The following is a 57,671-nucleotide window of genomic DNA, read 5'->3' as shown; positions in this document are numbered from 1 at the left end:
CGGTCGTCATCGCCGACGAGGAACTGGACGTCCCCGTGGAGGCCCAGGGCATGTCCCTGTTCGGCGCCAACCACGTGGACGGCGTGCGGGGTTGGGAGCGCCTCGTCGCCCACGAGCTCGCCCACCAGTGGTTCGGCAACAGCGTGACCATCGCCGACTGGCGGCACATCTGGCTGAACGAGGGCCTCGCGAAGTACGCCGAATGGCTCTGGTCCGAGCACTCCGGCGGCCGCACGGCCCACCAGCTGGCGGCCGCGGCGCACCGGCTGCTGGCCGCGCAGCCGCAGGACCTGCTGCTGGCCGACCCCGGCCGGAAACTGATGTTCGACGACCGGCTGTACCAGCGCGGGGGGCTCGCCGTCCACGCGGTCCGCTGCGCCCTGGGCGACGCGGCGTTCTTCCCCATGCTGCGCGACTGGGCGGCCGTGCACCGCCACGGGGTGGTCACCACCGCCGCGTTCACCGGCCACGTGGCGCGGCACGCGCCCCGCCCGGTGGACGGACTGCTCGCCGCCTGGCTGTTCGAGCCGGCGCTCCCGCCGTTCCCCGCGCCGCCGGAAACCGTGCCCCCGCGGAAGGGGGAGCGCTGATTCCAGCCGATGGCCGAATTTGTTCCGTGGGGCTCCGGGATTCCTTCATGGCCTGGGCAATCCGTGTGGAGAACGCGCTGTCCGGTCGGCAGGGAAGGGGGGATTTCGAGTCCTGGTAGGGGTCGGATCTAGGGGTACTCGAGGGATTGTTGCTCTGCTAGACATGAGATCAACGGAACGCGTGTGCGGAAGCAGGGGAACGCCGGATCTGAAGATCGATCCTGCGTGCTGCGTCCGGACCGGAAAACGGAGTTTTCATCCCCTTGATCGACATGCAGAATGCCGACGGCTGGATCCGCCGCTATCACGCCGCGGACGACAGTCCGATCCGATTGGTCTGCCTGCCGCACGCCGGCGGATCGGCCTCCTTCTACTTCCCCGTGTCCCAGGCCCTCTCCCCGGCGGTGGACGTCCTGTCCGTGCAGTACCCCGGACGCCAGGACCGCCGACACGAGCCCGGGTTCACCGACATCGGCGCCTACGCCGACGCCCTGACCAGCGCACTCCTGCCCTGGGTGGACAGGCCGCTCGCCCTGTTCGGCCACAGCATGGGCGCCGTCCTCGCCTTCGAGGTCACGCGCAGGCTGGAGCGCGACCACGGCATCGACCCGGTGCGCATCTTCGCCTCGGGGCGGCGTTCACCGTCGAGTTTCCGCCACGAAACCGTGCACCTGCGCGATGACGACGGCATCGTGGCCGAAATGCGGGAACTCAGCGGAACCGACGCCGCGATTCTCGGCAACGAGGAGATCCTCCGCATGGTGCTGCCCGCCATTCGGAGCGACTACACCGCCATCGAGAACTACCGCGCCGCCGCCGAGGACACGGTGAAGGCACCCGTCACCGTACTCACCGGCGAGTCCGACCCCCGGACCAGCAGTGAGGAAGCGGACGCCTGGGAAGGCCACACCCGCGGCGCGTTCGACATCCACCGTTTTCCCGGTGGCCACTTCTTCCTCGCCCAGCAACAGGCGCAGATCCTGAAGATCATTTCAGCGGAACTCGCGGCGGCCACCCGGAAGGGGTGAGCCGCGCTCCGGGCCGGGCCGCATGACCAACGGCCGGCCCGAAGGCGAACGGACGAGGCGGGTTCCACGGCCGGGCCGGACAGTCCTCCGCACCGGAGGACATCCGAGCCCCGACCTCACCCGCCCCGCCGGACCGGCGGGCCACGAGGAGGCGCGACGCAGTGCAGTGCAGGACAAGTTCACAGAACCCGGGGGAAAGGGACGCACAGGTGGCAAGGCTGGTCGAGCGCGAGAAGCAGTGGGACACGCTGACCGACCTGCTCGGCAGCGCGCGGCGGGGCCGCGGACGCGTCGCGGTGATCAGCGGGCCCACCGCCGCCGGGAAGACGGCCCTGCTGGAACACTTCACCGAACAGGCCATCGCCGAAGGGACGCTCGTCCTCGAAGCCGCCGGCTCCCGGCCGGAGCGTCACCTGCCCTTCGGCATCCTGCGCCGCATCCTCGACAGCGCCGCACCCCTGGATCCCGCCGTCCACGCCGAGGCCACCGCCCTGCTCGACGCGGTGGCCGCGCCCGCCGCCGGTGCATCCGCCGCCGACACCACCGGCGGCACCGAGGCCGGCATGCGGGTCCTGCCGCACGTGTGCGCCCTGCTCCTGCGGATCGCCCGGGACCGCACCCTCGTCATCGCCGTGGACGACGTCCACCACGGCGACGAACTCTCCCGCGCCTTCCTGCTCTGCCTGGCCCGCCGGGTCCGGCAGGCCGGCGTACTGATCGTCCTCACCGAGGCCGTGCGGCTGCTGCCCGCCCAGCTCGCGTTCCACGCCGAACTGCGGCGCCAGCCCAACTGCACCAGCGTCCGGCTGCCCCTGCTCACGGCGGACGGCACCGCCCGCATCCTCGCCGACCACTTCGCGACCGCCGCCGCCCAGCGGCTCTCCGCCGACTGCCAGGAGGCCACCGGCGGCAACCCGGTCCTGGTCAACGCCCTGCTGGAGGACGGCCTGGCCGCCCTCGGCGACAGCGAGCCCTTCCAGCCGCTCGCCCCCGCCGAGCACTTCGAACGCGCCCTACTGGACTGCCTCCACCGCGGCGACCCCGAGATCCCCGCCGTCGCCCGCGGTATCGCCGTCCTCGGCGACGCCCCCCCGCCCGCCCTGCTCAGCCGTATCACCGGCGTCCACATCAAGGCCGCCGAACTGGCCGTACAGGACCTGAACCGGTGCGGGATCCTCGGCGACGGCGCCTTCCGCACGCCCGCGACCCGCGCCGCCGTCCTGGCGGCCACCCAGCCCGGGGAGCTCGCCGCCCTCCACGGACGCGCCGCGCGCCTGCTGCACCAGGACGGCGCGCCCGCCCTCGACGTCGCCCGCCACCTCCTCGCCACCCGCAGACCGGCGGACGAGTGGGCCATCCCCGTCCTCCAGGAGGCCGCCGAGTACGCCCTCGTCGAGGACGACCCCCAACTGGCCCTGCGCTGCGGGGAACTCGCCGTCGACTCCTGCCCCGAGGGCCCCCGGCGCACCGCCCTGAAGTCCCGCCTGGTGAGCATCGTCTGGCGCAGCAGCCCGGTCGCCGCCGAAGGCCACCTGCGGCAGCTGTCCCGCGAGTTCTGCGCGGGCCGGCTCACCGACCGCGACCTCCTCCACGCCGTCAGCTGCCTGGCCTGGATGGGCGAGGCCCGCCAGGCGGGCGAGGAGGTGCGCCGCCTCCAGGCCGCCGCCGAGGAGGCCCGGGACGCCGGCCTGCCCTTCTCGTACGACCCCGACACGCTCGCCGCCGCCCAGAGCTGGCTCTCCGTGGTCAGCCCCCCGGTCCGGGAGGCGTTCCCCGGCGCCGGCCTGCCGGGCACCCACCGGCCCGGAGCGCCGCGCACCCCGGCCGGGACCGCGGCCGCCCGCACCCCCGCCCCGTACGACATGCCCGACGACGCCCACCTCCCGGCCGTCGAGGCCATGCGGACCGCCCTGCGCGGCGGGCAGGGCGAAGCGGCCGTCGCCGAGGCCACCCGGGTGCTCCAGCGCTACCACCTCAGCGACCGCACCCTCATCCCCCTCGTCCTCGCCGTGCTGGCCCTCGTCTACGCCGGCCGCCTCGACCTCGCACTCACCTGGACCGACCGGCTCCTCGGCGAGTGCTCCGCCCGCAACGCACCGACCTGGCAGGCAGCCCTCGGCGCGGTCCGTGCCGAGGCCGTCCTCAGGCAGGGCGACCTGTCGGGTGCGGCCGCCCAGGCCCGCCAGGCCATGTCGCTGATATCCGTGCAGTGCTGGGGCGTGGGCATCGCCCTGCCGCTCGCCGTCCTCATCGAGGCCGAGACCCAGATGGGCAACCTCGAAGAGGCCATGAACCTCCTCGAACAGCCCGTGCCCGAAACGATGCTGGAAACCCAGATCGGGCTGCACTACCTGCGCGCCCGGGGCCGCTGCCACCTCGCGACCGGCCGCTACCACGCCGCCCTGCGCGACTTCCTCACCTGCGGCGAGCTCATGCAGGGCTGGGGCATGGACGCCGTGGAACTCGTGCCGTGGCGGCTGGACGCCGCCGAGGCCTGGCTGGCCCTCGGCAACGTGCCGCGCGCCCGGGAGTACGTCGAGCAGCAGAAGCAGCGGGAGGCGGGCGCCGCCGGCAGCCGCACCCGCGGAGCCCTGCTGTTCGCCCTCGCCCGCACCAGCGGCGACCTCACGTACCGGCTGAAGCGCCTCACCGAGGCCGTGGAGACCCTGGAGCAGGGCGAGGACCGCATCCAGCTGGCCAGGGCACTGGGCGAGCTGGGCAGCGGCTACCGCGCGGCCGGGGACTTCAACCGGGCCCGGATGCTCGTCCGCAAGGCCTGGCACGTCGCGAAGTCCTGCGGGGCGCAGCCGCTGTGCCAGGAGTTCACGCCCGGCCAGGGCGACGGCGAACCCGTCACCGCGGGGCGGGAGGCCGCGGACCCGCCCCGGGAGGCCGAGGTGCTCTCCGAGGCGGAGGCCCGGGTGGCGCTCCTCGCGGCCCGCGGCCACACCAACCGGGAGATCGCCGGCAAGCTGTACGTCACCGTCTCCACGGTCGAGCAGCACCTGACCCGGATCTACCGGAAGTTGCAGGTCAAACGGCGGCGGGACCTGCCCGCCCGGCTGTGGGACCTCAGCCTGCCCGGCATCGCCTGAGCCGCGGCCGGACACCCCCACCGCCCCGGCCCGCGCCCCTGAGCACGACCCGCCCCCACCCGGACCTTGAGGGGCCGGTAGGGGATGCGGGCCGACACCGCCGGACCATACGGTCGGGGAGGACAGGCGCGCCCGTCGGGCGTCGAGGCCCCGCAGGTGTCCGAACACCCAGGCCCCGGAAAAGGGGGGCGAGGGAGCCGTTTGCACCGGGCCGCCGGGAAGCGCCGCGAAGACCGAGGAGCATCGCATGTGCGGCATCGCCGGCTGGATCGCCTACGAACGCGATCTGGCCCAGGAGACCACCACCCTGGACGACATGGTCCGGACGCTGACGGGACGGGGTCCCGACGCCGGAGGCAGCTGGATCGACGGCCCCGCCGCCCTCGGCCACCGCCGGCTCGCCATCATCGACCTGGAGGGCGGCGTCCAGCCGATGGAGGCCGCCACCCCCGACGGCCGCGTCGCGCTGACCTACAGCGGCGAGGTCTACAACTTCCGCGAGCTCCGCGAGGAACTGCGCGGCCGCGGCCACCGCTTCCGGACCTCCAGCGACACCGAGGTCGTCCTCCACGCCTACCTGGAGTGGGGCGAGGCGATGGCCTCCCGCCTCAACGGCATGTACGCCTTCGCCGTCTGGGACGGCCGCGCTCGGAAGCTGGTCATGGTCCGTGACCGGATGGGCGTCAAGCCGCTCTTCTACCACCGCACCGCCGACGGGGTGCTGTTCGCCTCCGAACCCAAGGCGATCTTCGCCAACCCGTTGGCCAAGCCCGTGGTCAGCGCCCGCGGCCTGCGCGAGTTCATCGCCTTCAACCGGCCGCCCGGCGAGACCATCTGGGACGACGTCGTCGAGGTGGTGCCCGGCACCGTCGTCACCGTCGACCGCGCCGGCATCCGCAGCCACACCTACTGGCGGCTGGAGAGCCGCGAGCACACCGACGACCTCGACACCACGGTCGAGCGGGTGCGGGAGCTCCTGGAGGACACCGTCGCCCGGCAGCTCGTCGCCGACGTGCCCACCTGCGTCCTGCTGTCCGGCGGCCTCGACTCCAGCGCCATCACCGGCCTGGCCGCCGCCCACCGGGCCACCGAGGGCCGGCCGCTGCACACCTTCGCCGTCGACTTCACCGGCGAGTCCACCCACTTCGTACCGACCGGCGTGCACGGCAGCCGCGACGCCGACTTCGCCTCCGCGATGGCCCGCCACGCCGGCTCCGAGCACACCGACATCGTGCTCGACCCGACCTCCCTCGCCGACCCCGACGTACGCCGCCAGGTCGTCATCGCCCGGGACAGCCCGGCCGGCCTCGGCGACATGGACGTCTCCCTCTACCTGCTCTTCCGGGCCATCCGCGAACGGTCCACCGTCGCCCTGTCCGGCGAGGCCGCCGACGAGGTCTTCGGCGGCTACGGATGGCTGCACAACCAGGCGGTCCAGGAGGGCGACACCTTCCCCTGGATCACCGCCGGCATGATCGGCGCCACCCCCAACACCCAGCCCGCCGAGATGTACAACCTCGACACGCTGATCGCCCTCAACCCGCTGGAGGCCCTCGCCGACCACTACGCGACGGCCGTCGCCGAGGTCGGCCGCGTGGACTCCGAGACCCCCCGCGAGCACCGCATGCGCGTGCTGTCGTACCTGCACCTCACCCGCTTCCTGCGGATGATGCTGGACCGCAAGGACCGCATGAGCATGGCCGTCGGCCTGGAGGTCCGCGTGCCGTTCTGCGACCACCGCCTCGTGGAGTACGTCTACAACACGCCGTGGTCGATGAAGACGTACGACGGCCGGGAGAAGAGCCTGCTGCGCGGCGCGACCAGGAGCCTGCTGCCGCAGTCCGTCATCGAACGGGTCAAGAGCCCCTACCCGGTCGTCCAGGACTGGCGCTACGCCGAGGCGCTCCAGCAGCACGCCAAGCAGCTCGTCGGTGAGGACGGCCCGGTCTTCCAGATCGTCAGCCGGGACTGGCTCGCCGAGTCCGTGAAGGCGGCCCCCGAGACCCTGAGCGGTGCCGCCCGCAACGGCCTCGAGCGGGCCCTGGACACCGCGATCTGGCTCGACGCCTACCGGCCCGAGATCCGCGTGTAGCGCCCGGGCCTGGCGCCCGGGCGGCCACGCGGCTCCGGACGACGGCGAGGGCCGGCGGGGAGAACCCCGCCGGCCCCTGCCGCATCAGCTCCGGCCCTGTACCGCTCAGCGGCGGGCCAGTTCCTCCAGCCGCGGTACCAGCGACGCCGGCGTCGGCATCGACTCGATCTCGGCCCGGACCTCCTGCGCCACCAGGGCCGTCTTCTCGTCCGTGATCAGCCGCGTGAGCAGCTCCGCGTCCAGGTCCTCCGCCGAACGGCTCAGGCCCAGGCCCCGGTCCTGCACGCACTGGGCGTTGATCCCGCGGTCCGCGCCGTCCGGCAGCACCAGCTGCGGCACGCCCGCGTTGAGCGCGGCCAGTGTCGTCCCGGCACCGCCGTGGTGAACGGCCGCATCGCAGTTCTCCAGCAGCTTCGCCAGCGGCACCCAGCCCACGACCCGCACGTTCTCGGGCAGTTCGCCGAGCTCGGCCGTCTCGACCTCGCCCAGCGCGAGTACGAACTCGGCGTCCACCTGCGGGGCGGCGGCCACGAGCCGCTGGACCGGGCCCAGACCGTTCACGTGGACCGTCGCCGTTCCCAGGGTGACACCGATCCGTGGTCGGCCCGACCGCTGTTCCAGTACCCAATCGGGCAGCACGGCACCGCTGTTGTACGGCACCGGCCGCATCACCCAGCCGTCGACCTCCGGCTCCACCATGCTCTGCGGAGCGATGTCGATCGTCGGTACGCGGTCCGGGACGCTCGCCACACCGTGCCGGGCCATCGTCTCCGACATCATCGCCACGGTCAGTTGGCGCAGCGGAGTCGCCCGTACACAACCGAAGTTGTGCTGGACCGCCGGGATGCCCAGACGCTCCGCAGCGATCAGGCCGGCCACGAAGATCTGCTCGTACACGATCAGGTCGGGGCGGAACGCGTCGGCGGTCTTCATGATGCCGTCGGCGAGGGCGTCGTTGAGCCGGGCGAACAGTCTCAGCCCGTCCGTCGGATCGATCTCGCCCGGCTGCCGAAGCCGTGCTATCAGCTCCCCGCACTCCGTCTGGAGGAACTCCTCCAGGTGGAAACCGGGGTAGACGTCGGCCACGTGCAGACCGGCGTTCGCCGCCTCCAGCGCGTCGCCCGAGCTGGCGACCAGGACGTCATGACCGGCCGAGCGCAGAGCCCAGGCCAGCGGAACCGTCGGGAACAGGTGCCCGACGGCCGGGTAAGTCACTAACAGAACACGCATGGGAAGGCTTCCTCTCAGGTGGTGTGGACAGAGCGAAGCCCGCTATCCCACCCGAGAACAGGATTCGGTAGAACACCGGGCCCCGGACCCTTGACAAGAACCTTCTGAATTCTTGCAATTGCCCTTACTGCGGGGGCATCATGAGTCAGTCTCGCCCTTAGAGTCAAGGTTTCTTGCCGCGGCCTTCACCTAGGGGCCCCTAGGGGGATTGTTAGGGGTTTCTGCCGCCTCTCTCCCGTGTCAGGGTCTCACCAGTATTGGAGTTCTCTGTACGGAGTGGTGGAGCGCGCGATGTCTAACGAGTCCCAGGATTTCGCACCCGAGATCGGCGGCTCCTCCGAAGCCGACGGAACTCCGCCCGAACCCCAGGGCCACCAGAGCGCCCAGGACGGAACCGGCAGCGGAGACAACCCGGCGGCGGCCCAGGCCCAGTGGCGCGAGCGCCTGGCCGGCCTGACCGAGGGCGAACAGCGCGCGGCCCTCCTGGACTGGGTGTCCTCCCTGGTCAAGGCCACCCTGCGGGACGCCGCCCCCACCGTCCTCGACGCCGACCGTTCGTTCCTCGACCTCGGCTTCGACTCGCTCGCCGCGGTCGACCTGCACGCCCGACTCGTCGCCGGAACCGGTCTGCGCCTCCCGGTCACCCTCGCCTTCGACCACCCCAGCCCCGCCCACCTCGCCGACCGCGTCCACGCCCTCCTCCTGGGCCGGACCGCCCCCGCCGAGGCGCCCGTCACCCGCGCCGTCAACAGCGACGAACCGATCGCCATCGTCGGAATCGGCTGCCGATTCCCCGGCGACGTGCATTCCCCCGAAGAACTCTGGCACCTCGTCGCCACCGGCACCGACGCCATTTCGGAATTCCCCACCGGGCGCGGCTGGAACCTCGACGCGCTGTACGACCCCGACCCCGACCGGGCCGGCACCACGTACACCCGCGAGGGCGGATTCCTCCACGACGCCGACCAATTCGACGCCGCATTCTTCGGGATCTCCCCGCGCGAGGCCCTCGCGATGGACCCGCAGCAGCGCATCCTGCTGGAAACCTCCTGGGAGGCGTTCGACCGCGCCGGCCTCGACCCCGCCGGACTCCGCGGCGGCCAGATCGGCGTGTTCGTGGGCGCCGAGACCCAGGAGTACGGCCCCCGCCTCGAGGACGCTGCCGACGGGTTCGAGGGCTACCTCGTCACCGGCAACGCCGCGAGCGTCGCCTCCGGCCGCATCGCCTACACCTTCGGCTTCGAAGGCCCCACCGTCACCGTCGACACGGCCTGCTCCTCCTCGCTCGCCGCCCTCCACCTCGCCGTCCAGGCCCTGCGCAACGGCGAATGCTCCCTGGCACTCGCCGGTGGCGCCGCCGTCATGGCGAGCCCCGGCTCGTTCCTCTCCTTCAGCCGCCAGCGCGGTCTCGCCGCCGACGGCCGCTGCAAGCCGTTCGCGGCCGCCGCCGACGGCACCGCGTGGGGCGAGGGCGCCGGCATGCTCCTCGTCGAGCGCCTCTCCGACGCCCGCGCCAACGGCCACCGCATCCTGGCCGTCGTCCGCGGCACCGCCATCAACCAGGACGGCGCCAGCAACGGCCTCACCGCCCCCAGCGGCCCCGCGCAGCAGCGCGTCATCCGCCAGGCCCTGGCCAACGCCGGCCTGTCGGCCGCCGACGTGGACGCCGTGGAGGCGCACGGCACCGGCACCCGGCTCGGTGACCCCATCGAGGCGCAGGCGCTGCTCGCCACCTACGGCCAGGACCGGCCCGGGGGCCAGCCGCTGTGGCTGGGCTCCCTGAAGTCCAACATCGGCCACACCCAGGCCGCCGCCGGTGTCGCCGGCGTCATCAAGATGGTCATGGCCATGCGGCACGGCGTCCTGCCGCAGACCCTCCACGTCGACGCGCCGACCCCGCACGTCGACTGGGAGGCCGGCGCCGTCTCCCTGCTCACCGAGGCCGTCGACTGGCCGGCGTCCGACGGCCCGCGCCGGGCGGGCGTCTCCTCCTTCGGCATGAGCGGCACCAACGCCCACGCCATCATCGAGGAGCCGCCGGCCGAGGACCGCGCCGAGGACGGGACCCCGGACCAGCCGACCGCGCAGGCCCCCGCCGGCGCACCGCTGCCCTGGACCCTGTCCGCGAAGACCCCCGAAGCCCTGCGCGCCACCGCCCGACGCCTCGCCGACTGGCTCGACGCCCGCCCGGACGCCACCGCGCACGACATCGGCCACTCCCTCGCCACCCGCAGCCGCTTCGACCACCGCGCCGTCGTCCTCGGCGACGACCGCACCGCCCTCCACCATGCCCTGCACGCCCTCGCCGACGGCACTGACACCCCCGCCGTCGTCCACGGTGCGCCCGCCGCAGGACGCACCGCCGTCCTGTTCACCGGCCAGGGCAGCCAGCGCCTGGCCATGGGCCGCGAACTGTACGAAACCCACCCGGTGTTCGCCGACGCCCTCGACGACGCCTGCTGGTACCTCGACGAGCAGCTCGAACACCCCCTCCTCGACGTCCTGTTCGCCGACGCGGACACCCCCGCGGCCGCCCTCCTGCACCAGACGGCCTACACCCAGCCCGCACTGTTCGCGGTCGAGGTGGCCCTGTACCGGCTCGTCGAGTCCTGGGGACTGCGGCCCGCCTCCGTCGCCGGCCACTCCGTGGGCGAGATCACCGCCGCCCACGTGGCGGGTGTCCTCTCCCTCGAGGACGCGTGCGCGCTCGTCGCCGCCCGCGGCCGCCTGATGCAGGCACTCCCCACCGGCGGCGCTATGATCGCCGTGCAGGCGTCGGAGGACGAGGTCCTCCCGCTGCTCACCGACGCCGACCGGGTGTCCATCGCCGCGGTCAACGGCCCGCAGTCGGTCGTCGTCGCCGGTGACGAGGACGCGGCCCTGGCGGTCGCCGCGCACTTCGAGGTGCAGGGCCGCAAGACCAAGCGGCTCACCGTCAGCCACGCGTTCCACTCGCCGCACATGGACGGCATGCTGGACGACTTCCGCCGCCTGGCCCAGGTCCTCACCTACCGCACCCCCACCCTCCCCGTCGTCTCCCTCCTCACCGGCACCGCCGCCACCGCCGCCGAGCTCGCCTCCCCCGAACACTGGGTGCGCCACGTCCGTGAGGGCGTCCGCTTCCTCGACGGCATCCGCACCCTCCACGCCCGCGGCGCCGACTCCTTCCTGGAACTCGGCCCCGACCCCGTCCTCACGGCCATGGCCCAGGACTGCCTCGCCGCCGACCACCAGGACACCTCCACCCCGCCCCCCGCCTTCGCCGCCGCCCTGCGCGCCGGCCGCCCCGAGACCGCCACCCTCCTCGACGCCGTCGCCCGCATGTTCGTCCGCGGCACGGACGTGGACTGGGCCGCCTGCTACGCCGGCACGGGCGCCGAGCGCGTGGAGCTGCCGACGTACGCCTTCCAGCGGCAGCGCTTCTGGATGGACGCGCGCACCCCGGCCTCCGCCGACCCGTCCACGGCCGCCGACCACCGGACCGACCCGGCCGACAGCGACTTCTGGGACGCGGTCGAGCACCAGGACGTGGCCGCCCTCGCCGCTGCCCTCGAACTCGACGCCGACGGCGAACAGCCGCTGAGCGAGGTCGTGCCCGCCCTGTCGGCGTGGCGCCGCCGCGTCCGGACGCAGTCCGAGGTGGACGGCTGGCGCTACCGGGCTTCGTGGAAGCCGCTGGCGGACGCCGCGGCCGGCGGTGCCCGACTGTCCGGCACGTGGCTCGTCGTGACCCCCGCCGAGGACGTGGACGATGCGGCCGTGGCGGGTGCGCTGGCCGGGCGTGGCGCCGAGGTGCGCCGGGTCGTGGTCGAGGCGGGCACGGACCGGGCCGCGCTGGCCGGGCTGCTGGCCGGCGCGGAGTCCGTGGCGGGTGTGGTGTCGCTGCTGGCGCTGGACGAGGCGGCCGGTGTGGTGGCGACGGCCGTGTTGGTGCAGGCGTTGGGTGATGCCGGGGTGGGTGCGCCGTTGTGGTGTCTGACCCGTGGTGCGGTGAGCGTGGGTCGCTCCGACCGGCTGGTGTCGGCCGTACAGGCACAGGTGTGGGGTCTGGGCCGGGTGGCCGCGCTGGAGCTGCCGGAGCGCTGGGGTGGTCTGGTCGACCTGCCCGAGGTCTCGGACGAGCGGGCCATGGCCCGCCTGGTGGGCGTACTGGGCGGCAGCACCGGCGAGGACCAGGTCGCCGTACGGTCCTCCGGTGTCTTCGGGCGCCGACTGGTCCGTGCCTCCGGCGGCCAGGCTGACCGGGCCTGGGCCCCGTCCGGGACGGTGCTCGTCACCGGTGGTACGGGCGCGCTCGGCCAGCGGGTGGCGCGCTGGCTGGCCGGTGCGGGTGCCGAGCGGCTGGTGCTGACCAGTCGCCGGGGCCCGGATGCTCCGGGCGCTGCCGAGCTGGCGGCGGAGCTCTCGGAACTCGGGGTGGAGGTGTCGGTGGTGGCGTGCGACGCCGCCGACCGGGATGCACTCCGTACGCTGCTGGCGGCCGAGGCCGAGACGCTGACGGCGGTGGTCCACACCGCCGGTGTGCTGGACGACGGTGTCCTGGACGCGCTGACGCCCGAGCGGTTCGAGAGCGTGCTGCGGGCGAAGGCGGCCTCCGCGCTGCACCTGCACGAGCTGACCGGCGAGCTCGGCATCGAGCTGTCCGCGTTCGTGCTGTTCTCCTCCATGAGCGGCACGATCGGTGCGGCCGGGCAGGGCAACTACGCGGCCGCCAACGCCTACCTGGACGCCCTCGCCGAGCAGCGTCGGGCCGCCGGCCTGGCCGCGACCTCGATCGCGTGGGGCCCGTGGGCCGAGGGCGGCATGGCCGCCGACGAGGCGATGGACGCCCGCATGCGCCGCGAAGGCGTGCCCCCCATGGCCCCCGACGCGGCCGTCGCGGCGCTGGCGCAGGCCGTCGGCGCCGGCGAGGACGCCCTGACCGTCGCGGACATCACCTGGGACCGTTACGCGTCCGTCGTGGCAGCCGTCCGCCCCAACCCGTCGGTCGCCGACTTCGTCACCCGCACGCCGGCGGGCGACGCCGCGGCCACCGGCCACGGCACCGTCGTGACGGGCGCCGACGTCGCCGGCGCCGCCTTCGCGAAGCTCGCCGGGCTGCCCCGGGCCGAGCAGGAGCGGGAGCTGCTCGGTCTCGTCCGTACGCACGTCGCCGCCGTCCTCGGGCACGACGGAGCCGACGCCGTCGGCGCGGAGCGCGCCTTCAAGGACCTCGGCTTCGACTCCCTGGCCGCCGTCGACCTGCGCAACCGACTCGGCGCGGCCACCGCGCTGAAGCTGCCCACCACCCTCGTCTACGACCACCCGACCTCGGCCGCCCTCGCCGAGTACCTGCGCGGGGAACTGGTCGGCAGCGAGCAGACCGCGGACACCACCCTGCCGGCCGCCGCCGTCGCCCCCGCCGACGAGGACCCGATCGCCATCGTCGCGATGAGCTGCCGCTTCCCCGGCGGCGTCCGGACCCCCGAGGACCTCTGGCGCCTGCTCGCGCAGGGCGCGGACGCGGTCGCCCCGTTCCCCGCCGACCGCGGCTGGGACCTTGACCGCCTCTACAGCCCCGACCCGGACCGGCCCGGAACCTCGTACGCCCGCGAGGGCGGCTTCCTCTACGACGCCGCCGACTTCGACGCCGACTTCTTCGGGATCTCGCCGCGCGAGGCCCTCGCCATGGACCCGCAGCAGCGCCTGCTGCTGGAGACCTCCTGGGAGGCCTTCGAGCGCGCCGGCATCGACCCGGCCGTGCTGAAGGGCAGCCGGGCCGGCGTGTTCGTCGGCACCAACGGCCAGGACTACCTCTCCCTGGTCGCCGGTGACGCCGACGGCCTGGAAGGCCACGTCGGCACGGGCAACGCGGCGAGCGTCGTCTCCGGCCGCCTCTCCTACGTGTTCGGCCTCGAAGGCCCCGCGATCACGGTCGACACGGCCTGCTCGTCGTCCCTGGTCGCCCTGCACCTGGCCGTCCAGGCGCTGCGCCAGGGCGAGTGCACCATGGCCCTCGCGGGCGGTGTCACCGTCATGTCCACCCCGGACGCGTTCGTCGACTTCAGCCGTCAGCGGGGGTTGGCGGAGGACGGTCGGATCAAGGCGTTCGCGGCTGCCGCGGACGGTACGGGCTGGGGCGAGGGTGTCGGCATGCTGCTCGTGGAGCGGCTGTCGGACGCCCGGCGCAACGGACACCCGGTGTTGGCGGTGGTGCGTGGTTCGGCGATCAACCAGGACGGTGCGAGCAACGGTCTGACGGCTCCGAACGGCCCGTCGCAGCAGCGGGTGATCCGTCAGGCGCTGGCGAGTGCCGGTCTGTCGGCGGCTGATGTGGATGCGGTGGAGGCGCACGGTACGGGTACCCGGCTGGGTGACCCGATCGAGGCGCAGGCGCTGCTGGCGACGTACGGGCAGGAGCGGGGCGAGGGCCGTCCGCTGCTGCTCGGTTCGGTGAAGTCGAACATCGGGCACACGCAGGCCGCGGCCGGTGTGGCCGGTGTCATCAAGATGGTCCTGGCCATGCAGCACGGGCTGCTGCCGCAGACCCTGCACGTGGACGCCCCGACCCCGCACGTGGACTGGTCGACCGGCGACGTCGAACTCCTCACCGAGTCCGTGGACTGGCCGCAGGGCGACCGTCCGCGCCGCGCCGGCATCTCCTCGTTCGGCCTGAGCGGCACCAACGCCCACACGATCATCGAGGAAGCCCCGGCCGAGCCCGGCGACGACACCGCGCCCGAGCCGCAGGCCGCCGACGCCGCGCCCCTCCTGCCGTTCGTCGTCACGGGCAAGAACGCGGCCGGACTGCGCGCCCAGGCGGAGCAGCTCGTGACGTGGCTGACGGAGAGCCTGCACGTCGCCACCGCCGACACCGCGTACTCCCTCACCGCCGGCCGCTCGGCGTTCGAGTCGCGTGCGGTCCTGCTCGCCGACCCCGCCAACCGTGACGCGGTCGTCGACGGCCTCCGGGGCCTCGCCGCCGGTGAGCCGCTGCCCGGCCTGGTGCAGGGCACCGTCTCGGAGGGCGGGCTCGCCTTCCTGTTCACCGGGCAGGGCAGCCAGCGCCTCGGCGCGGGCCGGGAACTGTACGACGCCTTCCCGGTGTTCGCGGACGCCCTGGACGAGGCCTGCGCGCGGTTCGACTCGCAGCTCGCACTCCCGCTGAAGGACGTGCTGTTCGGTTCCGATGCCGCCGTGCTGGACCGGACGGAGTACACGCAGCCGGCGCTGTTCGCGGTCGAGGTGGCGCTGTTCCGGCTCGTGGAGAGCTGGGGGGTGCGCCCTGACTTCCTCGCCGGTCACTCGATCGGTGAGATCGCGGCCGCGCACGTGGCGGGTGTCTTCTCGCTGGACGACGCGTGCACGCTGGTCGCGGCCCGTGGCCGGCTGATGCAGGCGCTCCCGGCCGGCGGGGTGATGATCGCGGTCCAGGCGTCGGAGGACGAGGTTCTCCCGCTGCTCACCGAGGGCGTGAGCATCGCTGCGGTCAACGGACCGCAGTCGGTCGTGGTCGCCGGTGACGAGGACGCGGCCGAAGCGATCGCCGAGCACTTCCGGGACCGGGACCGGAAGACCAAGCGACTGACGGTCAGTCACGCGTTCCACTCGCCGCACATGGACGGCATGCTGGACGACTTCCGTCAGGTGGTGTCGGGGCTGTCCTTCGCCGCCCCGCGGATCCCGGTCGTGTCCTGCCTGACCGGTGCACTCGTCTCCGACGAGATGGGGTCGGCGGACTTCTGGGTGCGGCACGTCCGCGAGGCGGTCCGCTTCCTCGACGGCGTCCGGGCCCTGGAAGCCGCCGGGGTCACCACGTTCGTCGAGCTCGGCCCGGACGGCGTACTGTCCGCCCTCGCCCAGGAGTGCCTCACGGGCACCGCCGACATCGCCTTCGCGCCCGTACTGCGTGCGGGCCGCCCCGAGGCCGAGACCGCCGTCACCGCTGTGGCCCGGGCGTTCGTGCGGGGCGTCGCGGTGGACTGGTCCGCCCTCTTCGCCGGCACGGGTGCCCGGCGGGTGGATCTGCCGACGTACGCCTTCCAGCGGCAGCGGTTCTGGCCGGAGAAGGCCCTGTCGGACGGCGGCACCGCCCCGGCCCTGGCCGCGGACGCGATCGACGTCCGGTTCTGGGACGCGGTGGAGCGCGGCGATCTGGCCGCCCTGCTGGCCGAGCTGGAGGTGGACGACGAGGCGAGCTTCAGCGAGTTCGTCCCCGCCCTCTCGGCCTGGCGCCGGCAGAACCAGGAGCAGGCGCAGGCCGACGGCTGGCGCTACCGGGTGCAGTGGAAGCCGCTGACGGCGCCCGCGTCGTCCGAGCTGCCGGGCGGCGCCTGGATCGCCGTCGTCCCTGCCGCCCACGCTGACGACGCCCTGGTCGACTCCGTGGCGGGTGCGCTGGCCGGGCGTGGCGCCGAGGTGCGCCGGGTCGTGGTCGAGGCGGGCACGGACCGGGCCGCGCTGGCCGGGCTGCTGTCCGGGGTCGAGTCCGTGGCGGGTGTGGTGTCGCTGCTGGCGCTGGACGAGGCCGCCGGTGTGGTGGCTACGGCCGTGCTGGTGCAGGCGTTGGGTGATGCCGGGCTGGGTGCGCCGGTGTGGTGCCTGACCCGTGGTGCGGTGAGCGTGGGTCGTTCGGACCGGCTGGTGTCGGCGGTTCAGGCCCAGGTGTGGGGTCTGGGCCGGGTGGCCGCGCTGGAGCTGCCGGAGCGTTGGGGTGGTCTGGTCGACCTGCCCGAGGTCTCGGACGAGCGGGCGATGGGCCGGCTGGTCGGCGTGCTCGCCGGCGCCGCGGCCGGTGAGGACCAGGTAGCGGTCCGGTCGTCCGGGGTCTTCGGACGCCGACTCGTACGGGCGGCCCGCAGCGCGGGCGCCGAGTCCTGGTCGCCATCCGGCACGGTGCTCGTGACCGGCGGAACCGGCGCCCTCGGCGGGCAGGTCGCCCGCTGGCTGGCCGGCGCGGGTGCGGAGCGCCTGGTGCTGACCAGCCGCCGGGGCGCCGACGCCCCGGGTGCGGACCAGCTGGCCGCCGAGCTGGCGGAGCTGGGGGCGGAGGTGTCGGTCGTGGCGTGCGACGCCGCCGACCGCGACGCCCTCCGTACGCTGCTGGCGGCCGAGGCCGACACGCTCACCGCGGTCGTCCACACCGCCGGTGTCCTCGACGACGGCATGATCGACGCCCTCACGCCCGAGCGCTTCCAGGGCGTCCTGCGGGCCAAGGCGACCTCCGCGCTCCACCTCCACGAACTCACCCTCGAACTCGGCATCGAGCTGACGGCGTTCGTGCTGTTCTCCTCCATGACCGGCACCGCCGGCACCGCCGGCCAGGCCAACTACGCCGCCGCCAACGCCTACCTGGACGCCCTGGCCGAGCAGCGCCGGGCCGCCGGCCTGGCCGCGACCTCGATCGCCTGGGGCCCGTGGGCCGAGGGCGGCATGGCCGCCGACCAGGCCCTCGAAGCGCGGATGCGCCGCGACGGCGTGCCCCCGCTGGCGGCGCAGCCCGCGATCCGCGCCCTCCGGCAGGCGGTCGGCACCGGCGACGCCGGTGATGCCGCCGTGATGGTGGCCGACATCGAATGGGACCGGTACCTCGCCGGCCACACCGCCGTACGCCGCACCGAACTGTTCAGCGAGCTCAGCGAGGTCCGCGCGACCCGTACGGCGACCGAAGCCGGCGCCGGCCGCCGGTCCGCCGGGCGGGCCGAGAGCCCGGCCACCCTCTCCGGGCGGCTCGCCGCGCTCGCACCCGCCGAGCAGGAGCGGGAGCTGCTCGACCTCGTCCGTACCCACGTCGCCGCCGTCCTCGGACACGGCACCACGGACGCGGTGGGCGCGGAGCGCGCCTTCAAGGAGCTCGGGTTCGACTCGCTGACGGCCGTCGAGCTCCGCAACCGGCTGAGCGCGGCCACCGAGCTGCGGCTGCCCGTCACCCTCATCTACGACTACCCGACCTCCGCCGCACTGGCCGACCACCTCCGCGAGGAGCTCGTCGGCAGCGTCCCCGTCGCCGGCGCCCTGCTGCCCGCGGCCGCGGCCGTCGACGGCGACCCGATCGCCATCGTCGCGATGAGCTGCCGCTTCCCCGGCGGCGTCCGCACCCCCGAGGACCTGTGGCAGCTGCTCACGGACGGCGCGGACGCGGTCGCCCCGTTCCCCGCCGACCGCGGCTGGGACCTCGACCGCCTCTACAGCCCCGACCCGGACCAGCCGGGAACCTCGTACGCCCGCGAAGGCGGCTTCGTCACCGCAGCGGCCGACTTCGACGCCGACTTCTTCGGGATCTCGCCGCGCGAGGCCCTCGCCATGGACCCGCAGCAGCGCCTGCTGCTGGAGACCTCCTGGGAGGCCTTCGAGCGCGCCGGCATCGACCCGACCAGCCTGCGCGGAAGCCGCGCCGGCGTGTTCGTCGGCACCAACGGCCAGGACTACCTCTCCCTCGTCACCCGCGAGCAGGACGGTCTGGAAGGCCACGTCGGCACGGGCAACGCCGGCAGCGTCATGTCCGGCCGCGTCTCCTACGTCTTCGGGCTGGAGGGCCCGGCGGTCACGGTCGACACGGCGTGCTCGTCGTCGCTCGTCGCCCTGCACTGGGCGATCCAGGCACTGCGCAACGACGAGTGCACCATGGCCCTCGCCGGTGGTGTCACCGTCATGTCGACGCCCGAGAACTTCGTCGACTTCAGCCGTCAGCGGGGGTTGGCGGAGGACGGTCGGATCAAGGCGTTCGCGGCTGCCGCGGACGGTACGGGCTGGGGCGAGGGCGTCGGCATGCTGCTCGTGGAGCGGCTGTCGGACGCCCGGCGCAACGGGCACCCGGTGCTGGCGGTGGTGCGTGGTTCGGCGATCAACCAGGACGGTGCGAGCAACGGTCTGACGGCTCCGAACGGTCCGTCGCAGCAGCGGGTGATCCGTCAGGCGCTGGCGAGTGCCGGTCTGTCGGCGGCTGATGTGGATGCGGTGGAGGCGCACGGTACGGGTACCCGGCTGGGTGACCCGATCGAGGCGCAGGCGCTGCTGGCGACGTACGGGCAGGAGCGGGGCGAGGGCCGTCCGCTGCTGCTGGGTTCGGTGAAGTCGAACATCGGTCACACGCAGGCCGCGGCCGGTGTGGCCGGTGTCATCAAGATGGTCCTGGCCATGCAGCACGGGCTGCTGCCGCAGACCCTGCACGTGGACGCCCCGACCCCGCACGTGGACTGGTCGACCGGCGACGTCGAACTCCTCACCGAGTCCGTGGACTGGCCGGAGACCGGCCGTCCGCGCCGCGCCGGCATCTCCTCCTTCGGCATCAGCGGCACCAACGCGCACACGATCATCGAGCAGGCGCCGGAAGCCGAGCCGGCGGTGGACGTCGACGCGCGCCCGGCCGACCGGCCTGCCGCCGCCCGCGTCCTCCCGTACCTCCTCTCCGCCAGGACCAAGGAAGCCCTCCGGGCGCAGGCGGCGGCGCTGGCCGCCCACCTCGACACCGCCGGCGACGCCGCCGCGGACGCGGCCGACGTGGCCCACTCCCTCGCCACGAGCCGCGCCCACCTCGACCACCGCGCCGCCACCGTCCTGACCAACGGCAACGACGAGGACCTCCAGGACGCACTGGCCCGGCTCGCCGCCGGTGAGTCCGCCCCCCGGACGGTCACGGGCCCGGCCGGTGACGGCCGTACCGCCTTCCTGTTCACCGGGCAGGGCAGCCAGCGCCTCGGCGCGGGCCGCGAGCTGTACGACACCTACCCGGCGTTCGCGGACGCGCTGGACGCGGTCTGCGCCCACCTGGACGCGCTGCTCGACAGGCCGCTGAAGGACGTGCTGTTCGGTTCCGATGCCGCCGTGCTGGACCGGACGGAGTACACGCAGCCGGCGCTGTTCGCGATCGAGGTGGCGCTGTTCCGGCTCGTGGAGAGCTGGGGGGTGCGCCCCGACTTCGTGTCAGGTCACTCGATCGGTGAGATCGCCGCCGCCCACGTCGCCGGGGTACTGTCCCTGGACGACGCGTGCACGCTGGTCGCGGCCCGTGGCCGGCTGATGCAGGCGCTCCCGGCGGGCGGCGTGATGATCGCCGTCCAGGCCTCGGAGGACGAGGTCCTGCCGGCGCTGGCCGACGCCGACGGGGTGTCCATCGCCGCGGTCAACGGCCCGCAGTCGGTCGTGGTCGCCGGTGACGAGGACGCGGCCGAAGCGATCGCCGAGCACTTCCGGGCCCAGGACCGGAAGACCAAGCGGCTGACGGTCAGTCACGCCTTCCACTCGCCGCACATGGACGGCATGCTGGACGACTTCCGTCAGGTGGTGTCGGGGCTGTCCTTCGCCGCCCCGCGGATCCCGGTCGTGTCCTGCCTGACCGGTGCACTCGTCTCCGACGAGATGGGGTCGGCGGACTTCTGGGTGCGGCACGTCCGCGAGGCGGTCCGCTTCCTCGACGGCGTCCGGGCCCTGGAAGCCGCCGGGGTCACCACGTTCGTCGAGCTCGGGCCGGACGGCGTGCTGTCCGCCCTCGCCCAGGAGTGCCTGACGGGCACCGCCGACATCGCCTTCGCGCCCGTACTGCGTGCGGGCCGCCCCGAGGCCGAGACCCTCGTCACCGCTCTCGCACAGGCCCACGTCCACGGCGTGGCCGTCGACTGGGAGGCGTTCTTCGCGGGCACGGGTGCCCGCCGGGTCGACCTGCCGACGTACGCGTTCCAGCGGCAGCGGTTCTGGCCGGGTGCGGCGGCGTTCGTCGCCGGGGACCCGGAGTCGATCGGTCTCGGGGATGCCGGGCACCCGCTGCTCGGTGCCGCGGTGGCTCTCGCCGACTCGGACGGTGTGCTGCTCGCCGGCCGGCTGTCGCTCGACACGCACCCCTGGCTCGTCGACCACACCATCCACGGTTCCGCCCTGCTGCCGGGCACGGCCTTCGTGGACCTCGCCGTGCGCGCCGGTGACCAGGTCGGCTGCGACGTGGTGGAGGAGTTGACGCTGGAGGCGCCGCTCGTCCTGCCCGAGCGCGGCGGCGTACAGCTCCAGCTCGTCGTCGAGGCGCCGGACGGCGCGGGCCGACGGCCTTTCGCGGTGTACTCGCGCCGCCAGGACGCGCTGGCCGAGGAGCCGTGGACCCGCCACGGGTCAGGTGCCCTCGCCGTCGGTGCCCGCCCCGGGTCCGAGCAGGAGTTCGGCGAGCTGGCCACCTGGCCGCCGGCCGACGCCGAGCCCGTCGACGTGCGCGGGCTCTACGCCGAACTGGCCCAGCAGGGCGTCTCCTACGGGCCGCTGTTCCAGGGCCTTAAGGCGGCCTGGCGCCGCGGCAACGAGCTGTTCACCGAAGTGGCGCTCCCGGAGGACGGCCGTCGTGACGCGGCCCGGTTCGGGCTCCACCCGGCCCTGCTCGACGCCGGCCTGCACGCCATCGGACACGGCGACCCCGCCGCACAGGCCGATGCAGGTGCCCTGCTCCCGTTCTTCTGGTCGGGTGTCTCGCTGTACGCGGTGGGCGCCTCCGCCCTCCGGATGCGCCTGACCCCGGTCACGGCCGACGAGCCGCACACGCTGGCCCTGCTGGTCGCCGACGAGACCGGACGCCCCGTGGCGGCCGTCGAGTCGCTGACGCTGCGCCCGGCCTCCGCCGCCCAGGTCCACGCGGCCGGCGGCAACCTGGAGTCGCTGTTCCGGGTGGAGTGGCTGCCCGTGTCCGCGGCCCCCACCACGGCCGCAGCCGGCGACCTCCGCTGGGCCGTACTGGGACGGGACGAGATCGGGCTGGGCGGGCCGGCGGGCTCGGGCGCCAGCGTCACCGAGTACGCCGACCTGACCGAGCTCGGTGTCGCGCTCGCCGCCGGCGAACCGGCTCCGGACGCGGTGTTCGTCCTCCCGGCGGCCATCGAGCGGCCCGAGGACCAGGGCATGGTCGGCCGCGTCCACGACGCGGTGAACCAGGCGCTGGCGACGGTGCAGGAGTGGCTGGCCGACGAGCGGTTCGCGGCCACGCCCCTGGTGTGGCTGACGTCGGGTGCGGTGGCCGTCGAGGCCGGCGCGGGGGTGCAGGACCTGGCGGGCAGTGCGGTGCGCGGCCTGCTGCGCTCCGCTCAGTCGGAGAACCCCGGCCAGCTCGTCATGATCGACCTGGACCCGGAGCAGGCGTCTCAGGCGTCGCTGGCGGCGGTTCCCGCTGCGCTGGCGTCCGGGGAGCCGGAGCTCGCCGTCCGCGGCGGTGTCGTCACCGCCCCGCGCCTGGTCCGCGTGCCGTCCTCGGACAGCGCCGCCGGGTCCTCGGCCGTGGTGCTGGGGGATGCGTCCGGGACCGTGCTGGTCACGGGTGCGACGGGTGGTCTGGGCCGGTTGTTCGCCCGGCACCTGGTGACGTCGTACGGGATGCAGCGGCTGCTGCTCACCAGCCGGCGCGGTACGGGCGCGGCTGGTGCCGTCGAGCTGGTCGCGGAGCTGGAGCAGTTGGGTGCGCACGTCGAGCTCGTCGCGTGTGACGTGTCGGACCGGGAGGCGCTGGCCGGGCTGCTGGCGTCCGTGCCGGCCGAGCACCCGTTGACCGCCGTGGTCCACACGGCGGGCGTGCTGGACGACGGCATCCTGGCGTCGCTGACCCCGGAGCGGGTGGCGACCGTGCTGCGTCCGAAGGTGGACGCCGCCTGGAACCTCCACGAGCTCACGCGGGACCTCGGCCTCTCCGCCTTCGTCCTCTTCTCCGGCGCGGCCGCCGCGTTCGGTGCGGGCGGTCAGGCGAACTACGCGGCGGCGAACGCGTTCCTGGAGGGCCTGGCCGAGCAGCGGCGTGCCGAAGGCCTGCCCGCGACCTCGCTCGCCTGGGGCCTGTGGGCCCCGCAGGCGGGCGTCGACGGGGGCATGGCGGGGCAGCTCGACGAGGTCGACCTGCGCCGTATCGCCCGGGACGGCGTGGCTGCTCTCGCCGCCGACGAGGGCCTGGCGCTCTTCGACACGGCGATGACGGTGGATGCGGCGGTGCTGCTGCCGATGCACCTCGACGTCGCCGTGCTGCGCGCCCAGGCCGCGGCCGCGGGCTCCACCCCGGCGCTGCTGCGGGCCCTCGTACGCGTCCCGGCGCGCCGGACCGTCGAACGGCGCAGCGGCGGCGGCGCGGATGCCGGTTCGCCGTTGGTCGCCCGCCTCACGGGTCTGCCGGTCGCCGAGCAGGAGGGGGTGCTGCTGGACCTGGTGTGCGGCCGGGTCGCGGCGGTGCTCGGTCACTCCGGTGCCGACGCCATCGACGCGGAGCGCGCCTTCCGGGACCTCGGCTTCGACTCCCTCACCGCGGTCGAACTGCGCAACGTCCTCAAGGCGGAGACGGGCCTGCGCCTGCCCCCGACCCTGATCTTCGACTACCCGACCCCGACCGCGCTGGCCCGGCACCTGCTGGCCGAGCTCGCGCTGAGCGCCGGTCTGCACGGCCGGGACGGCGCGCACGGGCAGCTGACGGCGCCCGTACGGCCGACCACCGCCCCCACCGACGACCCGATCGTGATCGTCGGCATGGGCTGCCGCTTCCCCGGCGGCATCCGGACCCCCGAGGACCTGTGGCAGCTCGTCGCCACCGGCGGCGACGGCATCACCCCCTTCCCGACCGACCGCGGCTGGAACGCGGAGGCCCTCTACCACCCGGACCCGGACCACGTGGGGACCTCCTACACCCGTGAGGGCGGATTCCTGCTCGACGCGGCCGAGTTCGACCCCGGCTTCTTCGGGATCTCCCCGCGCGAGGCCCTCGCCATGGACCCGCAGCAGCGCCTGCTGCTGGAGACCTCGTGGGAGGCGTTCGAGCGGGCCGGCATCGACCCGACGGCCGTGCGGGGCACGCGTACGGGCGTTTTCGCCGGCGTCATGTACCACGACTACGTGTCGGGCATCGGCATCGGCGACGGCGCAGGATCCGGTGAGGAACTGCCCGAGGGCGTCGAGGGCTACCTCGGCACCGGCAACGCGGGCAGCATCGCCTCCGGCCGGATCGCCTACACCTTCGGGCTGGAAGGCCCGGCGGTCACGGTCGACACGGCGTGCTCGTCGTCGCTCGTCGCGCTGCACTGGGCGATCCAGGCGCTGCGCAACGGCGAGTGCGACATGGCGCTCGCCGGCGGTGTCGCGATCATGGCGACCCCGGAGACCTTCATCGACTTCAGCCGTCAGCGCGGGCTCGCCGTGGACGGCCGCTGCAAGTCCTTCGCCGAGGGCGCGGACGGTACGGGGTGGGCCGAGGGCGCGGGCATGCTGCTCGTCGAGCGTCAGTCGGCCGCCGTGCGCAACGGCCACCCGATCCTCGCCGTGGTCCGTGGTTCCGCGATCAACCAGGACGGTGCGAGCAACGGTCTGACGGCTCCGAACGGTCCGTCGCAGCAGCGGGTGATCCGTGAGGCGCTGGCGACCGCGGGTCTGTCGACGGCCGATGTGGACGCGGTGGAGGCGCACGGCACGGGCACCCGTTTGGGTGACCCGATCGAGGCGCAGGCGCTGCTGGCCACCTACGGCCAGGACCGGCCGGAGGGCCGTCCGCTGCTGCTGGGTTCCATCAAGTCGAACATCGGTCACACGCAGGCCGCTGCCGGTGTCGCCGGCGTGATCAAGATGATCATGGCGATGCGGCACGGCGTCCTGCCGCAGACCCTGCACGTCGACGCGCCGTCGAGCCACATCGACTGGGAGGCGGGCGACGTCAGCCTCCTGACCGAGGCCCGGGACTGGCCGGAGACCGGCCGTCCGCGCCGGGCCGGCGTCTCGTCCTTCGGCATCAGCGGCACCAACGCGCACACGATCATCGAGCAGCCGCCGACCGCAGCACCGGTGGAGCTCCCCGCGACGGACACGGCGCTGCCGGTCCTCCCGTGGGTGCTCTCGGCGAAGGGCGACGAGGCCCTTCGTGCGCAGGCACGTCAGCTCCGGGACTTCGTGCTCTCCACTCCCGACGCGCTGCACCCGGTCGACGTCGCATGGTCGCTGACGGCGGGCCGCGCGCAGTTCGAGGACCGGGCCGCGGTCGTCGCCGCGGACCGTGAAGGCCTGCTGGCCGGCCTGGCGGCGCTGGTCGAGGGCGGCTCGGCGGCGGGGCTGGTCACCGGCTCGCCGGTGGGTGGGAAGGTCGCCTTCCTGTTCACCGGGCAGGGCAGTCAGCGCCTGGGCATGGGGCGTGAGCTGTACGACTTCTTCCCGGTGTTCGCGGATGCGCTCGACGCGGTGTGCGAGCGTCTCGATGCGCGGCTCGAACTGCCACTGAAGGACGTTCTGTTCGGGTCGGACAAGGAGCTCCTGGACCGGACGGAGTACACGCAGCCCGCGCTGTTCGCGGTCGAGGTGGCCCTGTTCCGCCTGGTGGAGAGCTGGGGGCTGCGGCCGGACTTCCTCGCCGGTCACTCGATCGGTGAGATCGCCGCCGCTCACGTGGCGGGTGTCTTCTCGCTGGACGACGCGTGCACGCTGGTCGCGGCCCGCGGCCGGCTGATGCAGGCGCTCCCGGCCGGCGGGGTGATGATCGCCGTCCAGGCGTCGGAGGACGAGGTCCTGCCGCTGCTGACGGATCGCGTGAGCATCGCTGCGGTCAACGGTCCGCTGTCGGTCGTGGTCGCGGGTGACGAGGACGCGGCCGTCGCGATCGCGGAGGCCTTCGAGGCGCAGGGCCGTAAGGCCAAGCGGCTGACGGTGAGCCACGCGTTCCACTCGCCGCACATGGACGGCATGCTGGACGACTTCCGCCAGGTGGTGGCGGGTCTTTCCTTCTCCGCCCCGCGGATCCCGGTCGTGTCGAACCTGACCGGTGCACTCGTCTCCGACGAGATGGGATCGGCGGAGTTCTGGGTGCGGCACGTCCGTGAGGCCGTCCGCTTCCTGGACGGCATGCGGGTCCTGGAGGGCGCGGGCGTCACGACGTACCTCGAACTCGGTCCGGGCGGTGTCCTCTCGGCCATGGGCCAGGAGTGCGTCACCGGCGAGGGCACCGCCTTCGTACCGGTGCTGCGCAACGGCCGCTCCGAGGCCGAGACGGCGGTCGCATCGCTGACTCAGGCCCATCTGCGTGGCCTGGACGTGAACTGGCAGGCGTTCTACGCCGGTTCCGGTGCCCGGCGGGTCGAGCTGCCGACGTACGCCTTCCAGCGGCAGCGCTACTGGCTGCAGCTGACGGGAGCTGCCCGCAACGGTGCCGGCCATGACGTCGACGCCCGCTTCTGGGACGCGGTCGAGCGCGAGGACCTGGAGTCGCTCGCCGGCACGCTGGACGTAAACGACGAGAGCGCCTGGGGCCTGGTGCTCCCGGCCTTGTCTGCCTGGCGCCGCGGCCTGCGGACGCAGTCCGAGGTGGACCGCCGGCGCTACCAGGTGTCGTGGAAGCCGCTGACGGACGTGGCCTCCGGCCATCGGCTGTCCGGGTCCTGGCTGGTCGTGACGCCTGCTGCCGCAGGCATGGACGACGCCGTGGTGGGCGCCCTCGCCGGGCGTGGTGCCGAGGTCCGGCAGGTCGTCGTCGAGGCCGGTGCGGACCGGGCCGCGCTGGCCGGGCTGCTGGCCGGGGTCGAGTCCGTGGCGGGTGTGGTGTCGCTGCTGGCGCTGGACGAGGCGGCCGGTGTGGTGGCGACGGCCGTGCTGGTGCAGGCGTTGGGTGATGCCGGGGTGGGTGCGCCGTTGTGGTGCCTGACCCGTGGTGCGGTGAGCGTGGGTCGTTCGGACCGGCTGGTGTCGGCGGTTCAGGCCCAGACGTGGGGTCTGGGCCGGGTCGCCGCGCTGGAGCTGCCGGAGCGTTGGGGTGGTCTGGTCGACCTGCCCGAGGTGTGGGACGAGCGGGCGATGGGCCGGCTGGTCGGCGTGCTCGCCGGCGGTGCGGCCGGTGAGGACCAGGTAGCGGTCCGGTCGTCCGGTGTCTTCGGGCGCCGCCTGGTCCGCGCTGCCGGTGGCAACACGGGCTCGTGGGAGCCGTCCGGGACGGTGCTCGTCACCGGTGGTACGGGCGCGCTCGGCCAGCGGGTGGCGCGCTGGCTGGCCGGTGCGGGTGCGGAGCGGCTGGTGCTGACCAGCCGCCGGGGCCCGGATGCTCCGGGCGCCGCCGAGCTGGCGGCCGAGCTCTCGGAACTCGGGGTGGAGGTGTCGGTGGTGGCGTGCGACGCCGCCGACCGGGATGCACTCCGTTCGCTGCTGGCGGCCGAGGCCGAGACGCTGACGGCGGTCGTCCACACCGCCGGTGTGCTGGACGACGGTGTCCTGGACGCGCTGACGCCCGAGCGGTTCGAGACCGTACTGCGGGCGAAGGTCGACTCGGCCCGCAACCTGCACGATCTGACCGTCGAGCTCGGCATCGAGCTCTCCGCCTTCGTGCTCTTCTCCTCGATGAGCGGCATGATCGGTGCACCGGGCCAGGCCAACTACGCCGCCGCCAACGCGCACCTGGACGCCCTCGCCGAGCAGCGGCGGGCCGCGGGCCTGGCCGCGACCTCCCTGGCGTGGGGTCCGTGGGCCGAGGGCGGCATGGCCGCCGACGAGGCGCTGGAAGCGCGCCTGCGGCGCGAGGGTCTTCCGCCGATGACGCCGGACACCGCGCTGGCGGTCCTCCAGCAGAGTGCCGCGGCATCGTCCGATGCGGCACTGCTGGTCGCCGACGTGGACTGGGAGCGCTTCGGTCCCGCGTTCACGGCCGTCCGCCCCAGCACCCTCCTCGGCGAGCTGACGGCCACGCCGGCCGCTGGACCTGCTGCCCGTGCCGAGGCCGGCACCGGTACCGGGGTCGAGCGGTTCGCCGGTCTCGGTGCTCCTGAGTTGGAGCGGGAGCTGCTCGGTCTGGTTCGGGCGCAGGTGGCCGCGGTGCTGGGCCATGACGGTTCGGAGGCGGTCGGTGCGGACCGTGCCTTCAAGGAGCTCGGGTTCGATTCGCTGACGGCGGTCGAGCTCCGCAACCGGCTCGGTGCGGCGACCGGTGTGACGCTGCCGGCGACGCTGATCTTCGACTACCCGTCCGCTTCCGCGCTGACGGCGTTCCTGCGGGACGAGCTGCTGGGCACGCGGGCGGAGATCGCCGGTCCGGTGGCGGTGGCCGTCGATGACGATCCGATCGCGATCGTCGCGATGAGCTGCCGCTTCCCGGGCGGCGTCCGGACCCCGGAGGACCTGTGGCAGTTGCTTGCCGCCGGTGGTGATGCCATCGGTGAGTTCCCGGCCGACCGGGGCTGGGACCTGGAGCGCCTGTACAGCCCGGACCCGGACCAGCAGGGCACGTTCTACGCCCGTGAGGGCGGCTTCGTCTACGACGTCGCGGACTTCGACGCCGACTTCTTCGGGATCTCCCCGCGCGAGGCCCTCGCCATGGACCCGCAGCAGCGTCTGCTGCTGGAGACCACGTGGGAGGCGTTCGAACGGGCCGGTATCGACCCGACCAGCGTCCGCGGCAGCCAGGCCGGCGTGTTCGTCGGCACCAACGGCCAGGACTACGACTCGTCCTTCCAGGTCATTCCGGACGGCATCGAGGGCTTCCTCGGCACCGGCAACGCGGCGAGCGTCGTCTCCGGCCGACTCTCGTACGCGTTCGGGCTGGAGGGTCCGGCCGTGACGGTCGACACCGCCTGCTCGGCCTCGCTGGTGGCGCTGCACTGGGCGATCCAGGCCCTGCGCAGCGGCGAGTGCTCGCTCGCCCTGGCCGGTGGTGTGACCGTGATGTCGTCGCCGGGTGCGTACATCGACTTCAGCCGCCAGCGCGGCCTCGCCGCCGACGGTCGTATCAAGGCCTTCGCCGCGAGCGCCGACGGCACCGGCTGGGGCGAGGGCGTGGGCATGCTGCTCGTCGAGCGGCTGTCCGACGCCCGGCGCAACGGTCACCCCGTGCTGGCGGTGATCCGCGGCTCGGCGATCAACCAGGACGGCGCCAGCAACGGCCTCACCGCCCCCAACGGCCCCTCCCAGCAGCGGGTCATCCGCGCCGCTCTCGCAAGCGCCGGCCTGTCGGCCACGGACGTCGACGCGGTCGAGGCACACGGCACGGGCACCCGCCTGGGCGACCCGATCGAGGCCCAGGCCCTGCTTGCAACCTATGGTCAGGCCCGCCCGGCCGACCAGCCGCTGCTGCTCGGTTCCATCAAGTCGAACATCGGGCACACGCAGGCCGCCGCCGGTGTGGCCGGCGTCATGAAGATGGTCCTGGCCATGCAGCACGGGGTGCTTCCGCAGACCCTGCACGTGGACGAGCCCACCCCGCACGTCGACTGGACCGCCGGCGACATCGAGCTGCTCACCGAGCAGCGGGCGTGGCCGGAGACCGGCCGCCCGCGCCGTGCCGGTATCTCCTCGTTCGGTTTCAGCGGCACCAACGCCCACACGATCATCGAGCAGGCTCCGGCAGCCGACGACGTCACGCCGACCGAGCTCCCGCAGCAGCGGCCCGGCGCCCTGCCGTGGGTGCTGTCCGCGAAGTCCGACACCGCCCTGCAAGCGCAGGCCGAGCAGCTGGCGGCGCGGATCGCCGCGGACGAGACGCTCGAACCCGCGGACGTGGCCTACTCCCTGGCCACCTCCCGGTCGGCACTCGACCGGCGTGCCGTCGTCGTCGCGGGGGAGCGGGACGCGTTCCTGGCCGCTCTCACCGCCGTCGCTGCCGGTGAGCAGACCGCTGGCGTGGTGCGGGGAACCGTGACCAGCGGCGGAGCCTCGGCCTTCCTCTTCACGGGCCAGGGCAGCCAGCGCCTCGGCATGGGGCGTGGGCTGTACGACGCCCAGCCGGCGTTCGCGGACGCGCTCGACGCGATCTGCGCCCGCATGGACGCACACCTGGAACTGCCCCTGAAGGACGTGCTGTTCGGGTCGGACGCGGGCCTGCTGGACCGGACGGAGTACACCCAGCCGGCGCTGTTCGCGGTCGAGGTGGCCCTGTTCCGGCTGGTCGAGTCCTGGGGTGTGAAGCCGGACTTCGTGGCCGGTCACTCCATCGGTGAGATCGCCGCCGCCCACGTCGCGGGGGTGTTCTCCCTGGACGACGCGTGCACGCTGGTCGCGGCCCGCGGCCGGCTGATGCAGGAACTGCCCGCCGGCGGGGTGATGATCGCGGTCCAGGCGTCGGAGGACGAGGTTCTCCCGCTGCTCACCGAGGGCGTGAGCATCGCTGCGGTCAACGGCCCGCTGTCGGTCGTGGTCGCCGGTGACGAGGACGCGGCCGAAGCGATCGCCGAGCACTTCCGGGACCGGGACCGGAAGACCAAGCGGCTGACGGTCAGTCACGCGTTCCACTCGCCGCACATGGACGGCATGCTGGACGACTTCCGTCAGGTGGTGGCGGGTCTTTCCTTCGCCGCCCCGCGGATCCCGGTCGTGTCCTGCCTGACCGGTGCACTCGTCTCCGACGAGATGGGGTCGGCCGACTTCTGGGTCCGGCACGTCCGCGAGGCCGTGCGGTTCCTGGACGGCGTCCGCGTCCTGGAAGCCGCCGGTGTGACGGCCTACATCGAGCTCGGCCCGGACGGGACCCTGTCCGCGCTGGCGCAGGGTTGCACGACCGGTGACACCGACGGCACGCTCTTCGTGCCCGCCCTCCGCAAGGACCGTGAAGAGAGCGAGACCCTTGTCACCGCTCTCGCGCAGTCCCACGTCCACGGTGTGGCCGTCGACTGGGAGGCGTTCTTCGCGGGCACGGGTGCCCGCCGGGTGGACCTGCCGACGTACGCGTTCCAGCGGCAGCGGTTCTGGCCGAGTGCGGCGGCGTTCGTCGCCGGGGACCCGGAGTCGATCGGTCTCGGGGATGCCGGGCACCCGCTGCTCGGTGCCGCGGTGGCTCTGGCCGACTCGGACGGTGTGCTGCTCGCCGGCCGGCTGTCGCTCGACACGCACCCCTGGCTGGTCGACCACACCATCCACGGTTCCGCCCTGCTGCCGGGCACGGCCTTCGTGGACCTCGCCGTGCGCGCCGGTGACCAGGTCGGCTGCGACGTGGTGGAGGAGTTGACGCTGGAGGCGCCGCTCGTCCTGCCCGAGCGCGGCGGCGTACAGCTCCAGCTCGTCGTCGAGGCGGCGGACGGCGCGGGCCGACGGCCTTTCGCGGTGTACTCGCGCCGCCAGGACGCGCTGGCCGAGGAGCCGTGGACCCGCCACGGGTCCGGTGCCCTCGCCGTCGGCGCGCGGCCCGGGTCCGAGCAGGAGTTCGGCGAGCTGGCCGCCTGGCCGCCTGCCGGCGCCCTGCCGGTCGACATCGACGGGCTGTACCAGGAGCTCGCCGGCGACGGCATGGCCTACGGGCCGCTGTTCCAGGGCCTGAAGGCGGCCTGGCGCCGAGGCAACGAGCTGTTCACCGAGGTCGTGCTCCCGGAGGACGGCCGCGGTGACGCGGCCCGGTTCGGACTGCACCCGGCCCTGCTCGATGCCGGCCTGCACGCCATCGGACACGGCGAGCACACGGACCAGGACGGTCCTGGCGCCATGCTGCCCTTCTCCTGGGCCGGCGTCTCCCTCTACGCGGTGGGCGCCTCCGCCCTCCGGATGCGCCTGACCCCGGCCTCGGCCGACGAGCCGCACACGCTGGCCCTGCTTGTCGCCGACGAGACCGGACGCCCCGTGGCGGCCGTCGAGTCGCTGATGCTCCGCCCGGCCTCCGCCGCCCAGGTCCAGGGGGCCGGTGCCGGCCACCTCGACTCGCTGTTCCGCGTGGAGTGGGCGACCTTGCCCGCCGCGGCCGCCCCGGCGGCCGCCGACCTCCGGTGGGCCGTGCTCGGCCGCGACGAGATCGGCCTGGCCGGTACGGGGGCCCAGGTCATCGAGTACGCCGACGCCGGTGCCCTCGGCTCGGCACTCGCCGCCGGCGAACCGGCTCCGGACGCGGTGTTCGTCCTCCCGGCGGCCATCGAGCGGCCCGAGGACCAGGGCATGGTCGGCCGCGTCCGCGACGCGGTGAACCAGGCGCTGGCGACGGTGCAGGAGTGGCTGGCCGACGAGCGGTTCGCGGCCACGCCCCTGGTGTGGCTGACGTCGGGTGCGGTGGCCGTCGAGGCCGGCGCGGGGGTGCAGGACCTGGCGGGCAGTGCGGTGCGCGGCCTGCTGCGCTCCGCTCAGTCGGAGAACCCCGGCCAGCTCGTCATGATCGACCTGGACCCGGAGCAGGCGTCTCAGGCGTCGCGGGCTGCCGCGGCGGTTCCCGCTGCGCTGGCGTCCGGGGAGCCGGAGCTCGCCGTCCGCGGCGGTGTCGTCACCGCCCCGCGCCTGGTCCGCGTGCCGTCCTCGGACAGCGCCGCCGGGTCCTCGGCCGTGGTGCTGGGGGATGCGTCCGGGACCGTGCTGGTCACGGGTGCGACGGGTGGTCTGGGCCGGTTGTTCGCCCGGCACCTGGTGACGGCGTACGGGGTGCAGCGGCTGCTGCTCACCAGTCGGCGCGGTACGGGCGCGGCTGGTGCCGTCGAGCTGGTCGCGGAGCTGGAGCAGTTGGGTGCGCACGTCGAGCTCGTCGCGTGTGACGTGTCGGACCGGGAGGCGCTGGCCGGGCTGCTGGCGTCCGTGCCGGCCGAGCACCCGTTGACCGCCGTGGTCCACACGGCGGGCGTCCTGGACGACGGCATCCTGGCGTCGCTGACCCCGGAGCGGGTGGCGACCGTGCTGCGTCCGAAGGTGGACGCCGCCTGGAACCTCCACGAACTGACCCGTGAGCTCGACCTGTCGGCGTTCGTCCTCTTCTCCGGAGCCGCCGCCACCTTCGGCGCCGCCGGTCAGGCGAACTACGCGGCGGCGAACGCGTTCCTGGAGGGCCTGGCCGAGCAGCGGCGTGCCGAAGGCCTGCCCGCGACCTCGCTCGCCTGGGGCCTGTGGGCCCCGCAGGCCGGCAACGCCGCCGACGGCGGCGGCATGGCGGGGCAGCTCGACGAGGTCGACCTGCGCCGTATCGCCCGGGACGGCGTGGCTGCTCTCGCCGCCGACGAGGGCCTGGCGCTCTTCGACACGGCGATGACGGTGGATGCGGCGGTGCTGCTGCCGATGCACCTCGACGTCGCCGTGCTGCGCGCCCAGGCCGCGGCCGCGGGCTCCACCCCGGCGCTGCTGCGGGCCCTCGTACGCGTCCCGGCGCGCCGGACCGTCGAACGGCGCAGCGGCGGCGGCGCGGATGCCGGTTCGCCGTTGGTCGCCCGCCTCACGGGTCTGCCGGTCGCCGAGCAGGAGGGGGTGCTGCTGGACCTGGTGTGCGGCCGGGTCGCGGCGGTGCTCGGTCACTCCGGTGCCGACGCCATCGACGCGGAGCGCGCCTTCCGGGACCTCGGCTTCGACTCCCTCACCGCGGTCGAACTGCGCAACGTCCTCAAGGCGGAGACGGGCCTGCGCCTGCCCCCGACCCTGATCTTCGACTACCCGACCCCGACCGCGCTGGCCCGGCACCTGCTGGCCGAGCTCGGAGTGGACGGGGGGTCCGGTGACCACGCGGGTACGGCGCCCGGTGCGCGGACGCCGGTGGCGACCGCCGCGGGCCTCGCCGACGACCCGATCGTGATCGTCGGCATGGGCTGCCGCTTCCCCGGCGGGGTCCGGACGCCCGAGGACCTGTGGCAGCTCGTCGTGACGGGCGGCGACGGCATCACCGCGTTCCCCGCAGACCGCGGCTGGGACGTGGAGGCCCTCTACCACCCGGATCCGGACCACGTGGGGACCTCCTACACCCGTGAGGGCGGATTCCTGCTGGACGCGGCCGAGTTCGACCCGGCGTTCTTCGGGATCTCCCCGCGCGAGGCCCTCGCGATGGACCCGCAGCAGCGCCTGCTGTTGGAGACCTCGTGGGAGGCGTTCGAGCGGGCCGGCATCGACCCGACGTCGATGCGCGGCAGCCGAACCGGCGTCTTCGCCGGCGTCATGTACCACGACTACGCGACCGGCTACGGAAACGGCGAGGAACTGCCCGAGGGCGTCGAGGGCTACCTCGGTACCGGCAACTCCGGCAGCATCGCCTCCGGCCGCGTCTCGTACGCCTTCGGGCTGGAGGGCCCGGCGGTCACGGTCGACACGGCGTGCTCGTCGTCGCTCGTCGCGCTGCACTGGGCGATCCAGGCGCTGCGCAACGGCGAGTGCGACATGGCCCTGGCGGGCGGTGTCGCGATCATGGCGACGCCCGAGACGTTCGTCGACTTCAGCCGTCAGCGCGGGCTCTCGGCCGACGGCCGCTGCAAGTCCTTCGCGGAGGCCGCGGACGGTACGGGGTGGGCCGAGGGCGCGGGCATGCTGCTCGTCGAGCGTCAGTCGGACGCCGTGCGCAACGGCCACCCGATCCTCGCCGTGGTCCGTGGTTCCGCGATCAACCAGGACGGTGCGAGCAACGGTCTGACGGCGCCGAACGGTCCGTCGCAGCAGCGGGTGATCCGTGAGGCGCTGGCGACCGCGGGTCTGTCGACGGCTGATGTGGACGCGGTGGAGGCGCACGGCACGGGCACCCGTTTGGGTGACCCGATCGAGGCGCAGGCGCTGCTGGCCACCTACGGCCAGGACCGGCCGGAGGGCCGTCCGCTGCTGCTGGGTTCCATCAAGTCGAACATCGGTCACACGCAGGCCGCTGCCGGTGTCGCCGGCGTGATCAAGATGATCATGGCGATGCGGCACGGCGTCCTGCCGCAGACCCTGCACGTCGACGCGCCGTCGAGCCACATCGACTGGGAGGCGGGCGACGTCAGCCTCCTGACCGAGGCCCGGGACTGGCCGGAGACCGGCCGTCCGCGCCGGGCCGGCGTCTCGTCCTTCGGCATCAGCGGCACCAACGCGCACACGATCATCGAGCAGCCGCCGGCCCTGGAAGCGGCGACGACGCCCGAGACCGACCAGGCGGCGCCCGTCGTCCCCTGGGTGCTCACGGGCAAGGGCGAGCATGCGCTGCGCGCGCAGGCCCGTCGCCTCCAGGACTTCGTCCTCTCCGCGCCGGACACCCGTCCCGTCGACATCGCCTGGTCGCTGGCGGCCGGCCGGGCCCGCTTCGAGGACCGGGCCGCGGTCGTGGCCGCGGACCGTGCGGGCCTGCTGGCCGGCCTGGCGGCGCTGGTCGAGGGCGGCTCGGCGGCGGGGCTGGTCACCGGCTCGCCGGTGGGTGGGAAGGTCGCCTTCCTGTTCACCGGGCAGGGCAGTCAGCGCCTGGGCATGGGGCGTGAGCTGTACGACTTCTTCCCGGTGTTCGCGGATGTGCTCGACGCGGTGTGCGAGCGTCTCGATGCGCTGCTCGAACTGCCACTGAAGAGCGTTCTGTTCGGGTCGGACAAGGAGCTCCTGGACCGGACGGAGTACACGCAGCCCGCGCTGTTCGCGGTCGAGGTGGCCCTGTTCCGCCTGGTGGAGAGCTGGGGGCTGCGGCCGGACTTCCTCGCCGGTCACTCGATCGGTGAGATCGCGGCCGCGCACGTGGCGGGTGTCTTCTCGCTGGACGACGCGTGCACGCTGGTCGCGGCCCGTGGCCGGCTGATGCAGGCGCTCCCGGCGGGCGGGGTGATGATCGCGGTCCAGGCGTCGGAGGACGAGGTCCTGCCGCTGCTGACGGATCGCGTGAGCATCGCTGCGGTCAACGGTCCGCTGTCGGTCGTGGTCGCCGGTGACGAGGACGCGGCCGTCGCGATCGCGGAGGCCTTCGAGGCGCAGGGCCGTAAGGCCAAGCGGCTGACGGTGAGCCACGCGTTCCACTCGCCGCACATGGACGGCATGCTGGACGACTTCCGCCAAGTGGTTGAGGGGCTGACGTTCGCCGCCCCCCGCATTCCGGTCGTGTCGAACCTGACCGGTGCCCTTGTCTCCGACGAGACGGGGTCGGTGGACTTCTGGGTGCGGCACGTCCGTGAGGCCGTCCGCTTCCTGGACGGCATGCGGGTCCTGGAGGGCGCGGGCGTCACGACGTACCTCGAACTCGGTCCGGGCGGTGTCCTCTCGGCCATGGGCCAGGAGTGCGTCACCGGCGAGGGCACCGCCTTCGTACCGGTGCTGCGCAACGGCCGTCCCGAGGCCGACACCGTCGTGGCCTCGCTGGCCCAGGTCCACGCGCGCGGCATCGAGGTGAACTGGACCTCCTTCTACGCAGGTTCGGGCGCCCGGCAGGTGGAGCTGCCCACCTACGCCTTCCAGCGGCAGCGTTACTGGCTGCCGATGGCGAGCGGCGGCACCCGGCCCGGCACCGCCGACGAGCTGGACTCCCAGTTCTGGGACGCCGTCGAGCGGGAGGACCTGCAGTCGCTCGCCGCCACCCTGGACATGGATGACGAGAACACCCGGAGCACGGTCCTGCCGGCGCTCCCGGCCCTGTCGGCCTGGCGCCGTGGTCTGCGGACCCGGTCCGAGGTGGACCGCTGGCGCTACCAGGTGTCGTGGAAGCCGCTGACCGACAGCACCTCCGGTGCTCGGCTGTCCGGTTCCTGGCTGGTCGTGGTTCCGGCGGATGGCGTGGACGACACCGCCGTGGTGGACGCCCTGGTCGGGCGTGGTGCTGAGGTCCGTGAGGTGGTCGTCGAGGCCGGTGCCGATCGTGGTGCCGTGGCCGGGCTGCTGGCCGGCGCGGAGTCCGTGGCGGGTGTGGTGTCGCTGCTGGCGCTGGACGAGGCCGCCGGGGTCGTTGCCACGGCCGTGTTGGTGCAGGCGTTGGGTGATGCCGGGGTGGGTGCGCCGGTGTGGTGCCTGACCCGTGGTGCGGTGAGCGTGGGTCGTTCGGACCGGCTGGTGTCGGCCGTACAGGCACAGGTGTGGGGTCTGGGCCGGGTGGCCGCGCTGGAGCTGCCGGAGCGCTGGGGTGGTCTGGTCGACCTGCCCGAGGTGTGGGACGAGCGGGCCATGGCCCGCCTGGTGGGCGTACTGGGCGGCAGCACCGGCGAGGACCAGGTCGCCGTCCGTTCTTCCGGTGTCTTCGGACGCCGTTTGGTTCGGGCGGCTCGTGCCGAGGGTTCTGCCTCCTGGGCCCCGTCCGGGACGGTGCTCGTCACCGGTGGTACGGGGGCCCTCGGTGGGCGTGTGGCGCGCTGGCTGGCCGGTGCGGGTGCGGAGCGGCTGGTGCTGACCAGCCGCCGGGGCCCGGATGCTCCGGGTGCCGCCGAGCTGGCGGCCGAGCTCTCGGAACTCGGGGTGGAGGTGTCGGTCGTGGCGTGCGACGCCGCCGACCGCGATGCACTCCGCAGCCTCTTGGCCGCCGAGGCCGAGACCCTGACCGCGGTGGTCCACACCGCCGGTGTGCTGGACGACGGTGTCCTGGACGCGCTGACGCCCGAGCGGTTCGAGACCGTACTGCGGGCGAAGGTCGACTCGGCCCGCAACCTGCACGATCTGACCGTCGAGCTCGGCATCGAGCTGTCCGCCTTCGTGCTCTTCTCCTCGATGAGCGGTATGACCGGCGCCGCCGGCCAGGCCAACTACGCCGCCGCCAACGCGCACCTGGACGCTCTCGCCGAGCAGCGGCGGGCCGCGGGCCTGGCCGCGACCTCCCTGGCGTGGGGTCCGTGGGCCGAGGGCGGCATGGCCGCCGACGAGGCGCTGGACGCACGGATGCGGCGCGAGGGTCTCCCGCCCATGGCGCCGGAGACGGCCATGGCCGTGCTGCGGCAGACCATCGCGTCGCCCGCCGATGCGGCACTGCTGGTCGCCGACGTGGACTGGGAGCGCTTCGGTCCCGCGTTCACCGTCGTCCGCCCCAGCGCCCTGTTCGCCGAACTGGTGGAGACCCGGCCCGCCGGGCCCGCCGGCCCCACCGAGGCCGTCGGCGGATCCCCGGTCGAGCGGTTCGCCGGTCTCGGTGCTGTCGAGTTGGAGCGGGAGCTGCTCGGTCTGGTTCGGGCGCAGGTGGCCGCGGTGCTGGGCCATGACGGTTCGGAGGCGGTCGGTGCGGATCGTGCCTTCAAGGAGCTCGGGTTCGATTCGCTGACGGCGGTCGAGCTGCGCAACCGGCTCGGTGCGGCGACCGGTGTGACGCTGCCGGCGACGCTGATCTTCGACTACCCGTCCGCTTCCGCGCTGACGGCGTTCCTGCGGGACGAGCTGCTGGGCACGCGGGCGGAGATCGCCGGTCCGGTGGCGGTGGCCGTCGATGACGATCCGATCGCGATCGTCGCGATGAGCTGCCGCTTCCCGGGCGGCGTCCGGACCCCGGAGGAGCTGTGGGAGTTGCTTGCCGCCGGTGGTGATGCCATCGGTGAGTTCCCGGCCGACCGTGGCTGGGACCTGGAGCGCCTGTACAGCCCGGACCCGGACCAGCAGGGCACGTTCTACGCCCGTGAGGGCGGCTTCGTCTACGACGTCGCGGACTTCGACGCCGACTTCTTCGGGATCTCCCCGCGTGAGGCCCTGGCCATGGACCCGCAGCAGCGGCTGCTGCTGGAGACCACGTGGGAGGCGTTCGAACGGGCCGGTATCGACCCGACCAGCGTCCGCGGCAGCCAGGCCGGCGTGTTCGTCGGCACCAACGGCCAGGACTACGGGACCATGCTCGACTCCGTCCCGGACGGCATCGAGGGCTTCCTCGGCACCGGCAACGCGGCGAGCGTCGTCTCCGGCCGCCTCTCCTACGCCTTCGGGCTGGAAGGCCCGGCCGTGACGGTCGACACCGCCTGCTCGGCCTCGCTGGTGGCGCTGCACTGGGCGATCCAGGCCCTGCGCAGCGGCGAGTGCTCGCTCGCCCTGGCCGGTGGTGTGACCGTGATGTCGTCGCCGGGTGCCTACATCGACTTCAGCCGCCAGCGCGGCCTGGCTGCCGACGGCCGTATCAAGGCCTTCGCCGCGAGCGCCGACGGCACCGGCTGGGGCGAGGGCGTGGGCATGCTGCTCGTCGAGCGGCTGTCCGACGCCCAGCGCAACGGCCACCCGGTCCTCGCGCTCGTCCGCGGCTCGGCGATCAACCAGGACGGAGCCAGCAACGGTCTCACCGCCCCCAACGGCCCCTCCCAGCAGCGGGTCATCCGCGCCGCCCTCGCGAACGCCGGGCTGTCGCCCGCCGAGGTCGACGCGGTCGAGGCGCACGGCACCGGCACGACGCTGGGCGACCCGATCGAGGCCCAGGCCCTGCTCGCAACGTACGGCCAGGCCCGCCCGGCCGACCAGCCGCTCCACCTCGGTTCGATCAAGTCGAACATCGGTCACACGCAGGCCGCCGCCGGTGTCGCCGGCGTCATGAAGATGGTCCTGGCCATGCAGCACGGGGTGCTTCCGCAGACCCTGCACGTGGACGAGCCCACCCCGCACGTCGACTGGACCGCCGGCGACATCGAGCTCCTCACCGAGCAGCGGGCGTGGCCGGAGACCGGCCGCCCGCGCCGGGCGGGTATCTCCTCGTTCGGTTTCAGCGGCACCAACGCCCACACGATCATCGAGCAGGCTCCGGCAGCCGAGGACGTCACGCCGGCCGAGCTCCCGCAGCAGCGGCCCGGCGCCCTGCCGTGGGTGCTGTCCGCGAAGTCCGACACCGCCCTGCAGGTGCAGGCCGAACGGCTGGCGGCGCGGATCGCCGCGGACGAGACGCTCGAACCCGCGGACGTGGCCTACTCCCTGGCCACCTCCCGGTCGGCACTCGAACACCGGGCCGTCGTGGTCGCAGAGGAGCGCGAGGAGTTCCTGTCCGCGCTCAAGGCCCTGGCGGCCGGTGAGCCGGCGGCCGGGCTCGTACGCGGACGGGTGTCCGCAGGCGCCTCGGCGTTCCTGTTCACCGGGCAGGGCAGCCAGCGCCTCGGCATGGGCCGCGAGCTGTACGACGCCCAGCCGGCGTTCGCGGACGCGCTCGACGCGATCTGCGCCCGCATGGACGCCCACCTGGAACTTCCCCTGAAGGACGTCCTCTTCGGTTCCGACGCCGCAGTGCTGGACCGGACGGAGTACACGCAACCCGCGCTGTTCGCGGTCGAGGTGGCCCTGTTCCGCCTCGTGGAGAGCTGGGGCCTGCGGCCGGACTTCCTCGCCGGTCACTCCATCGGTGAGATCGCCGCCGCCCACGTCGCCGGGGTCCTGTCCCTGGACGACGCGTGCACGCTGGTCGCGGCCCGTGGCCGGCTGATGCAGGCGCTGCCGGCCGGCGGGGTGATGATCGCGGTCCAGGCGTCGGAGGACGAGGTCCTGCCGCTCCTCACCGAGGGCGTGGGCGTCGCCGCGGTCAACGGACCGCAGTCGGTCGTCGTCGCCGGTGACGAGGACGCGGCCCTCGCGGTCGCCGCGCACTTCGAGGCGCAGGGCCGCAAGACCAAGCGGCTCACCGTCAGCCACGCCTTCCACTCGCCGCACATGGACGGCATGCTCGACGAGTTCCGCCAAGTGGTCGAGGGCCTGTCCCTCGCCGCCCCGCGGATCCCCGTCGTGTCGAACCTGACCGGCGCCCTCGTCACCGACGAGATGGCCTCGGCCGACTTCTGGGTCCGGCACGTCCGCGAGGCCGTCCGCTTCCTCGACGGCGTCCGCGCCCTCGAAGCCGCGGGCGTGACCACGTACGTCGAGCTCGGCCCGGACGGTACGCTGTCCGCGCTCGCCGAGGACTGCGTCACGGAGCAGGCCGTCTTCGTGCCCGTGCTCCGCAAGGGCCGCGACGAGACCGGGACCCTGGTCACCGCGCTCGCCCGGGCGCACGCACAGGGCGTGGCCGTCGACTGGTCGGCGCACTTCTCCGGCACCGGAGTCCGCCGCGTGGACCTGCCCACCTACGCCTTCCAGCGCAGGCGGTACTGGCTGGAGGAGGCCCCCCGCACCTCGGATGCGACGCCCGCGGCGGCGGACGGCGGCGCGGTGGACGCGGCCTTCTGGGAGGCCGTCGACAACGCCGACCTCACCGCCCTCGCCGCCACCCTCGACATCGACGCCGAGCAGCCGCTGAGCGCCCTGCTGCCCGCCCTGTCCGCCTGGCGGCGGCAGCGCACCGAGCGGTCGGTCGTCGACGGCTGGCGCTACGGGGTGACCTGGAAGCCGCTGGGCGACCCGGACGTGACCGCCCGACCCACCGGGACCTGGCTGCTCGTCACCGCCGCCGGCGGCGACGCCACGGCCGAGGCCGCAGCCGTGGACCCGTCGCGGATCGGGGACGCGCTGCGGGGCCGGGGCGTGGACGTACGGGAGGTCTCCCTCGACCTCGCCGTGACCGACCGGGCGATCGTCGCCGAACGGATCCGCACGGCGCTCGCCGGGAACCGGGCCGACGGCGTGCTGTCCCTGCTGGCCTCCGCCGAGGCACCGCACCCGGCGCACCCCGCGGCGCCCGCCGGCCTGCTGCTCACCGGGGCGCTGGTCCAGGCCCTCGGAGACGCCGGCGTCGACGCCCCCCTGTGGTGCGTCACCACCGGTGCCGTGGCGACCGGACCCGCCGACCGGGTCCGTAGCGCCGCACAGGCCGGACTGTGGGGCTTCGGCCGCGTGGTCGCCCTGGAGCACCCCGAGCGCTGGGGCGGCCTCGTGGACCTGCCCGGCCGGGTCGACGGACGCGCGCTCGACCGGCTGCTCGCCGTACTCGGCGGCACCGCCGGGAACGGGCAGGCGTACGGGCACGGCCACGAGGACCAGATCGCCGTACGCTCCGCCGGGCTCCTCGCCCGCCGCATCGGCCACGCCGCCGCCCCGGCCGCAGCAGACGGCGCGAACGGCGCGGTCCGTGCGCCCTGGCGGGCCCGCGGTACCGTCCTCATCACCGGCGGCACGGGCGCGCTCGGCGCGCACGTCGCCCGCTGGCTCGCCGCCCACGGCGCCGAGCACCTGGTGCTGGCCGGCCGGCGCGGACCGCAGACACCGGGTGCCGAGGCCCTGGTCGCGGAACTGGCGCAGCTCGGCGCCCGGGCCACGGCCGTCGCCTGCGACGTGACCGACCGGCAGGCCGTGAGCGACCTGCTCGCCGCCCTCCGCGACGACACGGGCACCCCCGCCCTCACCGCGGTCTTCCACACGGCGGGCGTCGGCCAGCTCGCCCCGCTCGCCGAGACCGGACCGGAGGAGACGGCCGCGGTCCTCGCCGCCAAGGTCGCCGGCGCAGAACTCCTCGACGAACTGCTCGGCGACACGGAGCTGGACGCCTTCGTCCTCTTCTCCTCCATCGCCGGCATCTGGGGCAGCGGCGGGCAGGCCGCCTACGCGGCGGCCAACGCCCACCTCGACGCCCTGGCTCAGCAGCGCCGCGACCGCGGGCTGGCGGCCACCGCCGTGGCCTGGGGGCCGTGGGGCGAGGGCGGTCTCGTCGGGGACGACGAGGCGGCCGAGCAGCTGCGCCGGCGCGGTCTGCCGGTGATGGCGCCCGAACGGGCCGTCGCCGCGCTCCGGCAGGCTCTGGACGCGGGCGACACGACCGTCACCGTCGCCGACGTCGACTGGGACCTGTTCGTCCCCGCGTTCACCGCGTCCCGGCCGCGCCCGCTGATCGCCGACCTCCCCGAGGTGCGCCGCGTCCTCGACGCGGAGCAGCAGGCCGTCACCTCCGGAGCCGGCGACGGCGCCGCGGGGGACGCGGACCGGCTGGCCGCCGAACTGCGCGGCGCGAGCGCCGACGAGGCCGAACGGATCCTGCTCGGCCTGGTCCGTACGCACGTCGCCGCGGTCCTCGGGCACGACGGGGCCGCCGCGGTCGAGGCGGGCCGTGCCTTCAAGGACCTCGGCTTCGACTCCCTCACCGCGGTCGAGCTGCGCACCCGCCTCGGCTCCGCCACCGGGCTGCGGCTGCCCGCCAGCCTCGTCTTCGACCACCCGACCCCCGCCGCCCTGGCGGCGCACATCCGCGCCGAACTCCTCGGCGAGGACACGGCGCCCGCACTGCCGGCGCTCGCGGAGATCGACAAGCTGGAGTTCGCGCTCGCTTCGGTCCCCGAGGACGACGCCGCCGAACGCGCCCGCGTCACGGCCCGGCTCGAAGCGCTCCTGGCCAACTGGAACAGGACCGAACGCGCCGCCCGGGCCGCCCTGGAGGACGAGGAGACAGCCATCGAATCGGCGTCCGCCGAGGACCTCTTCGACATCATCAACAACGAATTCGGAAAATCCTGACCTTTGATGCCCGATCCGATGCCCCACCCCGATCCCGCATGCATTCCGCATTTCTCCAGGAGGTGACGTTCCAGTGGCCGGCGTGAACGAAGAAAAGCTTCTCGAAAACCTGAAGTGGATGACCACGGAGCTCCGGCGGGCCCGCCGCCGCCTCCAGGAGGTCGAGCAGGACGCCCACGAGCCCATCGCCATCGTCGCGATGAGCTGCCGCTTCCCCGGTGGCGTACGGTCCCCCGAGGACCTGTGGCGGCTGGTGTCCGAGGGCGGTGACGCCATCACCGGATTCCCCGACGACCGCGGCTGGGACATCGCGTCCCTCGCCGACCCCGACCCCGACCGCAAGGGCACCTTCTACAACACCGGCGGCGGGTTCCTCGACGACGCCACCGTGTTCGACCCCGGATTCTTCGGCATATCGCCGCGCGAGGCCCTCGCCATGGACCCGCAGCAGCGCCAGATCCTCGAAACCTCCTGGGAGGTGTTCGAGCGCGCCGGAATCGACCCGGCGTCCGTGCGCGGCAGCCGCACCGGCGTCTACATCGGCGCGGGCGCCATGGGGTACGGCGCCGACCTCAGGGAGGTTCCGGAGGGCCTCGAAGGGCTGCTCCTGACCGGTGGCGCCACCAGCGTGCTGTCCGGCAGGGTCAGCTACGCCCTCGGCCTGGAGGGCCCCGCCGCCACCATCGACACGGCCTGCTCCTCCTCCCTCGTCGCCCTGCACCTGGCCACCCAGGCCCTGCGCGGCCGCGACTGCTCGCTCGCCCTGGTCGGCGGCGTGTGCGTGATGCCCAGCCCCGACGTGTTCGTCGAGTTCAGCCGTCAACGCGGCCTCGCCGCCGACGGCCGCTGCAAGTCCTTCGCCGCGGCCGCCGACGGCACCGGCTGGTCCGAGGGCGTCGGCGTGCTCCTGGTGGAGCGGCTCTCGGACGCCCGCCGCAACGGGCATCCCGTGCTGGCCGTCGTCCGCGGCTCCGCCGTCAACCAGGACGGCGCCAGCAACGGCCTCACCGCCCCCAACGGCCCCTCCCAGCAGCGCGTCATCCGGCAGGCGCTGGAGAACGCCCGCCTCTCCGCCGCCGAGGTCGACGCGGTCGAGGCCCACGGCACCGGCACCCGGCTCGGCGACCCCATCGAGGCCCAGGCACTGCTGGCCACGTACGGCCAGGACCGGCCGGAGGGCCGGCCGCTGCGCCTCGGCTCCCTCAAGTCGAACCTCGGGCACACCCAGGCCGCCGCCGGTGTCGCCGGCATCATCAAGATGGTCATGGCCATGCGCCACGGAGTCCTCCCGCAGACCCTCCACGTCGACGAGCCCACCCCCGACGTCGACTGGTCGGCCGGCGACGTGTCGCTCCTCACCGAGCCCATGGCCTGGCCCGAGACCGGTGCCCCGCGCCGCGCGGCCGTCTCCGCGTTCGGCGTCAGCGGCACCAACGCGCACACCGTCATCGAACAGGCCCCCGAAGAGGAGCCGCCGGGCGGGGAGCAGCAGCCCGCCCCCGCCCCGGCCCGGCCCGCCGTGCTGCCCTGGACGCTGTCGGGCCGCAGCGCCGCCGCGCTGCGCGCCCAGGCCGCCCGGCTGATCGACGCCCGGACCAGGGACGCCGCCCACCCCTCGGCCCTCGACCTCGGGTACGCCCTCGCCACCACCCGTGGCGCCCTGGAACACCGGGCGGTCCTCCTCGGCCGCACGGACGGCGACCTCGACACCGCCCTCGCCGCCCTCGCCGCCGGCGAGGACGCCGCGGGACTGGTCACGGACACCGCCGTCGAGGGCAAGACCGCGTTCCTGTTCACCGGGCAGGGCAGCCAGCGCCTCGGCGCGGGCCGCGAACTGTACGACGCGCACCCGGAGTTCGCGGACGCCTTCGACGCGGTGTGCGGCCGTCTCGACCCGCTCCTCGAACTGCCGCTGAAGGCAGTCCTGTTCGGAACGGACGCGGACCTCCTCGACCGGACCGCGTACACCCAGCCGGCCCTGTTCGCCGTCGAGGTCGCACTGTTCCGCCTCATGGAGGGCCGGGGCCTGCGGCCGGACGCGGTCGCCGGGCACTCCATCGGCGAGATCGCCGCCGCCCACGTGGCCGGGGTCCTCTCGCTGGACGACGCGTGCACGCTGGTCGCGGCCCGCGGCCGGCTGATGCAGGAACTGCCCGCCGGCGGGGTGATGATCGCCGTCGAGGCCGCGGAGGACGAGGTCCTGCCGCTGCTCACCGACCGCGTCGGCATCGCCGCCGTCAACGGGCCGCGGGCCGTCGTGGTCGCCGGTGACGAGGACGCGGCCGCAGCCGTCGCCGCGCACTTCGAGGTGCAGGGCCGCAAGACCAAGCGGCTCACCGTCAGCCACGCCTTCCACTCGCCGCACATGGACGGCATGCTCGACGCCTTCCGCCGGGTGGCCGAGGGGCTCACGTACCACGCCCCGCAGATCCCGGTCGTGTCCTGCCTGACCGGCGCCCCCGTCACCGGCGAGATGGCGTCGGCCGACTTCTGGGTGCGGCACGTCCGCGAGGCGGTCCGCTTCCTCGACGCCGTCCGCGCCCTGGAGGCCGCCGGCGTCACCACGTACGTCGAACTCGGGCCCGACGGGGTGCTGTCCGCGCTCGCCCAGGAGTGCGTCACCAGCGAGGGCGCCGCCTTCGTCCCCGCGCTGCGCGCCGGCCGGCCCGAGCCCGAGACGGCCCTCGAAGCCCTCGCCCGCGCCCACGCCCACGGCGCCACCGTCGACTGGCAGGCGTTCTTCGCCGGCACCGGCGCCCGACACGCCGACCTGCCCACCTACGCCTTCCAGCACGAGCGCTACTGGCTGGAGCCCGGCGCCGGCACGGCCGGCGACGTGAGCGTGGCAGGCCTCGACCCCGCCGCCCACCCGCTGCTCGGCGCCGCCGTCACCCTCGCCGGCTCCGACAGCGTGCTCTGCACCGGCCGGCTGTCCCTGCGCACCCAGCCCTGGCTCGCCGACCACACCCTCGCCGGTGCGGCCGTGCTGCCCGCCGCCGCGTTCGTCGAACTCGCCGTCCGCGCCGGCGACCGGGCCGGCTGCGGCCACATCGCGGAGCTGCTGCTCGACGCCCCGCTCGCCCTGCCCGCCGACGGATCCGGCGTACGGGTCCAGGTGCTCGTCGAGGACGCCGACGCGCAGGGCCGCCGCGCCTTCACCGTCTCCGGCCGACCGGAGAACGGCGACGGCGACCTCGGCGAGGACGGCGGCTGGACCCGCCACGCCCGGGGCGTCCTCACCCCCGCCGCGCCGGAGGCGACGTCCCCCGCCCCGTCCGGTGCCGCCACGTGGCCGCCCGCGGGGGCCGAACCCCTCGACCTCGGCCCCCTGTACGGCGCCGACGCCGCGCACGACGCCGAGGACACGGACGCCGGTCCGCGGCGCGGCCCGCTGTTCCGGGCCGTGGAAGCGGCCTGGCACCTGGACGGCGCGTACTTCGCGCAGGTGCGCCTGCCCGAAGGCGGCCCGGAGGCCTCCGCGTTCGGCCTGCACCCGGTGCTGCTGGACGCCGCCGCGCACGCCGCGGCCGCCCTGGCAGCCGACGGCGCCGACACCGACGGCCGCGGCGCGGGCACCGGACCCGGCAGCGCCTGGTCCGACGTGACCCTGCACGCGGTCGGCGCCGGCGCCCTGCGCGTCCACATCCGACCGGTTGCCGACGGCTCCGCCGACCCGGCGTACGCCCTCGACCTCGCCGACGACCACGGCGACCCGGTGGCCACCATCGGCCGCCTGACCCCGCAGCCGTGCCCGGCCGCCGAAGCCGCCGGCACCGCGCGGCCCGTACCGGCCGTCGTGCGCGAGGCGCTGTTCCAGCTCGACTGGACGCCGCTGCCCCTGCCGACCGCCCCCCGCGCGGGGGACGGGCCGGCCGGCGGCTGGGCCGTCCTCGGCCCCGCCGGCTTCGGCCCGGCCACCCGCCACGCCGACCTGGCGGCGCTGGGCGCCGCCGTCGACGCCGGGGCTCCCGTACCGGCGTACGTCCTGGCCCCCTTCCCCCGGGAAGCCGCCGGGACCGGCCCCGACGCCCTGCGAGGGGCCACGCACCGGGCGCTCGCCCTGGTGCACGCCTGGCTCGCCGACGACCGGTTCGCGGCCTCCCGCCTGGTCGTGCTGACCAGCGGCACGGTCGCCGGCCCCGGCGCAGCCGTCGAGGACCTGCCGCACGCCGCCGTCCGCGGTCTGCTGCGCTCCGCGGAGACCGAGAACCCCGGCCGCTTCGTCCTCGCCGACGTACCCGAGCCCACCGACCCCGCCGACCCGGCGGCAGCGGCCGCCCTCGCCGCCGCCCTCGCCGCCGCCCTCGCCTCCGGCGAGCCGGAGCTGCTGCTCCGCGACGGAGCCGTCCACGTCCCCCGGCTGCGCCGCACCCGCCCGACCGGCCCGGCCGGCGGTCCCGCCGTCGACCCGGACGGCACCGCCCTGATCACCGGCGGCTCCGGCACCCTCGCCGGGATCGTCGCCCGTCACCTCGTCACCGCCCACGGCGTGCGCCGGCTCCTGCTGCTCAGCCGCCGCGGCGCCGACGCGCCCGGCGCCGCCGAACGCACCGCGGAACTCGCCGCGCTGGGGGCCGAGGTCACCTGGGCCGCCTGCGACGCCGCCGACCGCGACGCCCTGGCCGCCGTCCTGTCCGCGATCCCCGCCGAACAGCCCCTCACCACCGTGGTCCACACGGCGGGCGTCCTCGACGACGGCGTGATCGGCTCCCTCACCCGCGACCGCCTGGACACGGTGCTGCAGCCGAAGGCCGTCGCGGCCCTCCACCTGCACGAGCTGACCCGCGACCTGCCGGTCACCGCGTTCGTCCTCTACTCCGCCGTCGCCGGCACCCTCGGCAGCGCCGGCCAGGCCAACTACGCCTGCGCCAACGTCCTCCTGGACGCCCTCGCCGAGCACCGCCACCACCAGGGCCTGCCCGCCACCGCCCTGGCCTGGGGCCTGTGGGCCGACGCCAGCGGCATGACCGGCGGACTCGACGAGGCCCACCTGCGCCGCATGGAGCAGCAGGGTATGGGCGCCCTCACGGCCGCCGACGGCATGGCCCTGCTCGACGCCGCCCTGGCCTCCGGCCGGCCCGCCCTCGTCCCGGCCCGCCTCCACCCCGCGGCCCTCCGCGACGCCGCCGCGCCCGGCCCGGTCGCCCCCGTGTTCCGCGAGCTCCTCGGCCCGGCGGGACGCCGTACCGCGCGGACCCGCACCGACGGCGGCACCCCGCTCGCCGAACGGCTCGCCGGCCTCACCCGCCCCGAACAGGACCGCGTCCTGCTCGACCTCGTACGGTCCCAGGTGGCTTCCGTCCTCGGCCACTCCTCGGCCGAACAGATCGAGCCCGCCAAGGCGTTCAAGGACCTCGGCTTCGACTCGCTGACCGCCGTCGAGCTCCGCAACCGGCTCGGCGCGGCCACCGGCCTGCGCCTGGCCAGCACGCTCGTCTTCGACTACCCGACGCCCACGGCGCTCGCCCACCAGGTGCGCGCCGAACTCCTCGGCGGGGACGACGCGTCCGACCGGATCACGGCGCAGGGCACGGCCCCGGCGGCCGGCGCCGACGACCCCATCGCGATCGTCGCCATGAGCTGCCGCTACCCCGGAGGCGTCCGCACCCCCGAGGAGCTGTGGCGGCTCGTCGAGACCGGCGGCGACGCCATCGCCGGACTGCCCGGCAACCGCGGCTGGGACACCGCCGAACTGCACGCCGCCGAGGCCGGCCACGGCCGGGCCTTCCAGGGCGGATTCCTCTACGACGCCGACTCCTTCGACGCCGACTTCTTCGGGATCTCGCCGCGCGAGGCCCTCGCCATGGACCCGCAGCAGCGCCTGCTGCTGGAAGCCTCCTGGGAGACCGTCGAACGGGCGGGCATCGACCCGTCGTCGCTGCGCGGCAGCCGGGCCGGCGTGTTCGTCGGCGCCTCCTACACCGGCTACGACGCCCAACTGGAGCGGTCCGCCGACGTGGACGGCGTCCTCGGCCACGTGATGACCGGCAACGCGGGCAGCATCATGTCCGGCCGCGTCGCCTACGCGCTGGGCCTGGAGGGCCCGGCCGTCACCGTCGACACCGCCTGCTCCTCCTCCCTGGTCGCCCTGCACTGGGCCATCCAGGCGCTGCGGGCCGGCGAATGCAGCCTGGCGCTCGCCGGCGGTGTGACGGTCATGTCGACGCCCGGCACGTTCAGCGAGTTCAGCCACCAGGGCGGACTCGCCCCCGACGGCCGCTGCAAGGCCTTCGCGGCGGGCGCGGACGGTACGGGCTGGGGTGAGGGCGTCGGCATGCTGCTCGTGGAGCGGCTGTCGGACGCGCAGGCCAACGGGCATCCGGTGCTGGCGGTGGTGCGCGGTTCGGCCGTGAACCAGGACGGTGCGAGCAACGGTCTGACGGCTCCGAACGGCCCGTCGCAGCAGCGGGTGATCCGTCAGGCGCTGGCGAGTGCCGGCCTGTCGGCCGCCGAGGTCGACGCGGTCGAGGCGCACGGTACGGGTACCCGGCTGGGAGATCCGATCGAGGCGCAGGCGCTGCTGGCCACGTACGGGCAGGACCGTCCGGACGACCGGCCGCTGCTGCTCGGTTCGATCAAGTCGAACATCGGTCACACGCAGGCCGCGGCCGGTGTGGCGGGAGTGATCAAGATGGTCATGGCGATGCGCCACGGGGTGCTTCCGCAGACCCTGCACGTGGACGAGCCCACCCCGCACGTCGACTGGACCGCGGGCGACGTGACCCTGCTGACCGAGGCCACGGCCTGGCCCGAGAACGGCCGGCCGCGGCGCGCCGCGGTGTCCTCGTTCGGCATCAGCGGCACCAACGCCCACACCATCATCGAGCAGGCACCGGCACCGGCACCGGCCCTGGCCCCGGAGTCCGCGGACCGGTCCGCGCCGGCCCCGACGGCACCGTCCGCCGGACCGCTCCCGTACGTCCTGTCGGCCAGGAACCCGCAGGCGCTCCGCGCCCAGGCCGCCCGGCTGCTGCCCGCGGCCGAAGCCCTCACCGGGACCGGCGACGAGGACGGCTCCGGCCTCCTGGACCTGGCGTACTCCCTGGCCACCGGCCGGGCGGCCCTCGAACACCGGGCGGCGTTCACCGCCGCCGACCGCGCGGACCTGCTGGGCGCGCTCGCGGCCCTCGCGGCCGACGAGCAGACCCCGGGGCTGACCCGCGGGACGGTCTCCGGCGGCCGGCTGGCCTTCCTCTTCACCGGGCAGGGCAGCCAGCGCCTCGGCACGGGCCGCGAGCTGTACGACACCCACCCGGCGTTCGCGGACGCGCTCGACGCGGTGTGCGAACGGCTCGACGCCCACCTCGAACTGCCCCTGAAGGACGTCCTCTTCGGGTGCGACGCGGCCCTGCTGGACCGTACGGAGTACACCCAGCCCGCCCTGTTCGCCGTCGAGGTGGCGCTGTTCCGGCTCCTGGAGGGCCGGGGCCTGCGCCCCGACTACCTGTCCGGGCACTCGATCGGCGAGATCGCCGCCGCGCACGTCGCCGGGGTCCTGTCCCTGGACGACGCGTGCACTCTGGTCGCGGCCCGCGGCCGGTTGATGCAGGCCCTGCCCGCCGGCGGCGTGATGATCGCGGTCCAGGCCGCGGAGGACGAGGTCCTGCCGCTGCTCACCGAGGCCGACCGGGTGTCCATCGCCGCGGTCAACGGCCCGCAGTCGGTCGTGGTCGCGGGCGACGGGGACGCGGCGGCCGCCGTGGCGGCGCACTTCGAGGCGCAGGGCCGCAAGACCAAGCGGCTCACCGTCAGCCACGCCTTCCACTCGCCGCACATGGACGGCATGCTGGCCGACTTCCGGAAGGTCGCCGAGGGGCTGTCGTACGCCGTCCCGCGCATCCCGGTCGTGTCCAACCTGACGGGCGCCCTCGTCACCGACGAGATGGCATCCGCCGACTTCTGGGTCCGGCACGTCCGCGAGGCCGTCCGCTTCCTCGACGGCGTCCGCGCCCTGGAAGCCGCCGGCGTCACCACGTACCTCGAACTGGGCCCCGACGGGGTGCTGTCCGCCCTCGCCCAGGACTGCGTCACCGAGGACGCCGTGTTCGCACCCGTCCTGCGCGCGGGCCGCCCCGAGCCCGAGACCGTCGTCACCGCCCTCGGCACGGCCCACGCCTACGGCGCCGCCCTCGACTGGACGGCGTACTACGCCGGCACCGGCGCCCGCCGCGTCGACCTGCCCACCTACCCCTTCCAGACCCGGCGCCACTGGCCCGAGCCCGCCGCCGCGGCGGCCGCGGCCGGGGCGGCGCGGGGCGGCCCCGGCGTCAGCGAGGCCGACGCCCGGTTCTGGGACGTCGTGGAGCGGGCCGACCTGGCCGCACTCGCCGACGAGTTCGACGTCGACGGCGAACAGCCGCTCGGCACGGCCCTGCCCGCCCTGTCCGCCTGGCGGCGCGGGCGGCAGGCCCAGGCCCAGGCCGACTCCCTCCTCTACCGCGTCGCCTGGCAGCCGTGGACCGGCGGCGCCCCCGCCACCGCGACGGCAGGCCCCGCCGGCACCTGGCTGGTCGCCGTACCCGCCGCACAGGCCGACGACCCGTGGATCCGCGCCCTCACCGACCACCTGGCCGACGGCGGCGCCCGTATCCTGCCGCTCCCGCTCGACACCGCCGACGGCGACCCGGCCGTCCTGCGGGCCCGCCTGGACGAGCGGCTGCACGAGACGGCGGCCGGGGGACCGGTCACCGGCATCCTGTCGCTCCTCGCGCTCGACGAGCGGCCGCACCCCGAGCACCCCGCAGTGCCCGTCGGACTCGCCCTCTCCCACGCCCTCGTCTCCGCGCTCACGGAAGCCGGCGCGGAGCCCGTCCCCGGCGGCGCACCCCTGTGGTGCGTCACGCGCGACGCCGTCGCCGCCGCCCCCGGCGACACGCTCGGCGGCGCCGCCCAGTCCCAGGTCTGGGGCCTGGGCCGGGTCGTCGCCCTGGAGCACCCCGACCTCTGGGGCGGACTCGTCGACCTGCCCGAGGTGTGCGACGAGCGCGCCCTGTCCCGGCTGACCGACCTCCTCACCGGCGCGGGCGCCGGCGACGAGGACCAGCTCGCGGTCCGCGCCGCCGGCACCCTGGTACGCCGCCTCGTCCACGCCACCCCGGCCGACACCGCCCCCGCCGACCGGTGGACCCCGCGCGGCACCGTGCTCGTCACCGGCGGCACGGGCGCCCTCGGCCGCCACGTGGCCCGCCGCCTCGCCGAACGGGGCGCGCAGCGCCTCGTCCTCGTCAGCCGCAGCGGCGCCGACGCGCCCGGCGCCGCCGAGGTCCGTACGGAGCTCGAAGCGCTCGGCACGGCCGTGACCCTCGCGGCCTGCGACGTCACCGACCGGGACGCGCTCGCAGCGCTCGTCGCCGGCCTCGCCGCCGACGGCACCCCGGTCCGCGCCGTGGTGCACGCCGCTGGTGTCTCCCAGCCGCCCGGCACCGGCACCGACCTGCCCGGCTTCGCCCGGGTCGTCACCGCCAAGACCGCCGGCGCCGTCCACCTCGACGCCCTGTTCGACGCACCGGACTCCCTCGACGCGTTCGTCCTCTTCTCGTCCATCGCCGGCACCTGGGGCAGCGGCGGCCAGGGGGCGTACGCGGCCGCGAACACGTTCCTCGACGCGCTCGCCGAACGCCGCGCGGCCCGCGGGCTCGCCGCCACGGCGATCGCCTGGGGACCCTGGGCCGACGGCGGCATGGCCGCCGAGGGCGACGCGGAGGAGCAGCTCACCCGACGCGGACTGCCGCCCGTCCCCCCGGCGACGAACCTCCTCGCCCTGGAACGCGCCCTCGCGGGAGCGGACCCGGCGGTGACCGCCGCCGACGTCGACTGGGCGCGGTTCGCGCCCGTGTTCGCCGCGGCCCGGCCCCGCCCGCTCATCGCCGACCTGCCCGAGGTGCGCGCCGCCCTGCGCCAGGACCCGGCGCCCGGCGGCGAGACGGCGGCCGGCGACCCGTCCGCGGACCTGCTCCGCCGGCTCGCCGAACTCTCCGGCGAGGACCGGGACACGGCCCTCCTCGACCTCGTGCGCGAGCACGCGGCCGCGGCCCTCGGCCACCCGTCCGCGGACGCCGTCGCAGCCGACCGCGCCTTCAAGGACCTCGGCTTCGACTCCCTCACCGCCGTCGACCTGCGCAACCGCCTCGGCACCGCGTGCGGGCTGCGGCTCCCCTCCAGCCTCGTCTTCGACTACCCCAACCCGCAGGCCCTGACCCGCCACCTGCTGCGCACCCTCTTCGCCGGGGACACCGGCGCAACGGCGGCCGGCGCCGCCGGCGGCGCGGACCTGGACACCGACCCGCAGGACGCCGAGCTGCGCCGGACCCTGGCGACCATCCCGCTGGGCCGCATCCGCGCCGCAGGACTCCTCGACACCCTCCTGCAGCTCGCCGGACCCGACACCCCGGCCGCCGACGAGGGCGGCCCGGACACCGCCGACGCGGCCGCGTCCATCGACGAGATGGACCTCCAGGACCTCCTCGACCTCGCCCTCGACGGCGGCGGCGACCCCGGAGACGGCGACGTCCCCGGCAACTCCACCAGCAACAGCAACTTCTGACGTGCCCGAAGTGCGGAGCAAATGATGACCACCCCGAACGAAAAAGTCGTTGAAGCGCTGCGGGCCTCCCTCAAGGAAACCGAGCGGCTGCGCCGCCGGAACCAGGAGCTCACCGACGCCTCCCGCGAACCCGTCGCGATCGTCGGCATGAGCTGCCGCTTCCCCGGCGGAGTCGGCTCGCCCGAGGACCTGTGGAAGCTCGTCGAGAGCGGCGGCGACGCCATCTCGGGCTTCCCCACCGACCGCGGCTGGGACGTCGAGTCGCTGTACGACCCCGACCCCGACCACCCCGGCACCACCTACGCCCGCGACGGCGGATTCCTGTACGAGGCCCCCGAGTTCGACCCGGCCTTCTTCGGGATCTCCCCGCGCGAGGCACTCGCCATGGACCCGCAGCAGCGCCTGCTGCTGGAGACCACCTGGGAGGTCTTCGAACGGGCCGGCATCGACCCGGCGACCCTGCGCGGCAGCCGGGCCGGCGTCTTCGTCGGAGCGTCGGCCAACGCGTACGGCGCCGGCTCGGGCGACCTGCCCGACGGGGTGGAGGGCCACCTCCTCACCGGCACCGCCTCCAGCGTCGTCTCCGGACGCCTCGCCTACGTCTTCGGCCTGGAAGGCCCCGCCGCCACCGTCGACACGGCCTGCTCGTCCTCCTCCGTCGCCCTGCACATGGCCGTACAGGCCCTGCGCCAGGGCGAGTGCTCCCTGGCCGTCGCCGCCGGCGTCACCGTCCTCGCCGGCCCGGACGTCTTCGTCGAGTTCAGCCGCCAGCGCGGACTGTCGCCCGACGGCCGCTGCAAGTCCTTCGCCGAGGCCGCGGACGGCACCGGCTGGTCCGAGGGCGTCGGCGTCCTCCTCGTGGAACGCCTCTCCGACGCCCGCCGCAACGGGCACCGGATCCTGGCCCTCGTCCGCGGCTCCGCCGTCAACCAGGACGGCGCGAGCAACGGCCTGACCGCCCCCAACGGGCCCGCGCAGCAGCGCGTCATCCGCCAGGCCCTCGAAAGCGCCCGCCTCACCCCCGCCGACGTCGACGTCGTCGAGGCCCACGGCACCGGCACCACCCTGGGCGACCCCATCGAGGCGCAGGCCCTGCTCGCCACCTACGGCCAGGACCGCCCGGCGGACCGGCCGCTGTGGCTGGGCTCCCTCAAGTCCAACATCGGGCACACCCAGAACACCGCCGGCATCGCCGGCATCATCAAGATGGTCATGGCGATGCGGCACGGGATCCTGCCCAGGACCCTGCACGTCGACGCGCCGACCTCGCACGTCGACTGGGAGGCCGGCGCGGTCTCCCTGCTCACCGAGCAGCGGCCGTGGCCGCAGACGGGGCGCCCCTACCGGGCCGGCGTCTCCGCCTTCGGCGTGAGCGGCACCAACGTCCACACCATCATCGAGCAGGCACCGGAGGCGGACCGCGCCCCCGAGCAGCAGCCCGAGGACACCGCGCCGCAGGCACCGCCGACGTCGCAGGTCCTGCCGTGGCTGCTGTCGGCGAAGGGCCGGGACGCCCTGCGCGAGCAGGCGGCACGGCTCCTCGCGTACGCCCGGGAGCACGACGGGACCGCCCCGCTCGACATCGCGTGGTCGCTGGCCGCGGGCCGGGCCCAGTTCGAGGACCGGGCCGCGGTCGTCGCCGCCGACCGCGAGGGCCTGCTGGCCGGTCTCGCCGCGCTGGCGGAGGGCGGTACGGCGGCCGGCGTCGTCACGGGCGCGCCGGCCGGCGGGAAGGTCGCCTTCCTGTTCACCGGGCAGGGCAGCCAGCGGCTCGGCATGGGCCGGGAACTGTACGAGGCCTTCCCCGCGTTCGCCCAGGCCCTCGACGCCGTCTGCGAGAAGCTCGCACTCCCGTTGAAGGACGTGCTGTTCGGGTCGGACGCGGGGCTGCTGGACCGGACGGAGTACACGCAGCCGGCGCTGTTCGCGGTCGAGGTGGCCCTGTTCCGGCTGGTCGAGTCCTGGGGTGTGAAGCCGGACTTCGTGGCCGGTCACTCCATCGGTGAGATCGCCGCCGCCCACGTCGCGGGGGTGTTCTCCCTGGACGACGCGTGCACGCTGGTCGCGGCCCGCGGCCGGCTGATGCAGGCCCTGCCCGCCGGCGGGGTGATGATCGCGGTCCAGGCCGCGGAGGACGAGGTCCTGCCGCTGCTGACCGACGCCGACCGGGTGTCCGTCGCCGCGGTCAACGGACCGCAGTCGGTGGTCGTCGCCGGTGATGAGGACGCGGCCGTCGCGGTCGCCGCGCACTTCGAGGCGCAGGGCCGCAAGACCAAGCGGCTCATTGTCAGCCACGCCTTCCACTCGCCGCACATGGACGGCATGCTCGACGCCTTCCGACAGGTGGTGGCCGGGCTGACCTTCGAGGCCCCGCGCATCCCGGTCGTGTCGAACCTGACCGGCGCACTCGTCACCGACGAGATGGGGTCGGCGGAGTTCTGGGTGCGGCACGTCCGCGAGGCCGTGCGGTTCCTGGACGGCGTCCGCGCCCTCGAAGCCGCCGGTGTGAGGGCCTACGTGGAACTCGGCCCCGACGGGGTGCTGTCCGCCCTCGCCCAGGACTGCGTCACCGAGGACGCCGTCTTCGTGCCCGTCCTCCGCAAGGGCCGTGACGAGGCCGAGGCCCTCGTGACCGCCCTCGCCCGGGCCCACGCCCACGGCGTCCGCGTCGACTGGCAGGCCTTCTTCGCCGCCACCGCGACCGGCGCCTGCCCCGTCGACGACCTGCCCACCTACGCCTTCCAACGGCAGCGCTACTGGATCGAGCCCGGCAGCCGGATCGGTGACCTCACCGCGGCCGGACTGGCTGCGGCAGCACACCCGCTCCTCGGCGCCATGGTCGCCCTCGCCGACTCCGACGGCTTCGCCTTCACCAGCCTGCTGTCCGCCGCCACCCACCCCTGGCTGGCCGACCACCAGGTCATGGGCAGCATCCTGCTCCCCGGCACGGCCTTCGTCGAGCTGGCGGTGTGGGCCGGTGACCAGGTCGGCTGCGACACCCTTGAGGAGCTGACCCTCGAAGCGCCGTTCGTCCTGCCCGAACGCGGCGGCGTCCAGCTCCAGATCAACGTGAGCGCACCCGACGCCGACGGCTCCGGCCGGCGCTCCTTCAGCCTCTCCTCCCGCCCCTCGGACAGCGCCGCCGACGAGCCCTGGACCCGGCACGCCAGCGGTGTCCTCGCTCGCGCAGCCGTCCCGGCCCGATCGGTGTTCGCGGCCGGCCAGTGGCCCCCGGCCGACGCCGAACCCCTCCCCACGGACGGCCTCTACACCGACCTGGCCGAGGTCGGCATGGGCTACGGCCCGGCCTTCCGCGGCCTCACCGCCGCCTGGCGGCACGGCGACGGCGTCTACGCCGAGGTCGCCCTCCCCGAGGACACCGCGGCCGCGGCCCGGGACTTCGGCCTCCACCCGGCGCTGCTCGACGCGGCACTGCACACCCTCGGCCTCGGCGTGCTCGGCGGCACCGAGGGCGAGGGCCGGCTCCCGTTCGCCTGGAGCGGGGTGACCCTCCACGCGAGCGGCGCCGACGCCCTGCGCGTCCACCTCGCGCCGACCGGCGCGGGCGACGGCATACGCCTGGAGATCGCGGACGTCACGGGCGCACCCGTCGCGACCGTCGACTCGCTCGTCCTGCGCGCCGTGTCCGCCGAGCAGGTCCGGGCGGCCCGCACCGCCCACCACGAGGCGGTGTTCCGCACCGAGTGGACGGCCCTGCCCACCGCCACCACCACCGGCGCGGACGCCGACACGGGCGCGGACGGGGACGCGGACGCGGACCTGCGCGGTCGCTGGGCGGTCCTGGGGGCCGAGGTCCCCGCCGCCCTGCTCGGCACGGGCTCCGCCCCGGACGCCGCCGACATCGCCGTCTACGCGGACCCCGCCGATCTGGCCGCCGCCGTCGAAGCCGGAGCACCCGTCCCGCAGGCCCTGTTCGCCGCCTACGCCCCGGCCGACCCCTCCGCGCCGGAGCTGTCCGCCGAGGCCGTGCACCGGGCCGCGCACCACGCCCTCGCCCTCGCCCGGACCTGGCTGGGGGAGGAGCCGTTCACCGGCGACCGGTTCGCCGCCACCCGCCTCGTCGTCCTCACCTCGGGCGCGGTCGAGGCCGGCGACGGCACGACCGGCCCCGACACCCTCACCGACCCCGTCCACGCGGCCGTACGCGGCCTGCTGCGCTCCGCACAGGCCGAGAACCCCGACCGGCTGCTGCTGCTCGACACCGACGGCACCGCGGACTCCGTGCGCGCCCTGCCC

At 74.6% G+C, this 57,671-nt stretch carries 8 protein-coding genes (2 of these 8 only partly in view); 7 read left to right on the top strand and 1 reads right to left on the bottom strand.

The window, feature by feature from the left end:
* The 4 genes from ACSHWO_RS02975 to asnB all read left to right on the top strand — a co-directional run.
* Positions 1 to 590, top strand: the 3' end of a protein-coding gene (locus tag ACSHWO_RS02975) for a M1 family metallopeptidase (protein ID WP_438309928.1). It extends 769 nt beyond the left edge of the window; only the last 590 of its 1,359 coding nucleotides appear in the window; its start codon lies beyond the left edge, outside the window; the stop codon is at positions 588 to 590.
* A gap of 272 nt (positions 591 to 862) precedes the next feature.
* Entirely contained in the window at positions 863 to 1,618 is a 756-nt protein-coding gene (locus ACSHWO_RS02970; RefSeq protein ID WP_438318889.1) for a thioesterase II family protein, read from the top strand.
* 209 nt (positions 1,619 to 1,827) lie between these two features.
* A complete protein-coding gene (locus ACSHWO_RS02965; RefSeq protein ID WP_438309927.1) occupies positions 1,828 to 4,713 on the top strand; it encodes an AAA family ATPase in 2,886 nt (961 codons plus the stop codon).
* 247 nt (positions 4,714 to 4,960) lie between these two features.
* On the top strand, positions 4,961 to 6,805 hold the full coding sequence (gene asnB, locus ACSHWO_RS02960) for an asparagine synthase (glutamine-hydrolyzing) (RefSeq protein ID WP_438309926.1): 1,845 nt from the start codon (positions 4,961 to 4,963) through the stop codon (positions 6,803 to 6,805).
* Positions 6,806 to 6,910: 105 nt separating this feature from the next.
* Here the strand turns inward: asnB and ACSHWO_RS02955 are convergent, their stop codons facing one another.
* Positions 6,911 to 8,035 (bottom strand): nucleotide disphospho-sugar-binding domain-containing protein, encoded by a 1,125-nt coding sequence (locus tag ACSHWO_RS02955; RefSeq protein ID WP_385803863.1) that lies wholly within the window; start codon positions 8,033 to 8,035, stop codon positions 6,911 to 6,913.
* Between the two features lie 291 nt (positions 8,036 to 8,326).
* Here ACSHWO_RS02955 and ACSHWO_RS02950 point away from each other — a divergent pair, with 291 nt between their 5' ends.
* The 3 genes from ACSHWO_RS02950 to ACSHWO_RS02940 form a co-directional block, all read left to right on the top strand.
* The gene (locus ACSHWO_RS02950; protein ID WP_438309925.1) at positions 8,327 to 42,871 is read left to right on the top strand and encodes a type I polyketide synthase; all 34,545 of its coding nucleotides are present in this window, start codon (positions 8,327 to 8,329) and stop codon (positions 42,869 to 42,871) included.
* An 82-nt stretch (positions 42,872 to 42,953) separates the two neighbouring features.
* Positions 42,954 to 53,414, top strand: coding sequence for a type I polyketide synthase (locus tag ACSHWO_RS02945; protein WP_438309924.1), 10,461 nt, complete (start codon positions 42,954 to 42,956; stop codon positions 53,412 to 53,414).
* Between the two features lie 24 nt (positions 53,415 to 53,438).
* Positions 53,439 to 57,671, top strand: partial view of a type I polyketide synthase gene (locus ACSHWO_RS02940; RefSeq protein WP_438309923.1) — the 5' portion only. Its footprint extends 16,104 nt past the window's final position; the window shows 4,233 of its 20,337 coding nt (coding positions 1-4,233); the start codon lies at positions 53,439 to 53,441; its stop codon lies off the right edge, out of view.

Origin of the sequence: Streptomyces pallidus (ex Mingjun et al. 2026) (genome assembly GCF_051550185.1) — a bacterium.
Lineage (GTDB): Bacteria > Actinomycetota > Actinomycetes > Streptomycetales > Streptomycetaceae > Streptomyces.
The sequence above is the reverse complement of the archived record's forward strand: the minus strand, read 5'-3'. Positions and strand labels throughout refer to the sequence as shown.

Excerpts from the sequence above, each read along its gene's own strand:
- ACSHWO_RS02955 (WP_385803863.1), bottom strand. The coding sequence starts at position 8,035 with ATGCGTGTTCTGTTAGTGACTTACCCGGCCGTCGGGCACCTGTTCCCG.
- asnB (WP_438309926.1), top strand. The coding sequence starts at position 4,961 with ATGTGCGGCATCGCCGGCTGGATCGCCTACGAACGCGATCTGGCCCAG.
- ACSHWO_RS02970 (WP_438318889.1), top strand. The coding sequence starts at position 863 with ATGCAGAATGCCGACGGCTGGATCCGCCGCTATCACGCCGCGGACGAC.
- ACSHWO_RS02950 (WP_438309925.1), top strand. The coding sequence starts at position 8,327 with ATGTCTAACGAGTCCCAGGATTTCGCACCCGAGATCGGCGGCTCCTCC.